Annotated in this window: 47 protein-coding genes, 7 tRNA genes, 3 rRNA genes and 1 pseudogene (1 of these 58 running past the window's edge); 26 read left to right on the top strand and 32 right to left on the bottom strand. The window is 40.2% G+C overall.

The genetic code is table 11. The annotated features are described in order from the left end of the window. Positions 1–228: 228 nt before the first annotated feature. From D0T56_RS07570 to rrf, 5 genes are all read left to right on the top strand, one after another. Positions 229–1,758, top strand: a 16S ribosomal RNA gene (locus tag D0T56_RS07570). Positions 1,759–1,929: 171 nt separating this feature from the next. Beyond that, positions 1,930–2,003, top strand: a tRNA-Ile gene (locus D0T56_RS07575). A 90-nt stretch (positions 2,004–2,093) separates the two neighbouring features. Next, positions 2,094–2,167 (top strand) — tRNA-Ala (locus D0T56_RS07580). 171 nt (positions 2,168–2,338) lie between these two features. Next, positions 2,339–5,226: ribosomal RNA gene (locus D0T56_RS07585) — 23S ribosomal RNA — on the top strand. A 227-nt stretch (positions 5,227–5,453) separates the two neighbouring features. Continuing rightward, positions 5,454–5,562, top strand: a 5S ribosomal RNA gene (gene rrf, locus D0T56_RS07590). Together the 16S, 23S and 5S rRNA genes with 2 tRNA genes alongside form the textbook arrangement of a ribosomal RNA operon. 209 nt (positions 5,563–5,771) lie before the next feature. Here the strand turns inward: rrf and D0T56_RS07595 are convergent. Further along, a complete protein-coding gene (locus tag D0T56_RS07595; protein ID WP_163319547.1) occupies positions 5,772–6,632 on the bottom strand; it encodes a helix-turn-helix domain-containing protein in 861 nt (286 codons plus the stop codon). Between the two features lie 364 nt (positions 6,633–6,996). Between D0T56_RS07595 and D0T56_RS07600 the strand changes: the two genes are divergently transcribed. The 6 genes and pseudogenes from D0T56_RS07600 (at position 6,997) to D0T56_RS07625 (ending at position 12,047) form a co-directional block, all read left to right on the top strand. Beyond that, entirely contained in the window at positions 6,997–7,791 is a 795-nt protein-coding gene (locus D0T56_RS07600) for a hypothetical protein (RefSeq protein WP_163319548.1), read from the top strand. Between the two features lie 162 nt (positions 7,792–7,953). Then, a complete protein-coding gene (locus tag D0T56_RS07605) occupies positions 7,954–8,463 on the top strand; it encodes a Fur family transcriptional regulator (RefSeq protein ID WP_163319549.1) in 510 nt (169 codons plus the stop codon). After that, on the top strand, positions 8,460–9,734 hold the full coding sequence (locus tag D0T56_RS07610) for an adenylosuccinate synthase (RefSeq protein WP_163319550.1): 1,275 nt from the start codon (positions 8,460–8,462) through the stop codon (positions 9,732–9,734). The genes D0T56_RS07605 and D0T56_RS07610 overlap by 4 nt, the downstream gene beginning before the upstream one ends. A gap of 122 nt (positions 9,735–9,856) precedes the next feature. After that, positions 9,857–10,543: a zinc metallopeptidase gene (locus D0T56_RS07615; RefSeq protein WP_163319551.1), complete on the top strand. Its 687-nt coding sequence runs from the start codon at positions 9,857–9,859 to the stop codon at positions 10,541–10,543. Between the two features lie 90 nt (positions 10,544–10,633). After that, a pseudogene (locus D0T56_RS07620) lies at positions 10,634–10,798 on the top strand (LytTR family DNA-binding domain-containing protein); the annotation flags it as partial. A 109-nt stretch (positions 10,799–10,907) separates the two neighbouring features. After that, a complete protein-coding gene (locus tag D0T56_RS07625; RefSeq protein WP_255491100.1) occupies positions 10,908–12,047 on the top strand; it encodes a metallophosphoesterase in 1,140 nt (379 codons plus the stop codon). Between the two features lie 27 nt (positions 12,048–12,074). Here the strand turns inward: D0T56_RS07625 and D0T56_RS07630 are convergent, their stop codons facing one another. Further along, complete coding sequence (locus D0T56_RS07630) at positions 12,075–12,890, bottom strand: hypothetical protein (protein WP_163319554.1); 816 nt, start codon at positions 12,888–12,890, stop codon at positions 12,075–12,077. 334 nt (positions 12,891–13,224) lie between these two features. Here D0T56_RS07630 and D0T56_RS07635 point away from each other — a divergent pair, with 334 nt between their 5' ends. Beyond that, complete coding sequence (locus tag D0T56_RS07635; protein WP_163319555.1) at positions 13,225–14,037, top strand: AraC family transcriptional regulator; 813 nt, start codon at positions 13,225–13,227, stop codon at positions 14,035–14,037. A 268-nt stretch (positions 14,038–14,305) separates the two neighbouring features. Here the strand turns inward: D0T56_RS07635 and rpoC are convergent, their stop codons facing one another. The 19 genes from rpoC to pepE all read right to left on the bottom strand — a co-directional run bounded on the left by rpoC (position 14,306) and on the right by pepE (position 31,796). After that, a complete protein-coding gene (rpoC, locus tag D0T56_RS07640) occupies positions 14,306–18,589 on the bottom strand; it encodes a DNA-directed RNA polymerase subunit beta' (protein WP_163319556.1) in 4,284 nt (1,427 codons plus the stop codon). Between the two features lie 117 nt (positions 18,590–18,706). Further along, positions 18,707–22,519 (bottom strand): DNA-directed RNA polymerase subunit beta, encoded by a 3,813-nt coding sequence (rpoB, locus tag D0T56_RS07645; protein ID WP_163319557.1) that lies wholly within the window; start codon positions 22,517–22,519, stop codon positions 18,707–18,709. 99 nt (positions 22,520–22,618) lie between these two features. Continuing rightward, positions 22,619–22,996, bottom strand: coding sequence for a 50S ribosomal protein L7/L12 (rplL, locus tag D0T56_RS07650; protein ID WP_163319558.1), 378 nt, complete (start codon positions 22,994–22,996; stop codon positions 22,619–22,621). Positions 22,997–23,037: 41 nt separating this feature from the next. After that, complete coding sequence (rplJ, locus tag D0T56_RS07655; RefSeq protein ID WP_163319559.1) at positions 23,038–23,550, bottom strand: 50S ribosomal protein L10; 513 nt, start codon at positions 23,548–23,550, stop codon at positions 23,038–23,040. Between the two features lie 16 nt (positions 23,551–23,566). Beyond that, the gene (gene rplA, locus D0T56_RS07660) at positions 23,567–24,265 is read right to left on the bottom strand and encodes a 50S ribosomal protein L1 (RefSeq protein ID WP_163319560.1); all 699 of its coding nucleotides are present in this window, start codon (positions 24,263–24,265) and stop codon (positions 23,567–23,569) included. A 14-nt stretch (positions 24,266–24,279) separates the two neighbouring features. Beyond that, entirely contained in the window at positions 24,280–24,726 is a 447-nt protein-coding gene (rplK, locus tag D0T56_RS07665) for a 50S ribosomal protein L11 (protein ID WP_163319561.1), read from the bottom strand. Between the two features lie 58 nt (positions 24,727–24,784). After that, a complete protein-coding gene (gene nusG / locus D0T56_RS07670; protein WP_163319562.1) occupies positions 24,785–25,330 on the bottom strand; it encodes a transcription termination/antitermination protein NusG in 546 nt (181 codons plus the stop codon). A 14-nt stretch (positions 25,331–25,344) separates the two neighbouring features. Next, on the bottom strand, positions 25,345–25,536 hold the full coding sequence (secE, locus tag D0T56_RS07675) for a preprotein translocase subunit SecE (RefSeq protein ID WP_163319563.1): 192 nt from the start codon (positions 25,534–25,536) through the stop codon (positions 25,345–25,347). Positions 25,537–25,549: 13 nt separating this feature from the next. Continuing rightward, positions 25,550–25,625 (bottom strand) — tRNA-Trp (locus D0T56_RS07680). Between the two features lie 49 nt (positions 25,626–25,674). Beyond that, positions 25,675–26,862 (bottom strand): elongation factor Tu, encoded by a 1,188-nt coding sequence (gene tuf, locus D0T56_RS07685; protein WP_163319564.1) that lies wholly within the window; start codon positions 26,860–26,862, stop codon positions 25,675–25,677. A gap of 85 nt (positions 26,863–26,947) precedes the next feature. Continuing rightward, positions 26,948–27,019, bottom strand: a tRNA-Thr gene (locus D0T56_RS07690). Positions 27,020–27,037: 18 nt separating this feature from the next. Beyond that, positions 27,038–27,110: transfer RNA gene (locus D0T56_RS07695), tRNA-Gly, on the bottom strand. A gap of 17 nt (positions 27,111–27,127) precedes the next feature. Further along, positions 27,128–27,210: transfer RNA gene (locus D0T56_RS07700), tRNA-Tyr, on the bottom strand. Positions 27,211–27,284: 74 nt separating this feature from the next. Then, positions 27,285–27,358: transfer RNA gene (locus D0T56_RS07705), tRNA-Thr, on the bottom strand. Positions 27,359–27,453: 95 nt separating this feature from the next. Beyond that, a complete protein-coding gene (gene hpf, locus D0T56_RS07710) occupies positions 27,454–27,753 on the bottom strand; it encodes a ribosome hibernation-promoting factor, HPF/YfiA family (protein WP_163319565.1) in 300 nt (99 codons plus the stop codon). 18 nt (positions 27,754–27,771) lie between these two features. Continuing rightward, on the bottom strand, positions 27,772–28,656 hold the full coding sequence (gene xerC, locus D0T56_RS07715; RefSeq protein ID WP_163319566.1) for a tyrosine recombinase XerC: 885 nt from the start codon (positions 28,654–28,656) through the stop codon (positions 27,772–27,774). 59 nt (positions 28,657–28,715) lie between these two features. Continuing rightward, complete coding sequence (gene rpsU / locus D0T56_RS07720; protein WP_163319567.1) at positions 28,716–28,907, bottom strand: 30S ribosomal protein S21; 192 nt, start codon at positions 28,905–28,907, stop codon at positions 28,716–28,718. 276 nt (positions 28,908–29,183) lie between these two features. Then, positions 29,184–31,004 carry a RagB/SusD family nutrient uptake outer membrane protein gene (locus tag D0T56_RS07725; RefSeq protein WP_163319568.1) on the bottom strand — a complete coding sequence of 607 codons (1,821 nt, stop codon included), beginning with the start codon at positions 31,002–31,004 and terminating at the stop codon, positions 29,184–29,186. Between the two features lie 84 nt (positions 31,005–31,088). Beyond that, a complete protein-coding gene (gene pepE, locus D0T56_RS07730; RefSeq protein ID WP_163319569.1) occupies positions 31,089–31,796 on the bottom strand; it encodes a dipeptidase PepE in 708 nt (235 codons plus the stop codon). A gap of 530 nt (positions 31,797–32,326) precedes the next feature. On the opposite strand from pepE, the gene D0T56_RS07735 reads away from it, so the two are divergent. From D0T56_RS07735 to D0T56_RS07745, 3 genes are all read left to right on the top strand, one after another. Beyond that, positions 32,327–32,875, top strand: coding sequence for a DUF3332 domain-containing protein (locus D0T56_RS07735; RefSeq protein WP_163319570.1), 549 nt, complete (start codon positions 32,327–32,329; stop codon positions 32,873–32,875). Between the two features lie 186 nt (positions 32,876–33,061). After that, positions 33,062–33,364: a Dabb family protein gene (locus tag D0T56_RS07740; protein ID WP_163319571.1), complete on the top strand. Its 303-nt coding sequence runs from the start codon at positions 33,062–33,064 to the stop codon at positions 33,362–33,364. Positions 33,365–33,366: 2 nt separating this feature from the next. Then, entirely contained in the window at positions 33,367–34,038 is a 672-nt protein-coding gene (locus D0T56_RS07745; RefSeq protein ID WP_163319572.1) for a DNA alkylation repair protein, read from the top strand. Between the two features lie 3 nt (positions 34,039–34,041). Here the strand turns inward: D0T56_RS07745 and D0T56_RS07750 are convergent, their stop codons facing one another. Together D0T56_RS07750 and D0T56_RS07755 are read right to left on the bottom strand one after the other, a co-directional pair. Further along, the gene (locus tag D0T56_RS07750) at positions 34,042–34,734 is read right to left on the bottom strand and encodes a hemerythrin domain-containing protein (protein ID WP_163319573.1); all 693 of its coding nucleotides are present in this window, start codon (positions 34,732–34,734) and stop codon (positions 34,042–34,044) included. A gap of 46 nt (positions 34,735–34,780) precedes the next feature. Then, the gene (locus D0T56_RS07755) at positions 34,781–35,380 is read right to left on the bottom strand and encodes a helix-turn-helix transcriptional regulator (RefSeq protein WP_163319574.1); all 600 of its coding nucleotides are present in this window, start codon (positions 35,378–35,380) and stop codon (positions 34,781–34,783) included. Positions 35,381–35,726: 346 nt separating this feature from the next. Between D0T56_RS07755 and D0T56_RS07760 the strand changes: the two genes are divergently transcribed. After that, positions 35,727–36,839, top strand: coding sequence for a DNA replication/repair protein RecF (locus tag D0T56_RS07760; protein ID WP_163319575.1), 1,113 nt, complete (start codon positions 35,727–35,729; stop codon positions 36,837–36,839). Then, positions 36,836–37,129 (top strand): DUF721 domain-containing protein, encoded by a 294-nt coding sequence (locus D0T56_RS07765; protein WP_163319576.1) that lies wholly within the window; start codon positions 36,836–36,838, stop codon positions 37,127–37,129. The genes D0T56_RS07760 and D0T56_RS07765 overlap by 4 nt, the downstream gene beginning before the upstream one ends. 534 nt (positions 37,130–37,663) lie before the next feature. Here the strand turns inward: D0T56_RS07765 and D0T56_RS07770 are convergent. Further along, on the bottom strand, positions 37,664–38,038 hold the full coding sequence (locus D0T56_RS07770; RefSeq protein WP_163319577.1) for a YtxH domain-containing protein: 375 nt from the start codon (positions 38,036–38,038) through the stop codon (positions 37,664–37,666). 344 nt (positions 38,039–38,382) lie between these two features. Between D0T56_RS07770 and carB the strand changes: the two genes are divergently transcribed. Beyond that, positions 38,383–41,607 (top strand): carbamoyl-phosphate synthase (glutamine-hydrolyzing) large subunit, encoded by a 3,225-nt coding sequence (gene carB, locus D0T56_RS07775; protein WP_163319578.1) that lies wholly within the window; start codon positions 38,383–38,385, stop codon positions 41,605–41,607. 96 nt (positions 41,608–41,703) lie between these two features. On the opposite strand, the gene D0T56_RS07780 is transcribed toward carB, so the two are convergent. The 3 genes from D0T56_RS07780 to D0T56_RS07790 all read right to left on the bottom strand — a co-directional run bounded on the left by D0T56_RS07780 (position 41,704) and on the right by D0T56_RS07790 (position 43,492). Beyond that, positions 41,704–41,922 carry a 4-oxalocrotonate tautomerase family protein gene (locus tag D0T56_RS07780; RefSeq protein ID WP_163319579.1) on the bottom strand — a complete coding sequence of 73 codons (219 nt, stop codon included), beginning with the start codon at positions 41,920–41,922 and terminating at the stop codon, positions 41,704–41,706. An 18-nt stretch (positions 41,923–41,940) separates the two neighbouring features. Then, positions 41,941–42,546, bottom strand: a complete 606-nt coding sequence (locus D0T56_RS07785; RefSeq protein WP_163319580.1) for a hypothetical protein — start codon at positions 42,544–42,546, stop codon at positions 41,941–41,943. Positions 42,547–43,126: 580 nt separating this feature from the next. After that, positions 43,127–43,492, bottom strand: a complete 366-nt coding sequence (locus tag D0T56_RS07790; protein ID WP_163319581.1) for a helix-turn-helix domain-containing protein — start codon at positions 43,490–43,492, stop codon at positions 43,127–43,129. Positions 43,493–43,645: 153 nt separating this feature from the next. Between D0T56_RS07790 and D0T56_RS07795 the strand changes: the two genes are divergently transcribed. Continuing rightward, the gene (locus D0T56_RS07795; protein ID WP_163319582.1) at positions 43,646–44,173 is read left to right on the top strand and encodes a DJ-1/PfpI family protein; all 528 of its coding nucleotides are present in this window, start codon (positions 43,646–43,648) and stop codon (positions 44,171–44,173) included. Positions 44,174–44,384: 211 nt separating this feature from the next. On the opposite strand, the gene thrC is transcribed toward D0T56_RS07795, so the two are convergent. From thrC to D0T56_RS07815, 4 genes are all read right to left on the bottom strand, one after another. Beyond that, complete coding sequence (gene thrC, locus D0T56_RS07800) at positions 44,385–45,683, bottom strand: threonine synthase (RefSeq protein WP_163319583.1); 1,299 nt, start codon at positions 45,681–45,683, stop codon at positions 44,385–44,387. Between the two features lie 11 nt (positions 45,684–45,694). Further along, positions 45,695–46,912 carry a cofactor-independent phosphoglycerate mutase gene (locus D0T56_RS07805; protein WP_163319584.1) on the bottom strand — a complete coding sequence of 406 codons (1,218 nt, stop codon included), beginning with the start codon at positions 46,910–46,912 and terminating at the stop codon, positions 45,695–45,697. Positions 46,913–47,061: 149 nt separating this feature from the next. Beyond that, on the bottom strand, positions 47,062–49,500 hold the full coding sequence (gene thrA, locus D0T56_RS07810) for a bifunctional aspartate kinase/homoserine dehydrogenase I (RefSeq protein WP_163319585.1): 2,439 nt from the start codon (positions 49,498–49,500) through the stop codon (positions 47,062–47,064). 204 nt (positions 49,501–49,704) lie between these two features. Further along, on the bottom strand, positions 49,705–50,313 hold the full coding sequence (locus tag D0T56_RS07815) for an L-threonylcarbamoyladenylate synthase (protein ID WP_163319586.1): 609 nt from the start codon (positions 50,311–50,313) through the stop codon (positions 49,705–49,707). 416 nt (positions 50,314–50,729) lie between these two features. Between D0T56_RS07815 and D0T56_RS07820 the strand changes: the two genes are divergently transcribed. The 7 genes from D0T56_RS07820 (at position 50,730) to D0T56_RS07850 (ending at position 57,128) form a co-directional block, all read left to right on the top strand. Further along, positions 50,730–51,350, top strand: a complete 621-nt coding sequence (locus tag D0T56_RS07820; RefSeq protein ID WP_163319587.1) for an HAD family phosphatase — start codon at positions 50,730–50,732, stop codon at positions 51,348–51,350. Between the two features lie 9 nt (positions 51,351–51,359). Beyond that, positions 51,360–52,298, top strand: a complete 939-nt coding sequence (locus D0T56_RS07825; protein ID WP_163319588.1) for a bifunctional riboflavin kinase/FAD synthetase — start codon at positions 51,360–51,362, stop codon at positions 52,296–52,298. Positions 52,299–52,631: 333 nt separating this feature from the next. Further along, positions 52,632–53,567 (top strand): ABC transporter substrate-binding protein, encoded by a 936-nt coding sequence (locus D0T56_RS07830; protein WP_163319589.1) that lies wholly within the window; start codon positions 52,632–52,634, stop codon positions 53,565–53,567. Between the two features lie 15 nt (positions 53,568–53,582). After that, the gene (locus tag D0T56_RS07835; protein ID WP_163319590.1) at positions 53,583–54,284 is read left to right on the top strand and encodes an ABC transporter ATP-binding protein; all 702 of its coding nucleotides are present in this window, start codon (positions 53,583–53,585) and stop codon (positions 54,282–54,284) included. A gap of 6 nt (positions 54,285–54,290) precedes the next feature. Then, positions 54,291–55,052 (top strand): ABC transporter permease, encoded by a 762-nt coding sequence (locus D0T56_RS07840; RefSeq protein WP_163319591.1) that lies wholly within the window; start codon positions 54,291–54,293, stop codon positions 55,050–55,052. A gap of 23 nt (positions 55,053–55,075) precedes the next feature. Further along, on the top strand, positions 55,076–56,212 hold the full coding sequence (locus D0T56_RS07845) for a porin (protein WP_163319592.1): 1,137 nt from the start codon (positions 55,076–55,078) through the stop codon (positions 56,210–56,212). A 94-nt stretch (positions 56,213–56,306) separates the two neighbouring features. Further along, entirely contained in the window at positions 56,307–57,128 is an 822-nt protein-coding gene (locus tag D0T56_RS07850; protein ID WP_163319593.1) for an enoyl-ACP reductase, read from the top strand. A 61-nt stretch (positions 57,129–57,189) separates the two neighbouring features. On the opposite strand, the gene D0T56_RS07855 is transcribed toward D0T56_RS07850, so the two are convergent. Next, positions 57,190–57,671 carry the 3' portion of a hypothetical protein gene (locus D0T56_RS07855; RefSeq protein ID WP_163319594.1) on the bottom strand. 64 nt of this gene lie beyond the right edge of the window, so only the last 482 of its 546 coding nucleotides appear in the window; its start codon lies off the right edge, out of view; its stop codon occupies positions 57,190–57,192.

Raw genomic sequence — 57,671 nt, forward strand, 5'->3', positions numbered from 1 at the left:
GTTGTAAATAATTTGGATTGTGTTGTAAAGTGTTTTACTTTTGCACCCGCTTCCTGAGAGAAACGGGGGGTTAAAAAAGAGAGCGATCTTTGAGGAATTGGAAAAGAACGAAAAAAATAAAGCATAGCATTAGACGGGTGGTATTGGAACTTTAAGAGACAATACACTCAGTCAATTCAAAAAAAGGATAGATTGAGCAAAGGAAGACTTGGATATAAAAAAGAATATACAAAGAAGAGTTTGATCCTGGCTCAGGATGAACGCTAGCGACAGGCCTAACACATGCAAGTCGAGGGGCAGCAAGGAAGTAGCAATACTTTTGTTGGCGACCGGCGCACGGGTGAGTAACGCGTATGCAACCTACCTACTACAGGGGGATAGCCCGGAGAAATCCGGATTAATACCGCATAAAACAGGGGCACCACATGGTGATATTTGTTAAAGATTTATCGGTAGTAGATGGGCATGCGTTCCATTAGCTAGTTGGTGAGGTAACGGCTCACCAAGGCAACGATGGATAGGGGAACTGAGAGGTTTATCCCCCACACTGGTACTGAGACACGGACCAGACTCCTACGGGAGGCAGCAGTGAGGAATATTGGTCAATGGACGAGAGTCTGAACCAGCCAAGTCGCGTGAAGGATGACTGCCCTACGGGTTGTAAACTTCTTTTGTGCTAGGGTAAAACATATCACGAGTGATATCTTGCAAGTATAGTACGAATAAGCATCGGCTAACTCCGTGCCAGCAGCCGCGGTAATACGGAGGATGCGAGCGTTATCCGGATTTATTGGGTTTAAAGGGTGCGTAGGCGGTTTTTTAAGTCAGCGGTGAAAGTTTGGGGCTCAACCTTAAAATTGCCGTTGAAACTGGAAGACTTGAGTGTAAATGAAGTGGGCGGAATTTGTGGTGTAGCGGTGAAATGCATAGATATCACGAAGAACTCCAATTGCGCAGGCAGCTCACTAAGCTACAACTGACGCTGATGCACGAAAGCGTGGGTATCAAACAGGATTAGATACCCTGGTAGTCCACGCAGTAAACGATGATTACTAGTTGTTTGCGATATGATAGTAAGTGACTAAGCGAAAGCGATAAGTAATCCACCTGGGGAGTACGCCGGCAACGGTGAAACTCAAAGGAATTGACGGGGGCCCGCACAAGCGGAGGAACATGTGGTTTAATTCGATGATACGCGAGGAACCTTACCCGGGCTTGAAATGTACTTGACCGACCAGGAAACTGGTCTTCTAGCAATAGCAAGTATGTAGGTGCTGCATGGTTGTCGTCAGCTCGTGCCGTGAGGTGTCGGCTTAAGTGCCATAACGAGCGCAACCCACATTGTTAGTTACTAACAGGTCAAGCTGAGGACTCTGACAAGACTGCCAGCGTAAGCTGTGAGGAAGGTGTGGATGACGTCAAATCAGCACGGCCCTTACGTCCGGGGCGACACACGTGTTACAATGGGTGGTACAGAGGGCAGCTACTGGGCGACCAGATGCCAATCTCGAAAGCCACTCTCAGTTCGGATCGGAGTCTGCAACTCGACTCCGTGAAGCTGGATTCGCTAGTAATCGCGCATCAGCCATGGCGCGGTGAATACGTTCCCGGGCCTTGTACACACCGCCCGTCAAGCCATGAAAGCCGGGGGTACCTGAAGTACGTAACCGCAAGGAGCGTCCTAGGGTAAAACTGGTGATTGGGGCTAAGTCGTAACAAGGTAGCCGTACCGGAAGGTGCGGCTGGAACACCTCCTTTCTGGAGATCTTTCTAAAAAGTATTGTAGTATTAAAGATTAAGATACTACCCGAAGTCTAATGTATATGTAAAAAAAAGTAATAGAAATAAAGTTCAAATTCCAATTTAAGATATAAACGAGAACGAAGGAGCTGAATATAATCAGTCTTCGGGTACGATCCAAAACAAGCCAGTCCTATAGCTCAGTTGGTTAGAGCGCTACACTGATAATGTAGAGGTCGGCAGTTCAAATCTGCCTGGGACTACTCTGGAGAAATGAAAAATTAGGGATTAAAGATTAAGAATTAAAATATTTTATTCTTCATTAAGCATTCTTCATTCTTCATTTAAAACACGGGGGATTAGCTCAGCTGGCTAGAGCACCTGCCTTGCACGCAGGGGGTCAACGGTTCGAATCCGTTATTCTCCACATTTTCGAGGAAGGAGTTTCGAGGAAGAAGTTTTAATAAATAATTATAACTTCAGACTTCAGACTTATGACTTGAGAGACGATCTTTGACATGATGTAAAACAAGAGCAAGTAGAAAAAAAACGAGATTACGATTATCTATCGAACCTTTTAAGAAGGTTAAGAAATAAAGAAAAAGTAAGAAAGGGCACATGGGGGATGCCTAAGGCTCTCGAAGGCTAAGAAGGACGTGATAAGCTGCGAAAAGTTGGGGGGAGGAGCAAATATCCCTAGATCCCTGAATCTCCGAATGGGGCAACCCGGTGACAGAAGATGTCATCATCTTGTTTAAACAAGAAGCGAACGCGGGGAACTGAAACATCTAAGTACCCGTAGGAAGAGAAAACAAAAGTGATTCCGTAAGTAGTGGCGAGCGAACGCGGATTAGCCCAAACCAATATTGTTTAGGCAATATTGGGGTTGTAGGACTGCGCTGTGGCAAGAAGTAATTGAAGTGGAACGCTTTGGAAAGAGCGATCATAGAAGGTGATAATCCTGTACACGAATCGATTACCAAGCCTAGCAGTATCCTGAGTAGTGCGGGACACGAGAAATCCTGTATGAATCTGGCGGGACCATCCGCTAAGGCTAAATACTTCCGAGAGACCGATAGCGAACTAGTACCGTGAGGGAAAGGTGAAAAGAACCTCGAACAGAGGAGTGAAATAGACCCTGAAACCATGTGCCTACAAGCGGTCGGAGCAGATTTTATCTGTGACGGCGTGCCTTTTGCATAATGAACCTACGAGTTACTTTTGTTGGCAAGGTTAAGTGCAACGATGCACGTAGCCGAAGCGAAAGCGAGTCTTCACAGGGCGATTTTAGTCAGCAGGAGTAGACGCGAAACCAAGTGATCTACCCTAGAGCAGGTTGAAGGTTGGGTAACACCAATTGGAGGACCGAACCGATAAGCGTTGAAAAGCTTCCGGATGACTTTAGGGTAGGGGTGAAAGGCTAATCAAACTTGGAGATAGCTCGTACTCCCCGAAATGCATTTAGGTGCAGCCTCGGCTTATAACTTGTGTCAGGTAGAGCGACTGATTGGATGCGAGGGCTTCGCCGCCTATCAAGTCCAGATAAACTCCGAATGGGCACAAGATTTTTACCGGGAGTGAGGGCATGGGTGCTAAGGTCCATGTCCGAGAGGGAAAGAACCCAGACCATCAGCTAAGGTCCCCAAATACATGTTAAGTTGAATTAACGAAGTTTTGCCGCTAAGACAGCTAGGATGTTGGCTTGGAAGCAGCCATTCATTTAAAGAGTGCGTAACAGCTCACTAGTCGAGTGGCGGAGCGTGGATAATAATCGGGCATAAACATGTTACCGAAGCTATGGGATTGAAAAATTATCGGTAGGGGAGCATTCTGTTTAGCGCAGAAGCTGGGGCGTAAGCACACCAGTGGAGCAAACAGAAAAGCAAATGTAGGTATGAGTAACGATAAAGGGGGTGAGAAACCCCCTCGCCGAAAGACTAAGGTTTCCTGATCAACGCTAATCGGATCAGGGTAAGTCGGGCCCTAAGGCTAAGCCGAGCGGCAATGCCGATGGATGAACCGGTTAATATTCCGGTACTATTTGCAGGAGTGATGTGGTGACGCAGGAGTGAAACTGTAGCTGGCTGACGGAATAGCTAGTTTAAGGGTGTAGACGTTGATTGGTGTAGGCAAATCCGCACTGAGAGTCGAACCTGAAAGTATAAGGAATCTACGGAGGAATTAATTACAGGTAACCAAACTGCCAAGAAAACCCGCTAAACTTATCCTGCAAGTACCCGTACTAAAACGGACACACGTAGTTGGGTTGAGTATACTAAGGCGCTCGAGTGATTCACAGTTAAGGAATTAGGCAAAATGACCCTGTAACTTCGGGAGAAAGGGTACCATCAGCAATGGTGGTCGCAGAGAATAGAAGAAGGCAACTGTTTATCAAAAACACATGGCTATGCAAATAAGAAATTAGAAGTATATGGCCTGACACCTGCCCGGTGCTGGAAGGTTAAGAGGAGAAGTTATCGCAAGAGACGCTTTGAATTGAAGCCCCAGTAAACGGCGGCCGTAACTATAACGGTCCTAAGGTAGCGAAATTCCTTGTCGGGTAAGTTCCGACCTGCACGAATGGTGTAATGATCTTCTTACTGTCTCAACTGTGAGCTCGGTGAAATTGTAGTATCGGTGAAGATGCCGATTACCCGCGATGGGACGAAAAGACCCCGTGAACCTTTACTATAGCTTTACATTGATTTTGGGCACTTGATGTGTAGGATAGGCCGGAGACTGCGAAGCAGGTACGCTAGTATTTGTGGAGTCACCCTTGAAATACGGCCCTTTAATTGTTTGGAATCTAACCCGCATAGCGGGGACACTGTATGGTGGGTAGTTTGACTGGGGTGGTCGCCTCCAAAAGAGTAACGGAGGCTTCTAAAGGTGCGCTCAGGCCGATTGGTAACCGGTCGTAGAGTGTAATGGTATAAGCGCGCTTGACTGTAAGACCGACAAGTCGAACAGGTAGGAAACTAGAGCATAGTGATCCGGTGGTTTCAGTATGGAATGGCCATCGCTCAAAGGATAAAAGGTACTCCGGGGATAACAGGCTGATCATTCCCAAGAGCTCATATCGACGGAATGGTTTGGCACCTCGATGTCGGCTCGTCACATCCTGGGGCTGGAGAAGGTCCCAAGGGTTGGGCTGTTCGCCCATTAAAGTGGCACGCGAGCTGGGTTCAGAACGTCGTGAGACAGTTCGGTCTCTATCTATCGTGGGCGTATGATATTTGCGGGGATCTGACACTAGTACGAGAGGACCGTGTTGGACAGACCTCTGGTTTACCGGTTGTTTCGCCAGGAGCATCGCCGGGTAGCTAAGTCTGGATTGGATAAGTGCTGAAAGCATCTAAGTACGAAGCCAGCCTCAAGATAAGATATCTATTAAGGGTCGTTGCAGACTACGACGTTGATAGGCTACAGGTGGAAGTGCAGTAATGTATGGAGCCGAGTAGTACTAATTGCCCGGAACTTTTTCTGTAAAATTATTTCCAACAGTAGGAAGGTTTGCTAGATATGCGTATCAAGTTTTAAGGAATAAGTACAAAGATTTAAGTAATAACAACTTATCACTTATGACTTTAAACTTATAACTAAATACTATTTGCTCTTTACATCAAGTCTAAAAGTTTTAAGAACAAAGTAAAAAGTTTTAAGTATAAAAGAAACTTCTAACTGATTACTAATAACTTATCACTTAAAAATATTCAGGTGGTTATAGCGTTGGGGATCCACCTCTTCCCATTCCGAACAGAGAAGTTAAGCCCAACCACGCCGATGGTACTGCTATTGTGGGAGAGTAGGTAACCGCCATCTTTTAGATCAAAGCCCTCATCATTTAATAAATGGTGAGGGTTTTTGCTTTTTATACACCTGCCACCAAAAGACTCAACTTCAAAAACTAAGATATTAGTATATACAGATAAAAGAGATTGAGGCATAAAAAAAATAGGGTAAAAAGAGTTGTTCAAGAAGAATATTTGTCTACCTTTGTATCATAAAGTAAGATCATAATCAGGAATCTGTCACTGGGTAAGTGACGGATTTTGTTGTTTAAGGGGGTATTGTTTCACATGATTCGCCCCTTTGTTTTTGCGTCTTATCCGGGACGGGGAATCGCCCAGGTTCTTATGGCAAAACTCATTGAAGTGAGACAGTGTTGCGAACTTATTCTCAGTCGAAATTTGCTTCAAACTCTTATTCGTATGATAAAGCTCATAATAAATCATATCTGTCCGCCTTTTTCTAATCCACGAGTATGCCGACATGCCGAACGCCTTTCTGAACCTCTTGTTAAATCCTGAATAGCTGTAATTCATCACTTGTGCCAATTGTCTGACATTCATTATATTGTTGGCTAACCTGTGTACCCGGTCCACGAACCGGAAATCATTAATTTGATATGAGCGGAAGAAATCGCTCAATTGCTCCCGTGAATAGGATAGCTTAAGGATTGCCATCAGTTCTTTGGTTTTCAGGACGTGCAGGGAGTGATCAGCTATCCTGCTCTTTTTATATATCTCAAGCGACCGTACATACGCCTGTAATACCCCGTCCATTTGCAGGCAGTATAGGTTTGATTCATGTTCATGTTCATGTATATTGCTTATACAGAAGTGATCAAAACAGCTTTCATCGGTCGGAGCTACAATCAGCAGATAGCTTTTTTCCATAACACTGGACGACAGCCTGTCGCCTGCAGGCAGGAAAAATAGTTTTGAGCTGCTAACCTGTATTCCAGAAGACAGGCTTAAGCGTCCTTCCAGCACTATGACAATCCTGCATTGATCTTCTGCGGTATTCCATTCAGAGTCTTTTTCAAGAGTCAGGAAGCGTATCAAGGGACTTTGCGCCAACGATTCGTTGTTATCATATTTTACCATCATAAAGTTGTTTAAGTATTAAAAACCAGCGTGTTTAACTAAAAACGCACAAGTCTTATTTTTATCAGTTTTTTAAAATTGTATGTTTTCTACATATAAATAATTATCAATCAATGTATTACTGAAATAGTAAAACGTTTTATTTCCCCGACAGATAACACACGTTTAACAAATTGCTTACTTGGTTGTATTATCGCCTTTGTTCCATTAATTAAAGATCATAATACCAGATGTTTACCCCTTGGTATCTGCATCCTCCGTCACTTACCCAGTGACAGACGTACAATGATTTAAATATTAGGTAATTAAGAAAAAGCAGACTTAACCAAAACAGATTATCAACACGACAAACAAGAATTAGAAGATTATGAAAAAAAGTTTATTATTCTTACTGCTGTTTTTAGCGGTAACTACCCTCAAATCGCAGGTTGGGGTGAACACGGAAACTCCTCAGGGGGTCTTTCATATTGACGGGCAGCGAAACACAAACGGAAACACGAACGTCGCCGACGATGTGGTTGTCACATCAGCCGGAAACGTGGGCATAGGCACGAACAGTCCCCAGACAAAGGTCGATATCCGCAGCACGACACAAGGCGGTGGATTTAGGTTGCAGGACGGGAGCCAGGGCAATGGTATGGTCTTGACCAGTGATGCCAGCGGCAATGGCAAATGGTCTGCGCCGGGATTTAGCTTGTTTACGAGGATTGAACCCAATGAATTACCTGTTTCTCAAGGGACAACGGCAATTTTAAGAAACAGTGATGGTTCTCCCTACTTTATAGAAGTTCCTTCTTTTGGAACATATTCATTTACGATTGGTGCTATGTTAAAATTAACTAATTTAAATGAGAATACAGTAATCGAGTATATGATTTTACAGGTGGTTCCAGGGGATGATGCTAGTTTGTGGTGGTCACTTCATCGCTTTGAGGGCTCGTATGAGATTTATGGGCAGCAGGCTCGTAGAGATTTAGAGACAGATTGGCGTTTTTATCTTAGTGAGAATATCTCACTAAACTCAATTACAGGAAATAGGTTGTATTTTGCGCTACAGATAACAGGAACAAATATGCCTAGTCCAATAGAGGGAACTTTCACAATAGGTAGCACCCCTAGTTGCCCACAATGTACCGGCGGCTCCTATGTCCGCATCAATTAAGAATAAATTTAGTACAACGAAGAAGGGAACGCCTATATGCAGAAAGGAGTTCCCTTTTTTTATTTTTTGTTAAAAACAGCTATTTCAGAAATACTTTCATTTGAATTATACTCTTTTCTAAAAAAGCCTTATATTTGTCTGTATCTTAGTTTCAGCTTAAGAATGGACAACTCAAAGTTAAAAGAACAAGTTAAGAACGAATTCACTGAATATCTGACTCTTCACAAGCACAGAAAAACTCCCGAACGTTTTGCTATACTAGATCATATATATTCTACAAAGGGTCATTTCGATATGGATTCATTGTTCAATTCGATGAATGAAGGTCCGTTCAGGGTAAGCAGGGCAACACTCTACAATACGATTGAATTATTACTGGACTGTAAATTGGTGGTTAAGCATCAGTTTGGAGCAAATGTGTCGCAGTATGAGCGGGCGTATGGAAGTGAAAACCATGATCATTTGATTTGCATTAGTTGTGGAGATGTAAAAGAATATAAAAGCGGAAATTTATTTTCTCTGGCACAACAAAAGAGGTTCATGAAATTTAAGATAAGCTATTACAGCATGTACATTTATGGAATATGCAGTAAGTGTACACGCAAGAAAGAATCGCAGAGCAAGAAAAACGAAAATAAAATAACTAAAAATAATACAGACAAAAAGAAATGAATGCAGACATTCTGTTAGGTTTACAGTGGGGAGACGAAGGGAAAGGCAAAATAGTAGATGTGCTTACACCCGATTATGAAATTATCGCTCGTTTTCAAGGAGGACCTAATGCCGGGCACACACTCGAATTTGAAGGAGAAAAATATGTATTACGCTCAGTTCCGTCAGGTATCTTTCAGGGAGATAAATTGAATGTGATCGGAAACGGAGTTGTGCTTGATCCGGCATTGTTTAAAGGAGAAATAGAGTCGTTGGAAGCATCTGGACATGATCTGACAAAAAGGTTGCTTATTTCGAAAAAGGCTCATCTGATATTGCCTACACACCGATTGCTCGACGCTTGTTATGAGGCGGCAAAAGGTGATGCGAAAATAGGCACAACGGGCAAGGGCATAGGACCAACTTATACTGAAAAAGTGGGACGTAACGGCTTGCGTGTTGGAGACTTGTTGTACGACTTCGAAACAAAATACAATGCAGTGAAAGAACGTCATTTGATGATTCTCGCACAAAACAACTTCGATGTCAGTAGCCTGGAAGAAATTGAAAAAGAGTGGTTTCAGGGTGTTGAGAAACTAAAACAATTCAACTTTATCGATAGCGAGCATTTTATAAATAAAGCATTGCTCGAGAATAGAAAAGTTTTGGCTGAAGGAGCTCAGGGAACTATGTTGGACATTGATTTCGGTTCATATCCATTCGTGACGTCCTCCAATACCATAGCGGCGGGAGCCTGTACGGGGCTGGGAGTTGCTCCGGGGAAAATAGGAGAAGTTTTCGGTATTTTCAAAGCATACTGCACCAGAGTTGGTAGTGGTCCATTCCCGACAGAATTGTTTGACGAAACAGGAGACAAATTACGCAAATTCGGGTTCGAATTTGGTTCGGTAACAGGACGTCCTCGTCGTTGTGGCTGGATAGACTTAGTTGCCCTGCGTTATGCAATCATGCTCAATGGGGTTACTCAACTGATCATGATGAAAAGCGATGTTCTGGATACATTCGAAACCATCAAAGCATGTGTTTCGTATAAAATAGATGGGCAAGAAACAGAAGACTTTCCATTCGAGGCAGATTGCAATATAGAACCTGTGTATGTTGAACTTGCCGGTTGGCAAACAGATATGACAGGCATGAAGTCGGAAAATGAATTTCCGGAAGAATTTAATAATTATCTCTCTTTTCTGGAGCAAGAGTTGAATGTTCCTATCAGCATTGTATCTGTTGGGCCGGATAGAGATCAAACTATATCGCTACTTAATAAATCATAAGAAGTGACCTAGCTTAATGATTTTTAGTTATTTGACATTTTATTAAACAACAAATCTCAGTAATTTTGTTTGATTAAATTTGTTTTTTAATATAAATGGATAATTATTAAAGAGAAAGATATATGAGTGGATATTGGATTCTTATACTATTAATATTTGCTTTGAGTTGGTTGGTTTCGACCATGTTGCAAAGCAAATTTAAAAAATATTCGAAGATACCATTGGATAACGGGATGACAGGAAGAGATGTCGCCGAAAAAATGCTTTATGACAATGGTATTTACGATGTGAAGATAACAGCAACAAAGGGCATGTTGACAGATCACTATAATCCTGTGAATAAGACAGTGAATCTTAGTGAGGCTGTATATCACAGCAATAGTGTGGCTGCGGCTGCCGTTGCCGCTCACGAGTGTGGTCATGCCGTGCAACATGCGCATGCTTATGGTCCGCTGACTATGAGGTCGAAACTTGTACCGATGGTTAGTTTTGCTTCTCAGTGGGTGATGTGGATATTGATCGCAGGTATTTTTGCCATTCAGGCTACAGGATCGACAACTGTACTTTGGGTAGGGATAGGCTTGTTTGCCATGACCACCTTGTTCAGTTTCATTACTCTTCCCGTGGAAATTAATGCCAGCCAAAGGGCATTAACATGGCTCAATTCGGCAGGGATAACCAATCAGACTAATTACCCTATGGCAAAAGATGCACTGAAATCGGCAGCATACACTTATGTTGTAGCAGCTTTGGGTTCTTTAGCTACATTGGTTTATTACATCTTCATTGCGTTGGGAAGTAGAAGGTAAAGTAAAGAAAGACAAATCATAGCGAAAGGTGTTTGATAAGATAATCAGGCACCTTTTTTCTTTTTTCGTCCTTTTTCGGAATTTCCCCCAAACAAATTTGTCAGGGTGCACAGGTCTTACATTGTTAATGTCAGGTATCTGTCTCGCATCGAATTATATGATAAGCAAAGCCGGATGTTAATACTTAATAACAATCATCAGGTGAAAACGAGTCAAAATGGCTATAAATTATTGAAGAGTGTTCCGAATTTATAATAAATCTAAATGTTAAAGGCAGAAAGAAGGCTACTGCCTTATATTTTTCTAAATTTGGGATCGAATAATCAAACGTATAGACATGAAATTTCTATTCTTTTTAATTCCGATGATATTAATCTATTTGCTCGGAAATTTTTATGTATTTTACAGGGCTTGGACAGCTATGCCACCTACTCCCGTAGGGCGGGCTATACTTATAACAGTTGGTTGCATAGTCACTTTATCGTTAATATTGTCCTTTGTTTTAGGAAACATATTGCCGGCGGGAATAGTATCCATTTTATATAAAATAGGCTCGTCGTGGATTTTCATCCTTATCTATCTGGTTCTTTTCAATCTGATAAAAGATTTGTTCGGTTTGCTGGTCAGATGGGTAAGTTTTATTCCGAACGATGCCATAACCCGCTATACGAAAGAAAATTGGGTGGGTTTTGCTTTTATGGTCGGTTTCATCGCCTTGCTGATGCTTTGCGGTTACCTGAAATACAGGTGGAAAGTGCGGGTCGATCAGCCTATTTATACCGAAAAAGCGATTTTGAAGTCGGCATCCGATTCTATACCGTCATCCGATTCTCTGAAAATAGTGGCAATTAGCGATTTACACTTAGGTTATAGCATTGGAGATAAAGAATTCAAGAGTTGGGTTGAACTGATTAATAAAGAAAAGCCTGATTTGGTTCTGATTGCGGGGGATGTGATTGACAATAATATAGAACCGGTAAATAAAGGTCGCTTTGCTGAATATTTCAAGCAAATCAATTCAAAATATGGAATTTATGCCTGTCTCGGCAATCATGAATATATTAGCGGGTTGAAAGAAAGTACTGAATTTTTCAAAAAATCAGGGATAAATTTACTTCGCGACTCGTATGTTGAAGTAGACAGTAGTTTCTATATCGTTGGCAGGGATGACCGTTCTAACGAAAACAGAAAACCGCTGAATCAATTGATGGCAGGTATAGATAAATCGAAACCGATAATTCTGCTCGACCATCAACCCTATCATCTGGAAGAAGCCGAAAGTAGCGGCGTAGATTTTCAATTTTCGGGACATACCCATCGTGGGCAAGTTTGGCCTATTTCGATGATAACGGACATTATTTATGAAAAATCTTTCGGTTATCTGAAAAAAGGAAAAACCAACTATTATATCAGTTCGGGAATTGGTCTTTGGGGCGGAAAATTCCGTATAGGAACACAGTCTGAATATGTTGTAGTTACAATAAAGCAAGAGACAGCACAATAGGCTGCCTCTTGTCATTTTTATCTCAGTTTAATTTGTAAGGGCAAAAGCTGCGATAGCATTCTCAAGGTTCTGAGCTCTTGCTATCACTAGAGGAAACATTCTGTCTGGAGCAGCAAAACTAGCAGCAGATGCATACAATGCAACTGTTACAGGAGCAGTGTGGATATTGTCTATAATCAAGAATCCGGTTATCATACTGGCTCCAAAAGGATATACTCTTCCACTTACTAAAGAAGTGTTGGTAGGGTATATTATATACGGAGCTTCAGCTGCTACAGCGGCTCGAAAATGAGTTCGTACCCATACATGAGCATAAGGGAGATCTGCATTTGTAGGTCTTGTGTACATATTATTAGGCATAGCATGTACAGCTACCATAACAAACCATCTGCCGGGAGGCAAACTCAATCTGCATCCGGTATCATAACTTACACCTCCAGTAGTGGTGAAAGTAAGTCCATCATTGGCAAATATTGCCCGAGGAGCGGCTACTGTTGTTCCCACATCTTGCCACTCAGCCCTTCCTGTATTATCCATCGCAGTCAATACCCTGCCTATGGCTTGCGAACCGTCCCGCAAGCTGAAACCCTGCCCTTGTGCACTGCTTCTGATATCTACTTTTGTTTGGGGTGCATTTGTTCCTACACCAACCCTACCTAGGGTATCTACCACTACATCGTCCGAAATGTTTGTGTTGCCGTTTGTGTTTCGTGCCGCGTCAATGTGAAATACACCTTGCGGACTTTCTGTGTTTACTCCAACCTGTGCCATTAAAGAAACCGATAGGAAGAATATTTGCACAGTAAAAAAAATCTTCGTTTTCATCATTTTGTTTTTTCTCATATTAGTTGTTTTGTGTGTTTATGAAATATTTTAATACCTGATTATTTGCATCGCAATCATCCGTCACTTATAAGGTGACAGAAATGTTAATGCTTTGTTTGTAAAATGTTTATATCGTGGTATTTAATTAATCGCAGGAAAGCTATAATTCGATAATGTGAGCTATTTGTTAAACATATTCATCGTCCTATGTATATGAGACGTTTTATGTTATCACTAATATGCTGATAATATGATATTTCAATGAAATAAATGCAGGCTTTGAAAAATATACACAAAAATAATTTGTGCAATTTTCGTTAAACACGCTGAATCTTAATGCTTAAACAACAAAATGATGAAAAAACTTGATGTTGAGAAACCGATAGATTTCGTCTGTCTGAAACAAGGGCAGACTTTGTGTTTGGAGGCAGGAGAAAACAAGATTATCCTGGTTGTGGAGGGAGAGGTATATTGTAGCATCTCTAAGATAACGATACTTGCTTCAAAAATGGCTTTTTATTCTTTCAGAGAAAAAGTATCGGTTGTGGCTGTGAAAGACTCCCAAATCGTTTTATTCCGGTTTTCGTACGAATCGCATCTTTGTAAAGTCTTGTCTCCTTTGGATGTAACGACCGAGCGAATAGACGGCAGAACGATTCTGCTTCCGGTGAAAAGCATCATTATGGACTATCTGCAAACCGTTAAAGTATATAACAGCAGGTTTATAGTAGATAGTTATTTGTCGGACTTAAAGCTAAGGGAATTCGGGTATATACTCAAGTCCGTTTATAAGGAAAACCAATTACAGGATTTTTTCAGGCTTCTGCCCTATGATGATATGTTGTTTTTTCAGATGGTATATTCATTTCTTCCCGAAATTCGTTCGGTAGGCCAGTTGGCACAAAAAATGAGTTACAGCTATTCGGGTTTTAACAAGCGTTTTCGACGGGTTTTCAATACATCGGCATACAATTGGATAAAAGAAAATAAGGCGATACAGGTTTTTAGAGATATCTGCCAAACAAACATGAGCCTGAAGCAGATTAGCAACAGCCATAAGTTTGCAACCTTATCTCATTTCAATGAGTTTTGTCATAAGAATCTGGGTAATTCACCGTCACAAATTCGAAGAAAAAATAAAGCGAAACATATTGTTCAACTTTAAGAAAAAGTGAACTCATTAAATAAAAAAATCTGTCACCTTATAAGTGACAGATGACTTGATGCCCTGACTATCAGCGAACAAATGTATAAATTTTTTGATAAAATGCATATTTATCTATGTTAAAAAAAATGATAGGAATGAATCTGCAGATTCTTCGAATATTTTAGTTTAAATCCGGGCAACTGTTTTTATTGATAAGACACAGATAAATAAAAACAGGCTGCTAGATTATTTAGCAGCCTGTTTTCTATAATAAGGTAACGTAAGATTAATCTACATTGTCAAAATCCACAACTGTTTTTCTGTTGGCTGCAACACGATCGAAATCGTCTTTGTTTCCAACAACAAGTTTTTCGAATTCTCTCAAACCTGTTCCGGCAGGGATTAGGTGACCACAGATAACGTTTTCTTTCAAACCTTCAAGTCTGTCTACTTTCGCATTGATTGCGGCTTCGTTAAGCACCTTAGTTGTTTCCTGGAACGAAGCGGCAGACATAAAGCTGGTAGTTTGAAGAGCCGCACGCGTGATACCTTGCAATATCTGATTAGCTGTTGCAGGAACTGCATCCCTCACTTCAACAGGGCGGAGGTCGCGACGTTTCAGCATAGAGTTTTCATCTCTCAATTTGCGGGCAGTAACAATCTGTCCGGGTTCGAATGTAGAAGAATCACCAGCGTCTACCACAACCTTTTTACCCCAGATACGATCATTTTCTTCCATAACATCGTGTTTGTCAACAACCTGCTGCTCTAAGAAACGAGTGTCTCCCGGATCAACGATTTCAACTTTACGCATCATCTGGCGAACAATAACCTCAAAGTGTTTGTCATTGATTTTCACACCTTGCAGGCGATATACGTCCTGAACTTCGTTCACGATATATTCCTGAACAGCAGTAGGTCCTTTAATGGCAAGGATATCGGAAGGTGTTGTTGCACCATCAGACAACGGCATACCTGCACGTACGAAGTCATTTTCCTGAACCAGTATTTGTTTTGAAAGAGGAACAAGATATTTCTTCGTTTCACCTGTTTTAGATGTTACGATAATTTCCCTGTTACCACGTTTGATTTTACCAAATGCAACCTCTCCGTCAATTTCAGATACAACGGCAGGATTGGACGGGTTACGAGCTTCGAATAATTCGGTTACACGAGGAAGACCTCCGGTGATATCACCAGCCTTACCAACAGCACGAGGAATCTTAACAAGAACATCTCCCGCTTTCATCATCTCCCCGCTATCTTTCATAACGTGAGCTCCAAGAGGTAAACTGTATGTTTTGATTATATTGCCTTTTTCGTCAAGAATATTTGCCTCCGGTGCTTTAGTCTTATCACGAGACTCGATGATGATTTTTTCTTTCAAACCTGTTTGCTCATCCGACTCAACCTTGTATGTAACGTTTTCAATTACGTTGTGGAATTGAATTTTACCGGTTGCTTCGGAAATGATCACGGCGTTGAATGGGTCCCATTCACAGATCAAATCACCTTTCTTAACAGTGTCTCCTTCATTGAAGAAGAGTTTAGAACCATAAGGTATATTATGAGTAAGCAATACAATTTTTGTATTCGGGTCAACTACACGAAGTTCAACCAGACGGCTAACCACGATTTGTGCTTTCTTGCCGGTTTCATCCACAGTTTCAACCACACGTAGGTCGTCTATTTCAAGAATACCATCGTATTTGGTAACAATGCTGTTTTCAGTTGCAATGTTAGATGCGATACCCCCAACGTGGAACGTACGAAGCGTCAACTGTGTACCCGGCTCACCGATTGATTGCGCTGCGATAACACCAACTGCCTCACCTTTCTGAACCATGCGGTTAGTGGCAAGATTACGTCCATAACATTTTGCACAAACACCTTTCTTCGATTCACATGTCAATACGGAACGGATCTCGACACGTTCGATTGGCGAATCCTGAATAAGTGCAGCTTTATCTTCTGTAATTTCCTCACCGGAGTGAACAATGATTTCAGCAGTGAGAGGATGTTGTATATCGTGAACAGAAACACGTCCAAGGATTCTTTCGTACAGCGAAGCAACAACCTCTTCGTTGTTCTTCAATTCGGTACAAACAAGTCCACGAAGTGTTCCACAGTCTTCTTCGTTGATGACAACGTCTTGAGATACGTCAACCAAACGACGAGTCAGATACCCGGCGTCGGCAGTTTTCAGAGCCGTATCGGCAAGACCCTTACGGGCACCGTGGGTAGAGATAAAGTACTCCAACACAGACAGACCTTCTTTAAAGTTAGAAAGGATAGGGTTTTCAATAATCTGAGCACCTTCCGCTCCACTTTTCTGAGGTTTAGCCATCAAACCACGCATACCGGACAACTGGCGAATCTGTTCTCTCGAACCACGGGCTCCGGAATCCAACATCATATATACAGAGTTGAATCCTTGATTGTCTTCCGAAAGTTGTTTCATTAAGATATTTGACAATCTTGAGTTGACGTGTGTCCAAGTATCAATAATCTGGTTGTAACGCTCGTTATTGGTGATGAATCCCATATTGTAGTTAGCCATAATCTGTTCAACTTCATCATAACCTTTCGCTACAAGCTCGTCTTTTTCTACCGGAATGATCACATCTTCAAGGTTGAACGACAAACCTCCACGGAATGCCATCATGTAACCCAAATCCTTAATATCGTCAAGGAATTGTGCTGTTTTAGCAACTCCCGCAAGTTTGATCACATTACCGATAATGTCACGAAGCGATTTTTTAGAAAGAATTTCGTTGATATATCCAACTTCGGCCGGAGTATGTTGATTTACAAGAATACGTCCTACTGTTGTTTCTTTCATCACGGTAACAGCATTACCGTTTTCGTCCAAATCTCTTACATATACTTTAACGAGTGCGTGAATGTCAACTTTCTTTTCGTTGTAAGCAATGATTGCTTCTTCCGGTCCGTAGAAAGTAAGACCTTCACCCATTGCTCCCGGACGAATCTTTGTAATATAATACAATCCAAGAACCATGTCCTGAGATGGTACGGTAATAGGTGCACCATTGGCAGGGTTAAGTATATTGTGTGATGCAAGCATCAACATTTGAGCTTCAAGTATGGCGTCATTGCCCAAAGGTAAGTGAACAGCCATCTGGTCACCGTCGAAGTCGGCATTGAACGCAGTACACGACAGTGGGTGCAACTGAATAGCTTTACCACCGATCATTTTCGGTTGGAATGCCTGAATACCCAAACGGTGTAGGGTAGGGGCACGGTTCAGAAGAACAGGGTGTCCTTTCATCACATGTTCAAGAATATCCCAAACCACAGGTTCTTTACGGTCTACAATTTTCTTTGCCGATTTCACCGTTTTCACTATTCCGCGCTCGATTAGTTTACGGATAATGAATGGTTTGTAAAGTTCGGCAGCCATATCTTGTGGAATACCGCACTCGTGCATTTTCAATTCAGGACCAACGACAATTACCGAACGAGCCGAATAGTCGACACGTTTACCCAAAAGGTTTTGACGGAAACGTCCTTGCTTACCTTTCAAACTGTCGGAAAGAGATTTCAACGGACGGTTAGATTCTGTTTTGATCGCGCTCGATTTACGAGAGTTGTCGAACAATGAATCCACAGCTTCCTGAAGCATACGTTTTTCGTTACGAAGAATCACGTCAGGAGCTTTTATGTCTATCAGTCTTTTCAGACGGTTGTTACGTATAATTACACGACGATACAAGTCGTTCAAGTCGGAAGTTGCGAAACGACCTCCATCAAGAGGCACAAGCGGACGCAACTCAGGTGGAATTACAGGTACGATTTTAACGATCATCCATTCCGGACGGTTTTTACCTTTCGATCCACGGAATGCTTCAACAACCTGAAGTTGTTTCAGAGCTTCATTCTTACGTTGCTGAGATGTATCTGTATTTGCCCTGTGACGAAGGTTGTTAGCCAAAGAATCGAGATTGATTCTGGCCAACAGGTCATACACGGCTTCCGCACCCATTTTTGCGATAAATTTGTTAGGATCGGAATCATCTAACAATTGATTATCTTTAGGCAGAGTATCCAGTATATTCAAATATTCTTCTTCAGTAAGAAGATCTCTTTCGGCTATACCTTCTTCTTCCTTGATACCCGGTTGTATTACGACATAACGTTCGTAATAAATAATCATATCAAGTTTTTTGGTTGGTATTCCCAACAGGTAACCCATTTTGTTCGGAAGAGAACGGAAATACCAGATGTGAGCCACAGGCACAACCAAATGGATATGTCCTGTACGTTCGCGACGAACCTTTTTCTCAGTTACTTCAACACCGCAACGGTCGCAGACAATGCCTTTGTAACGGATTCTTTTGTACTTACCGCAGTGACATTCAAAGTCTTTTACCGGTCCGAAGATACGTTCACAGAAAAGTCCGTCACGTTCTGGTTTATAAGTACGATAGTTGATAGTTTCAGGTTTCAAAACCTCACCGCTCGAACTTTCCAAAATTTCTTCCGGAGAAGCCAGACTTACGGTAATCTTTGAAAAGCTACTCTTTACTTTACTATCTTTTCTAAAAGCCATATATTAATTTGTATAAAGAGTTAAATATTATTTCAATGTGATAATTAGTATAATGAGATAATGTGCCAAACGGGATTTTTATTGCCTTATTGGCACATTTTCACATTGTCATATTTCTTAATCGAATGTTACGCTTAGTCCAAGGCCTCTCATCTCATGCAACAATACATTCAATGATTCAGGTATTCCTGCCTGTGGCATTGGCTCGCCTTTAACGATTGCTTCATAAGCTTTAGAACGTCCCACCACGTCGTCCGACTTGATTGTAAGGATTTCTTGCAAGATGTGTGCAGCACCAAATGCTTCAAGTGCCCAAACCTCCATCTCTCCGAAACGTTGACCCCCGAATTGGGCCTTACCTCCAAGTGGTTGCTGAGTAATAAGTGAATAAGGACCGATTGAACGGGCGTGCATCTTATCTTCAACCATGTGACCAAGTTTCAACATATAGATGATACCTACAGTTGCAGGCTGGTCGAAGATTTCACCTGTTCCACCATCGTAAAGATAAGCTTTACCATAACGTGGAATTCCAGCTTCATCTGTCCATTTGTTCAAATCGTCAAGGCTTGCTCCGTCAAAAATAGGAGTGGCGAATTTCGTACCAAGTTCCCTTCCTGCCCAAGCTAGCACAGTTTCGAAAATCTGTCCAAGGTTCATACGAGAAGGCACCCCTAGAGGGTTCAGTACAATATCTACAGGCGATCCGTCTGCAAGGAACGGCATGTCTTCCTGACGAACGATACGCGACACGATACCTTTGTTACCGTGGCGTCCCGCCATTTTATCACCCACCTGAATCTTACGTTTCTTGGCAACGTATACTTTCGCAATCTGTACAATACCGGAAGGAAGTTCATCCCCGATTGTCAGGTCGAAACGTTTACGCTTAAGTTCAGCGTCAAGTTCTTTATACTTACGTAGATAGTTAACTATAACATCACGAATCAGGTCGTTTTTGTGTTCGTCCGTTGTCCAGTTACTAACCTGAACCGATTCGTAATCTATTCCGTCAAGAGCAGCTTTTGTAAATTTAGCTCCTTTGGCAATAATATCTGAATTCAAGTAATCTTTTACGCCTTGTGAGGCTTTTCCTTCGGTCAGAACCAGAAGCTTGTCAACCAAAACCATTTTCAGTTTACCCATCTTAACTTCGTATTCCTCGTCAAGTTTAGGTAACAGAGCTTTGCTCGAAAGTTTTGTTTTACCCTTCTTCGTAGCTTTAGAGAATAAGTTTGTTCCTATAACAACACCTTTCAATGAAGGGGATGCTTTCAAGGATGCGTCTTTAACATCTCCGGCTTTGTCTCCGAATATTGCACGAAGAAGTTTTTCTTCCGGCGATGGGTCAGACTCTCCTTTAGGAGTAATCTTACCTATAAGGATATCTCCGGGGCCAACACGAGCTCCAACACGGATAATTCCTCTTTCATCCAAATCTTTTGTTGCGTCTTCACTAACGTTAGGAATGTCGGAAGTTAATTCTTCCACACCACGTTTAGTGTCACGCACTTCAAGCGAAAATTCTTCAACATGCACAGAAGTCAGGATGTCGTCACGAACGATTCTTTCGTTCAAAACGATAGCATCCTCATAGTTGTATCCCTTCCAAGGCATGAACGCAACTTTCAGGTTTTTACCTATTGCAAGTTCACCACCTTCGGTAGAATATCCTTCTGTCAGGATTTGATCCAATTCAACCCTGTCGCCTTTTTTACAAATAGGTCTAAGGTCGATTGTAGTATTTTGGTTTGTTTTCCTGAATTTAGGAATTGTATATGTTTTGACAGAGTCGTCGAAGCTAACAAATTCTTCGTCATTAGTTCTGTCATATTTAATTTTGATAGTGTCGGCATCTACGTAAACCACTTCACCGGCTCCTTCCGCTACAATTTGTGTACGGGAGTCACGGATAAGTTGTCCTTCAACACCGGTTCCGACAATCGGAGCCTCTGTGCGAAGCAACGGAACTGCCTGACGCATCATGTTCGATCCCATCAAAGCACGGTTGGCATCGTCATGCTCAAGGAAAGGAATCAGAGATGCAGCGATTGACGCAATCTGAGTTGGCGAAACGTCCATAAGTTCAACTTCGTCCGGAGTGATCACCGGATAGTCCGCATCCTGACGTGCTTTTACACGTTTCAAGATGAACGTACCGTCATCGTTCAACGGAGCATTACCTTGCGCAATCAGCTTGTCTTCTTCTTCTTCGGCCGCAAGATAAATGATACCTTTATCAGACAAATCCACTTTTCCGCTCGCTACCTTACGGTAAGGCGTTTCGATGAATCCAAGTTCATTTATTTTAGCGTATACACAAAGAGACGAAATCAAACCGATGTTCGGTCCTTCAGGAGTTTCGATCGGACAAAGACGTCCGTAGTGAGTGTAGTGAACGTCACGTACCTCAAATCCGGCTCTTTCACGAGAAAGACCTCCAGGTCCAAGGGCAGACATACGTCGTTTATGTGTAATCTCGGCCAATGGATTTGTTTGATCCATAAACTGAGACAAGGCGTTTGTCCCGAAGAATGTATTTACGACAGACGAAATAGTCTTCGCATTGATCAGGTCAATAGGTGTAAATACTTCATTGTCACGAACATTCATTCTTTCACGAATGATACGAGCCATACGGTTAAGTCCAACTCCAAACTGGTTGTAAAGTTGTTCTCCAACAGTACGCACACGACGATTGCTCAAGTGGTCGATATCATCAACAATAGCCTTAGAGTTAATAAGTTCTATCAAATATTTGATGATTTCGATTATATCTTCTTTAGTCAAGACACGAGTATCGGAACTTGTATTCAATCCAAGTTTTTTGTTGATTCTGTAACGTCCAACATCTCCCAGATCGTAACGTTTTTCAGAGAAGAACAAGCTGTTGATTACTTCACGAGCACTTGTATCGTCCGCTGGTTCAGCACTACGAAGCTGGCGATAGATATGTCTTACCGCATCAATTTCCGAGTTACTGGGGTCTTTTTGTAATGTATTATATATTATTGCAAAGTCTGAAATATTTTGCGAATCTTTGTGTAATAAGATCGAAGAAACACCCGACTCAAGAATCGCGTCGATATGATCTTTTTCAAGAACAGTTTCCCTTTCTATAATAACTTCATTACGTTCAATAGATGTAACCTCACCGGTATCTTCGTCAACGAAGTCCTCCATCCACGTTTTCAAGATTCTGGCGGCTAATTTACGGCCTTCAACCTTTTTCAGGTTTTGTTTTGTGGCCTTAACTTCTTCTGCTAAGTCGAATATTTCAAGTATATCCCTATCGCTTTCAAATCCGATAGCTCTGAGCAATGTAGTTACAGGTAATTTTTTCTTACGGTCGATGTAAGCATACATCACATTGTTGATGTCGGTGGCAAATTCAATCCACGACCCTTTGAATGGGATGATACGAGCCGAGTACAATTTTGTACCGTTGGCATGCATACTTTGTCCGAAGAATACACCTGGCGAACGGTGAAGCTGCGATACAACCACACGTTCAGCACCATTAATAACGAATGTACCTTTTTCGGTCATGTAAGGGATAAGACCAAGATAAACATCTTGGATAACCGTGTCAAAATCCTCATGATCAGGGTCGGTACAGTAAAGTTTTAGTTTTGCTTTTAAAGGAACGCTATATGTAAGACCTCTTTCGATACACTCTTCGATAGTATAGCGTGGAGGATCGATAAAATAGTCTAAGAATTCCAATACAAAGTTGTTACGAGTGTCTGCTATGGGAAAGTTTTCCATGAAAACCTTGTAAAGACCTTCGTTTGTTCTGTTTTCAGGAGGGGTATCAAGTTGTAGAAAATCTCGAAAAGACTTAAGTTGCACTTCAAGGAAATCCGGGTAGTTGAGTGGATTTTTAATTGAAGCAAAATTTACTCTTTTGTTAGTTGTTGTAGAAGGCATAAAATCTTGAATTAATGAACTTATTACTTTTGACGCAAAAAGGTTAAGAACCCTCTTTTACGAAGGTTCCTAACCAGAATTCCTGATTACAGGTGTATATTACTTAAGTTCAATTTCAGCTCCAGCTTCTTCTAATTGTTTTTTCAATGCGTCTGCTTCGTCTTTAGTTACACCTTTCTTCAATTCAGAAGGAGCAGCGTCAACTATATCTTTAGCTTCTTTCAAACCTAATCCTGTAAGTTCTTTAACTGCTTTAACAACAGCAAGTTTGTTTGCTCCAGCAGCTTTCAAAATAACATCAAATGCTGTTTTTTCTTCAGCAGCTTCAGCAGCACCGGCTGCAGGTCCTGCAGCAACTGCAACTGCAGCAGCAGCTGGTTCAATACCATATTCAGTTTTAAGGATCTCTGCTAGTTCGCTAACTTCTTTAACTGTTAAATTTACTAGTGTTTCAGCAATAGCTTTAATATCTGCCATTTTTGTATGAATTAAAATTGTTAATTACTTATTTTGTTATATTATTTCTTTGATAGAGTTTCTAAAACTCCATGTATAGTGTTGCCTCCCGATTGAAGAGCCGAAACAACGTTCTTGATTGGCGATTGTAACAATCCGATAACGTCGCCAAGAAGTTCGGTTTTGCTCTTGATATTTACCAAAGCACTAAGGTTGTTTGCTCCTACATAAAAGCTTTCTTGTACGTAAGCAGCTTTTAGCGAGGGAATACCTTCTTTTTTGTATTTATCAATCAGTTTAGCAGGGGCATTTGCCACATTAGAAAACATGATGGCTGTATTTCCTTTCAAAACCGGAGTTAATTCAGAAAAGTCTCCTTCTAGTTTTTCCAATGCTTTTTCAAGCAGCGTATTTTTTACTACAACCAGTTTTATGTCATTCTTATAACATTCGGCTCTCAGTTGACTTGTTTTTGCTGCATTTAGAGTAGCAATATCAGTCAAATAAAAGTTGTCGTATTCTTTGATTGTAGCAGCTAAAGATTCTATGATCGCAATTTTTTCTTCCTGTCTCATAATTCCGTAGTTTTAATTAATTTTCATCCACTGATTTAGGGTCAATTTTAATACCCGGACTCATTGTGCTTGAAAGAAATATACTTTTCACATAGGTTCCTTTTGCTGAAGTAGGTTTCATTTTGATAAGCGTATTGATAAATTCTTTTGCATTATCTTTAATCTTATCAGCAGAGAACGATACTTTGCCTATTGATGTGTGAATGATACCTGTTTTATCAACTTTAAAGTCGATTTTACCGGATTTCACTTCTGTAACAGCTTTTGCAACATCAACGGTAACAGTTCCGCTTTTAGGGTTAGGCATCAAGCCTCTTGGTCCTAGAACGCGTCCTAAAGCACCGATTTTACCCATGATAGCAGGCTGTGTGATGATCACATCTATATCTGTCCATCCTCCTTTGATCTTTTCGATATATTCGTCAAGACCTACATAGTCTGCTCCAGCTTCTTTTGCAGCAGCTTCGGCGTCAGGAGAACATAATACAAGAACTCTAACTTGTTTACCTGTTCCGTGTGGCAGAGATACTACACCTCTTACCATTTGGTTAGCTTTACGTGGATCTACACCCAGACGTACGTCAATATCAACAGAGGCATCGAATTTGCTTGTAGTTATTTCTTTTACTAGCTCTGATGCTTCTTTAAGAGTATATGATTTCCCTGCTTCAATTTTGCTGAAAGCTAACTTTTGATTTTTTGTAAGTTTACCCATTTCTTAATTGAAGATTAATTATTTAACTCAGGGAAAGCCCCTTTTACTGTGATACCCATACTTCTGGCTGTTCCTGCTACCATTTTCATTGCCGACTCGAGAGTGAAACAGTTTAGGTCGGTCATCTTATCTTCAGCGATCGCCTTAACTTGATCCCAAGTTATTTCTGCAATTTTTTTACGGTTAGGTTCAGCAGAACCGCTCTTTTGTTTAGCGGCTTCAAGCAATTGAACTGCCACAGGAGGATTTTTTACGATAAAGTCGAAAGACTTGTCAGCGTAATAAGTAATCACTACTGGTAGCACTTTGCCTGCTTTGTCTTGAGTTCTGGCATTAAATTGCTTGCAAAAATCCATAATGTTGATTCCTTTCGAACCTAATGCAGGTCCTACAGGAGGGGATGGATTTGCTGCACCGCCTTTAATCTGTAATTTTAATTGTCCAGCAATTTCTTTAGCCATTTTTGATTTTGATTTTAGTTCCTAGTTAATAAAAACGTTCGGATAGAGTGCGTAACGATTATTGTTCTTTTTCAACTTGCATGTAGTTCAATTCTAACGGAGTTTTACGTCCGAAGATTTTCACCATTACTTTCAGTTTCTTCTTCTCAGAATTAACTTCTTCAATAATACCGGAAAAGCCAGAGAAAGGACCATTGGTCACTTTCACGTTTTCTCCAACATAGTATTGAACATCCATTTCTTCTTGTTGCTCATCCAACTCGTCCATTGTGCCAAGTATTCTGTTTACTTCAGATTGGCGCAGTGGTTGAGGGTTAACTGCATCAGGTAAAAAACCTGCTACAAAATTAATGTTGCGCAATTGATGCACAACTTCTCCTACCAGAGCAGCTTCAATCAAAACGTATCCGGGAAGATAAGCACGTTCTTTCATTACTTTCTTTCCGTTACGAACAATATAAGTCTTCTCTGTTGGAATGAGAACTTGAGATACATACTTTCCTAAATCGGTTTTTTTCATTTCCAATTCAAGGTATTCTTTAACTTTAGTCTCTTTTCCGCTAACAGCACGCAAAACGTACCATTTCTTTTCGATTTCAGCCATTATACCTTTTTGAATTAGTTCAATCCGTAGAAAAGTTCTACCAAATTTTTGAAGACAGTGTCTACACCCCAGATCACTAGTGCCATGATGATGGAAGCTATCATAACAAGGATTGCGCTACTGGTCAACTCTGTTCTGTTTGGCCAAGAAACTTTGTGTACAAGCTCGTTGTAAGAATCTTTTATGTAATTTGCTATTTTATTCATCGATACTGTAATTTGGCACGGGTTGAGAGACTCGAACTCCCGACACCTGGTTTTGGAGACCAGTGCTCTACCAACTGAGCTAAACCCGTAAATTAAGCCGGTCTTGTTCCAACCGGCTTATATGTGTTGAATAAAATATTATTCAAGAATTTCTGTAATCTGACCAGCACCTACTGTACGTCCACCTTCACGGATAGCGAAACGAAGACCTACGTTACATGCTACTGGGTAGATCAATTCTACCGAGATAGTAATATTGTCACCAGGCATAACCATATCTGTTCCTTCTGGAAGAGTAATCTCTCCTGTTACATCCAATGTACGGATATAGAACTGAGGACGATATTTGTTATGGAATGGAGTGTGACGGCCACCTTCTTCTTTTTTCAGGATATAAACCTCTGCTTTAATTTTAGTGTGAGGAGTAATTTTACCTGGGTGAGTGATAACCATACCACGTTTGATTTCTTCTTTATCGATACCACGAAGTAGAAGACCTACGTTGTCACCAGCTTGACCTTCGTCAAGAATTTTACGGAACATTTCTACTCCTGTAACAACTGATTTTTTAGCTTCTGCTCCAAGACCGATGATTTGAACTTCTTCACCTGTTTTGATGATACCTGTTTCGATACGACCTGTTGCTACTGTACCACGACCTGTGATTGAGAACACGTCTTCAACTGGCATCAAGAATGGTTTATCAACGTCACGTGGAGGAAGTGGAATCCAGTTGTCCACATTGTTCATAAGTTCCATTACTTGTTCTTCCCATTGATCAACACCGTTCAATGCACCAAGTGCAGAACCACGGATAACAGGAGTATTGTCGCCGTCGAACTCATAGAAAGAAAGAAGTTCTCTCATTTCCAGTTCAACTAGTTCTAACATTTCTTCGTCGTCAACGATATCACATTTGTTCATGAACACAACTAGACGAGGTACGTTTACCTGACGAGCTAGAAGGATGTGCTCACGTGTTTGAGGCATAGGTCCGTCAGTAGCAGCAACTACGATGATAGCACCGTCCATCTGAGCAGCACCTGTAACCATGTTCTTAACGTAGTCAGCGTGACCTGGACAGTCTACGTGTGCATAGTGACGGTTAGCTGTTTCGTATTCTACGTGAGAAGTATTGATTGTAATACCGCGTTCTTTTTCTTCAGGAGCGTTGTCGATAGAATCGAATGAACGCAATTCTGAAAGACCTCTTTTTGCCAACACTGTTGTGATAGCAGCAGTAAGTGTAGTCTTACCGTGGTCAACGTGACCAATAGTACCGATGTTAACGTGTGGTTTCGACCGGTTAAAATGTTCTTTTGCCATAATTAAAAAAAGTACTTATTAGTTAATGATTTCTTTGTTCTTTATAATCAACGCCTGTTGTTATCTCATTGTATTTTTTAAATAGAGCCCATGACGGGATTTGAACCCGTGACCTCTTCCTTACCAAGGAAGTGCTCTACCACTGAGCTACATTGGCTTGTGCTTAAGAAAAAAGAGCGGAAGACGGGGCTCAAACCCGCGACCCTCAGCTTGGAAGGCTGATGCTCTATCAACTGAGCTACTTCCGCAATAGTTTTTCATCAAGTGGGCAGTGAAGGATTCGAACCTCCGAAGACGAAAGTCAGCTGAGTTACAGTCAGCCCCAGTTGGCCACTTTGGTAACTGCCCTTTCCACTTGCCAGTTAGCAGTCGTCAGCGTACAACTATTTATTGTTAACTGAAGACTGTTCTCTGTTTTTTTGAGCCTCTTGTCGGATTCGAACCAACGACCCCGAGATTACAAATCACGTGCTCTGGCCAACTGAGCTAAAGAGGCAGGTCTTAAAAAATGAATGTCGCCGAATCTTGGACGGAAACGGCGACAAAAATAGATATTATTTTTTTTATTTGCAAACCTTTGCTTCGTTATTTTTATTTAGCCTGCAATTTTTCTTTACGTTTGATTAATTGTTTTTCTAAAGCTTCCACATTTAGGTCGATAGCTTCTTCGAAAGAATCTGCCATTTTGCTGGCAAATAGCTCTCCGTTTCGGGTGTTTATTTTTATTGAAGCGTCTTTGTTATTAGGTGCTTCGGGTTTCACTACTTTCAAGATAACTTCTGCATCAATAATATCGTCGGAGTATTTTCCTAACTTGGTTACTTTTTTGTTGATGAAGTCTTGTAGTTTTTCTGCTGCATCAAAATGCACTGATTGAATTCTAATGTTCATAAGTTCCTCCTTACTTTTTTAGGCTCTTGGATGAGCCTTATTATAAATTTTTTTCAATTCCTCAAAAGAGGTATGTGTATAAACTTCCGTCGATGCCAAGCTGGCATGTCCCAGAAGTTCTTTTACTGCATTCAATTCTGCTCCGTTATTTAGCATCCCTGTTGCAAACGAGTGCCTCAATATGTGCGGACTCGCCTTTGTTAGTGTTGGTATCCAACTCAGGTTGGATACTACTATCCGGTAAACCAGCATCGGGTAGAGTTGCTCTCCATTCTTTTTAACAAAGAAGTAATCGGTTTGTTTAGGTACCTCGCTGTTTCTTATATTAAGGTATTCTTGCAGCTTGCTTTTTGTAGCCGGACTGATTGGAATTAACCTTTGTTTGTTTCGTTTTCCCGTGACGAGGATTTGATCGGACGAAAGGTCTACATCAATATCTTTCAGCCCTATTAATTCTGCCCTACGCATGCCTGTCATGTAGAATAACTCCATAATGGTTTTGTTGCGTATGGCTTCAAAATCAGTTTCGCCTGTGTCTTCGTCCAAAATTTGATTCATTTCGGCGATGTTCACGAACGAAGGTAGCGGCTTTTTTATTTTCGGCCCTGTGATTTTGCGCATAGGATTGACTGGGATTTCCCCGATTTTGTGCAGATAGCGATAAAAAGATTTCAAAGAACTTAGTTTCCTGTTCACGCTGCGCGCTGATGTTCCGGCGTCCATCAGGAATACTATCCATCTCCTGATGATGTCTCCATCTACGGTTTTCAGGCTGACGTCCCCAATGTTGTTGTTGATGTATGTTTCAAACTGGGTGAGGTCGGTAAAATAAGAAATCTCCGTATGAGTTGAATAATTTTTCTCATAACGGAGATAACTGATATATTTTTCGATCAATGTCATAACTTCAGCCGTATTGTTATGGACGAAGTTAAGCAATAATCTTAATAAATGCAATAGGCTTACTCTTCTATTTGGCGAAGTTTTTGAACGTAAATTGCATGGATTTTTTGCTTTCTTCCCGCAACTGAAGGCTTTATGAATGCCTGACGGCGTCTAAGTTCTTTTACTACACCTGTTTTTTCGTATTTTCTTTTAAATTTTTTCAGCGCTTTTTCTATATTTTCGCCTTCTTTAACTGGTACTACGATCATAATTGTCTTTTATATTTTATTATTTTGTTTTAATTCTTTTTGTTTCGATGAGGTTTTCTCTTGAAGTTATGCTCTCAACATATATTGATTACCTCAAAATATATACTGAGTAAGTTTTAGTTTCTATTTGTTTTCTAAATAATTATCATAACCTCCCTTCATTTTCGGACTGCAAAAATAGTATTTATTTATTTGATTACAATATTTTTAAATAAAAAAATAACTCTGCCCGTAAAAAATTGGGCAGAGTTACACTCTCATTATTGTATGTTTTCTTTACCAGCCGGGATTTTGAGTTATAGAACCGCCTGTTGTGTCTATTTCTCGTTGTGGAATTGGCATAAGGGCATATTTACCCCACGACTGAGCAATGCCCCAACGGGAATTATTTATCGTGTTTAAACCAATCTTGTACTGAGGAGTTTTCGTTCTTATTAAAGTTCTTAGTTCATCCGCAGTTGTTGATGATGTTATAGGCGACACTCTGTTTTGCACTTCGTAAACTTTGCCGAGTGTCAGGATGGCATCGGCAAGCCTGCCTGTTTCCAGGTATGTTTCAGACAGAAGTAGGTATGTTGATAAAAAGATCCTGTTGGAATTGTCGTCCGTATTCCATTTCAAGCCTCTGTCGATAATTGACGTGAGATGATTGTTTGCCTTGTCGAACTGTTTTTGTTGCAGATAGATTATAGCGATATTTAAAGATAATTCATCTTTTTGGTCGGTCGGTATCAAATCATTAGCCTGTTCCAGTTCTGATAGTGAATATTGGAGTACTTCTTGTGCCGAACTTCGGGTTATTCTAACAGTCTCATCCACGGCTAGAGGTGTAGTTACCAGGGGGACATCGCCAAACATAGAAACTAATTGCAAATAAGACAAAGCTCTGAATTTCATCGACTGCGCCTTATGTTCGGGTTGTATTGTGGAGGTAGTGCTGAGCAGTCGATTTGCAACTCCTATCGTATAATAGGCTTTCGCCCAAAACTGATAAGTTTGATAACTGTTCGGGGTGAGCGTTTGACGTTGTTCCTGAGTGTAGAAATCGTTGTCTAAATTTAAGAAGAAATTGTACGACTGTGTGTATTCAACTGTCAATGCGTTAATAACTTCATCTGTTACTTCTTCTTCGATTGGACTTAGATCGGAGCCGTTGGGATAGAGGTATACTTCCTCAATATCGTTTTCGGTATTTAAAAAAGCAGTTTCTACGGTGTCCTCATTGTTGATAATGCCATCGCCATTCATGTCAGCAAGTATTAATCCTCCCAATTTTTTGAGATCTTGAATGGCTTGTGAATAGTAGGGTATATGGCTGTAATAATCTAGTTGAGCCTGACTTGTAAATACACCTTTTATCAACCAGTGATTGTATAAGTTCTTGTAATCACCTTTTTCAACTTCGTAGGTGTACGATTTTTTTTCGTCGTAAAACATTGTGGCAGTACCGTCAGAATTAGTTTGCAAGGTTTGGTATAAGTTTCCTTTTTCGTCAAAAACCTTTATGGTTGCATTTTCGGAAGGGGTACCTGCTTCCGGATTTTCTGCCGACCAGTTTGTGTTACATTCAAAAACTTTGAAAGTAATGTTGCTTGTTCCGGAGATTTTTTCAGGTATTATTTTATTGATAATGAAAACTATGCTTTTTGATATTTGAGTAGAAGTTCCAAGTTTCACGCCATTTATAAAAACCAAACCGGATGAATTGACAGTTATATTTAAAAGATCGCCATTGATGCTTTCTATCTGTTTTTTTTCTTTCAGTTTCTCTAATGTGAAAGCGCCTTTTACGATGTGTCTCTTTATTGTATTTTGAGAGATTATCGGACTGTTTTCCTTGCTGCTTTTCAGATAAGTTATAGCTTCGTTTTCCAGAGCAAAGATTGTGAATTCCTCCGATTTCGTATCGTTCAGATTCAAGGCAGAAAGGGCAGCCGAAAATAATCGGGTTTGATTGTTTGAACTGAGTTCCGAGGCAACTTTGTCTACTTCCTGCTTTGCAGCGCCGTTGTCGGGGTCTTTGTCTTTATCGTTGTCTTCACATGCAAAAAGAAAAAGAATGGGTAGTAGAGTGATAAGTAATTTTATCGTTTTCATAAAAGTTATAGGGTTAGTTTATTTATTTTGAATATGCAAAATTCAACTTGATGGAAAAATCGCTAATTATTGTTTTCCGTTTTTTTATTCTAATAAGAAATTGAAATCATCATTTGATGTCAATTCCACCGTTTTCTTCTCAAATTTAAATATTCTGGCAGGACGGCTCCCGATCAATCTCAGGTTGCCATTCTCATAGCTAAGGATGGTCGATTCTCTTAGTCCAACAACATACATTTCCGGATTTTCCGTGACAAACTCCATGATGCGGTCTTCCCGTGTTTCTCCGCCATGATTTTGCGGATTATCATCCAAGTAGTGCGGGTTTATCTGAAAAGGAATCAGCCCGATAGTGTCGAACCCTTTCGGGTCGATTATAGGCATGTCGTTTGTTGTTCGCAAAGTTGGACAAGCCACATTAGACCCTGCACTCCAGCCTACGTAGGGCATTCCTTCCCCTACCTTCTTCCTGATTATGTCCATCAGATTATTATCGTGCAACATTCTTACGAGCTTCCAGGTATTTCCTCCTCCAACAAATAGAGCATCCGCCTCTTTTATCGCTTCTTGAGGGTTGCCGAACCGATGGATGCTTGTCACCGATATGCCAACCTCACGCAAGCTGTCGTTAACCTTATTCTCGTATTCGTCGTAACTGAAACGGATAGCCGCATACGGGACAAATACCACTTTAAGTTGTTTATTGCCCAGAAAGCGCTTGATTTCGTGCTTCGAATAACCCAGATAAGACTCTCCCGGATTGGTTGAGTTGCTCAATAATAAAAGTTTCATAATCAATATTTTTTTGTAAAAATAGCATAAAAATGAATATGTTTCTTATTTTGTTCTGTTGAAGATAGGGCTTCTATATCTAGTAAACAGGGTACAAGATACGAGACACTAGTTTTTTTACTCGTTCGTCTACTTGTTGCTCGTCAACTATTTAAACAGATCCTTCACTTTGTTCAGAAACAACGTTAGAGAAGCGAAGGCGACTCAATGACAAACTTTCGGGCAGGCCTCTGATCCGCCCGGAAGTAGGGGCGTAAAATTTTACGCCTAAAAAGAAAGATCATATGAGGGCGAATGTTTATTCGCCCCTACAAATCACTATTGCTTAATCTAAACCAATATTTTTTTTATAATAAATCCAACTGCTTATTGGCATTATTAAAAATATTCTATCTTTGCTACATAAATAGTTATCATAATAAAGAACAAAATATATTTAGAATTGTTATGATAACGTATTAGAGTAAGCACAAAAATACACAAAACAAATATTATTTAATTCATTTAATAATTTAAACGTAATATAAATTATGAAAAAAAGATTTATGTCTGTTGCTATGATCGCAGCAATATCCGGTAGTGTACTGTTTACATCTTGTATCGGATCTTTCGGTTTGTTCAATAAAGTACTTGCCTGGAACGACTCGGTTACTGAAAGTAAATTTGTTAACGAAGTGCTTTTCATTGCTTTGCACATTGTTCCTGTTTATGAAATATCAATGCTTGCAGACTATCTTGTTATCAACTCTATCGAATTCTGGACAAGCAAAAATCCGGTTCAGGCAGGAGTTGTGAAAACCGTACAAGGTGAGAATGGTATTTATACCGTTGAAACCCTTGAAAACGGTTATCATATAGAAAACCAGGATGGCAACGACATGAACCTTATCTTTGATAAAGCAACAAATACATGGAGCGCTGTATCGAATGGCGAAACTGCAAAACTGATCACTATTGAAGACGAAAACAAAGCCATCGTTTATCTTCCTAACGGAGAGCAACAAAGAGTGGATTTGTCGCACGAAGGAACTTTAGCTCTTAAGCAATCTGTTCAGGGATTCTTCTTGGCAGCTAAATAATCCGGTTGTACGAGACAAAAAATATTTTCGAAGAGGGTTGGTGATTATTACGATTGCCAACCTTCTTTTTTATATATTTGCACAATATAGGATGCGGTTCGGTAGTGGCTGAAAACAAGTTTTCGTCATTACTCTCACCTTTCACTATATTTGCCCCCTACTAAATATTGAAAACATAAAAAAAACATGATAAAACATATCGTTTTCTGGAAACTGAAAAAAGAAGCGCAAGGCAACACTGCCGAAAAGAATGCACAGTTGATAAAAGAAAAACTAGAGGCATTGAGTGGAAAAATTGACGGGCTGATTTCCATTGAAGTTGGAATCAATTTCTTGGATTCGGCATCCAACTATGATGTAGCTTTATGTTCGGTCCTTGCATCAAGCGAGGCTCTGGACTTTTATCAAAACCATCCATTGCACCAAGCTCTTCTGCCTTTTATTCGCGACGTTGTGGAAGGACGTGTGGCTGTTGATTATGAGCTATAATTATGACTATTGAAGATACCATAAAAGATATACGCAAACAGTGCCGTCTGGCAATGAATGGGGTTGCATCAACCAGTATGCGGAAACAAGGTTTGTCGTATAAGTTGAATTTTGGCGTTTCATTACCGCAAATCAAGGATATATCGAAGCGATATGAACCGAATGCCGATCTGGCAAATAAACTTTGGGAGGAAGATACCAGAGAATTGAAAATATTGGCCACATTGCTTTATCCGTTGGACGAATTTTCGGAAAATGACGCAAAAAGATGGCTCGAAGCGATAATCAATCAGGAAATAAGGGAGCAAGTCTGCTTCAATCTTTTTCAGAATTTGCCTTTTGCTCAAAAGGTTGCTGTGGAGTGGAGCAATTCGGACAAACAAATGTTCCGCACAACAGGGTATTGGCTTTTGGGCAGATTGCTGTTGTTGAAAAGAACGGAGGGGGAAATTGCGGTCAATCGCTTCTCCCATATCATTTCCGACGTAGAGAGTGACGATTCTTCGCTGCGAAAAGCTGCCATACAGCTATTGAAATATATCGGGCGTCAATCAGGATCTGATGCGATTGATATCTTATCTTTATTTAAAGGCTATGAAGGTTCGAAAGACGATCTGAAAAGAGAGATCTACGATAGCCTTCAGTTCGAATTTGATTTCTACGGACAAGATTGATCGTTATTTGTTTTCAATACTCTTTACACGAGGGATAATCAGCTCTTCCTCGATGAACGTATGTGCCTGTAAGTCGTCCTGACACATATAAAGTTCCATGAGAATATTGGTAATCAGTTTTTGATCTTTCATTCCCGGAACATATTTCATCAGTATATGTTTCAGGTCTTTCATTTTTTCCTCTATATCGTTATGCCTTTCTTCAAAAACATCAATTGAGTATACAGTCTCCTGTGTTCTGCTCAACAAAGACCGGATGTAGGGAAATGCTACTTCGTCTTCATATTTCATGTGTTCGTTTACTTCTTTCACATAATTATCGAAGAAATTCATGACAAGGGTTTTCATATCCTGCTCTTGCTCGGAATATACCATATCCAGTTTTCGGCGGATATTGGGCAACCGGTTTTCCAGAAAATATTCATGCGAGCTGTTCAGGTAATGAAGAAACGGCGACAATGGCAATTGATTAAATATTTCATGAATATTCGACACCGGCCTGCACGCATGAAAATTTGCAAGGAAAATGAAGCAGTCTGCATCAAAGCCGATTTCTTCGCAAACAGCCTCTACGCTTTTCTCGCCAAAACCCAGTCTTATTTTCAGTTTGCTCAGCAACAATAACAACTTGTAGTCTGCATCGATCAAGTCAGACATTTTCATTTTTTTGCTGAATACTATTGTTATCTCGTTCATATCTTTTGTCTTCCGTCTATTAACAAAAAGGGCCTGATGCCTTTATTTAGTATTTTATATCTTCTATATTGATAAATTTATTAATAATGGCATAAATTGTAAGCCCCGACACACTGTGTATCTCCAACTTCCGGGCAATATTGCGCCGGTGGGTTATCACCGTATGGATTGATATGTTGTGATGATCAGCTATTTCTTTGTTGCTCATTCCCTTCACAATGCTCACCAATATCTCCTTTTCCCTGTCGCTCAGTTCGCTCTGGTCTGATGCCGTTTGAGATTCTTTAGTTAATGCCTTCGTCAGTGTTTCTTCTATCCTTACATTCGAATCATTGATCTGGATGATAGCGTCATAAGAACGGTAAAATCTTTCGTCGATCATATTATAAACAAGCGCAATGATAGAAGTTTCATTATCCAGTTTCAGTTGTTGTTTTATATCGTGCTTCGATGTATGCCCCAATATCATCGGGTTAATTATGATTGCATCGGGTTTCAAAATATCCAATTGGTAATTTATATTTTCAAATTCCTTTATTTCAACAACTTTTGATACAATCGGCAATTGCGACAAAACATGTACCAATCCCTTCCGGATTATGTACGAGGTTTCGGCAACCGCCAATGTTTTCTTTGTATTCGACATTTTCTTACTGATGGCTTATCTGGAATGGTTCTTTATAAGGATACAAATTACGATATAATTATCTTAATATACAAGCATTACCTGTAGTGCATTTATAGCTTTAATGTTAAAGCATTTATAATGAGATTTTTATTTAAACTGTCATTCTGAACGAAGTGAAGAATCTGGGCTTTTAGTCTTAGATCCTTCGTTTTACTCAGGATGACAAGATGATTATGTATTATCTTTCAATCTGTAGCCTTTTATTTTTTAATGCACTACGAGTAAGCATTCTCCGACTCTTTGTCTGCCGATGGCAAATTTTTATCCGGATTGTTGTATCTTTGTTTTACTAATCGGATTGCAGATGATTCTCGAAAGAATAAATATACTCAATTATAAGAACATAGAACAGGCGGAACTGACTTTTTCGCCCAAACTGAATTGTTTTATCGGAAACAACGGGATGGGAAAAACCAATCTGCTGGATGCTATCTACTACCTCTCGTTCTGTAAGAGCCATACCAATCTGGTCGATTCGCAGAATATAAAGCACGATGCCGATTTTTCCCTCATCCAGGGTTGGTATTCGCAGCAGAACGGAAAAACCGACGAGTATTTGTGCAGCCTGAAAAGGCGACACAAAAAAATATTCAAAAAAAATAAGAAAGAGTACGATAAATTATCCGAACATATAGGGTCGCTCCCTTTGGTGCTGATTTCACCGTCCGACTCGGATATCATCGGGGGAGGAAGCGAAGAAAGGCGTCGCCTGATGGATGTGTCTATTTCTCAATTCGACAAAGAGTATCTGCACCATCTTATTAAATACAACAACTGCCTGCAACAAAGAAATGCCCTTCTGCGTATGGAACATGCAGCCGACGAAACTCTTTTCGGCTTGTGGGAAGAGCAATTGGCTCAGGAAGGGTTGCATATTTTTGAAAAAAGGCAGCAGTTTATTAATCGGTTGACACCTCTGTTTCAGCGGTTCTACGATTATGTTTGCCAGTCTAATGAAGTGGTTTCGTTGTCTTATCGTTCCCAACTCAATCAGGACGACTTTATGACTGTTCTGAAAAACAAGCGGGAAAAAGACAGGATGTTGGGGTATACTTCTTTTGGTGTTCATCGGGACGATCTGGAAATGTATCTGGGCGATTATCCGATAAAGAAAGTAGGATCGCAAGGACAAAATAAAACATACCTTATAGCCTTGAAATTGGCTCAGTTTGATTATTTATCTCATTCCGAACCCATTAAGCCGATATTGTTGCTCGACGACATTTTCGATAAACTCGATACGTCGAGAGTAAAGCAAATTGTACAACTTGTGTCGGGAGACGATTTTGGTCAGATATTTATCACCGATACCAACAGGGAGCATCTGACAGACCTGCTGGCCGTTACAGATGGTAATTATAAGGTATTCAAAGCCGAACAAGGAAGTATATCCGAAGAAATAGTCAATGCTCAATGAGAAAGAAAAATTCAGAAAGTATAGGTGAAGCCATCAGGCAGTATTTCGAAGAAAACCCTTTCTTCAAAAGAAAGCTGGCCGAAAGTAAAGTGATTTCCGGATGGCATATCATTTTCAGCAAAACGATCAGTTCGTATACATCGGACGTATACCTGAAAAATAATATCCTTTATGTGCATCTCACATCATCCGTTCTTCGCTCCGAGCTGTCGATGGCCAAAGAGAAAATGATTGACGATCTGAACAAGCATGTAGGGATGTATGTCGTAAAAAATATAATTTTCAGATAAACATCGTTGTTATTTTTCAGAATATTCAACGAATTTCAACGAAAAAAGAGTGTGTTTTCAAAACATGCTCTTTTGTTCTTTTAGGCAGCCTCAAAAAACATTTTTCGCTATTTAAGTTCAGAACCGACCTGAAACCCTCTTGTTTCGATTATCGAAACAATCTGCGTTTTTGCAGGCGAAGATTGTAACAATGCCGTGGCAAGTTTTCACATTTAATTACGAATATAAATTTCACAATATTTAAATTTGCTAATGAAGATTAAGATATTGCAAAAAAGATTGTTAATAGAAAATATTGTTGTCTCGTAACATAAGGAGTTCTTTTTTTCTCTCATTCTGATAGACTCAGCCCTAGTATTGATACCCATTTTTAAGTCTTCACCATTTTCGTCTATCACCAAACAGCCATCTTTATCTGGTTATGGTTCGTTTTAATAAAAGTTCTTTGTTACAATATTCAGCAATAGAAGAAAGGCTCTCAAGAAATTGGGAGCCTTTTCATGTTATTATTGGCGCAATTGATTAATGTTTACACTATTTCAGTTTGTTCTTCACATCCTCCGATGCTTTTTTTACTTCATCCTTTACGTCTTTCGCACCGGCCTTCACATCTTCTTTCGCATCGTTCAATGCGCTTTTGGCTTTGTCGGCAGTTTTATCCACAGTCTTACCGATAGAATCTGCAGCAGCGCCAACTTTTTCCGTCACGTTTTTCTCTGTTTCGCTCCAGGCATCTTTTGTTTTATCCACTCCTTCATCGATTTTGTCGGCTGTCTTATCCGCAGCATCCTCTACCGACTCTTTCGCATCCTGATAACCCTGTTCGACATCTTTTTTCGTCTTGTCGTTACACGATGCAACAGAGAAAAGCAAACCCACAACAAACAATACACTAAAAATCTTTTTCATTTTGTTTTTCTTTTAATAAAAAATTAATCTGCAAAAAATGGCTTCATTACAACACCATCTGTTAGATAACATTAGCAAATGTTTTTTGTTCAAGGAGTTTTACCGGTCAAAAATTATCATTTTTATTAAAGAAGATAGGGTATTATGTTCATTATGTTATTTTTTACATGTATTTTTGCAAAAAAATGTTCTTAAGGTCGCAGACCTATTTGTTGTTTTTGTAAGTATAACGGCAAAAGATATTTAATCTTTAAAAGTATATCATCGAATACTATCTGTTGCTTACAATTACTGAAATTCAGAAAATACAATACACTATATAAATAATCGACTTCAAGAAATCTATGTCAGTTAACAAGAAAATTAAAAAAGTAATCGTACTTGGATCGGGTGCGCTTAAGATCGGACAAGCGGGAGAGTTTGACTATTCAGGATCGCAGGCTCTGAAAGCCTTGAAAGAGGAAGGTATTTACACTATCCTGATAAACCCGAATATAGCAACCATCCAAACTTCGGAAGGAATTGCCGATCAGGTTTATTTTTTGCCTGTAACGCCCTACTTTGTTGAGGAAATTATAAAAAAGGAGCAAGCCGATGGCATACTACTTGCATTTGGTGGACAAACCGCATTGAACTGCGGTACGGAAATGTACTTGAACGGCACTCTGAAAAAATACGGAGTAGAAGTTTTGGGTACATCTGTCGAAGCCATTATGGCAACCGAAGACCGTGACCTTTTTGTAAAGAAACTGGACGAAATAAATATAAAAACACCTGTAAGCGAAGCGGTAGAAACAATGCAAGACGCCATAGCGGCAGCAAACAGAATCGGTTTTCCGGTAATGGTGCGTTCGGCATACGCTTTGGGTGGATTAGGTAGTGGAATAAGCGACAATCTGGAAGATTTCAAAGCGTTGTGCGAGAGTTCTTTTGCCTATTCGAAACAAATTCTTGTAGAGGAGTCATTGAAGGGGTGGAAAGAAATTGAGTTTGAGGTGATACGAGACAAAAACGACCACTGCTTCACTGTTGCCAGCATGGAAAACTTCGATCCGCTTGGTATTCATACCGGAGAAAGTATAGTTGTGGCTCCAACCTGCTCGCTCGACGATAAAGAGTTGTCTATGTTGCAGGAAATATCGAAAACTGCCATACGCCACATCGGAATTGTAGGAGAATGTAATATTCAATACGCTTTCAATTCCGAAACTGACGATTACCGTGTTATTGAAGTGAATGCCCGCTTGAGCCGTTCGTCGGCACTGGCATCCAAAGCTACGGGATATCCCTTGGCATTTGTTGCTGCAAAACTAGCCTTAGGATATACCTTAGACCAAATTGGCGAAATGGGCACGCCAAATTCAGCCTATGTTGCTCCATCCTTAGACTATCTGATATGCAAAATTCCCCGTTGGGATTTAACCAAATTTGCAGGAGTATCCCGTTTGATAGGCTCTAGTATGAAGTCTGTCGGAGAAATCATGTCGATCGGTAAAACTTTTGAAGAGATCATTCAAAAAGGGCTTCGCATGATTGGGCAGGGAATGCACGGATTTGTTGGAAACCATGAACTTGAATTCGGCAACCTTGATGACGAACTCTCAAACCCAACAGACTTGCGTGTATTTGCTATTGCCAAAGCCTTTGAAGAAGGATATACAATAGAGAGAATACATGATCTGACTAAGATTGACCCGTGGTTTTTGGGTAAACTGAAAAACATACACGACTACTCTATTACATTGCAACAATATAATAAGGTGGAAGAAGTTCCGGCAGATGTATTGCTTCAAGCAAAACGGTTGGGATTCTCCGATTTCCAGATTGCCCGTTTTGTAGAAAACCCTGAAGGAAACGTAGAAAAAGAAACTTTGAAGGTGCGTTCGGCTCGTAAAAAAGCGAATGTTTTGCCTTCGGTTAAGCGAATAAACACCATAGCTTCTGAAAACCCAGAGTTGACAAACTATTTGTATATGACTTATGATGGTTCGGATCATGATGTTGCTTACTTCAAAAACGACAAATCGGTTGTTGTACTTGGTTCGGGAGCCTATCGCATAGGTAGTTCCGTAGAGTTTGACTGGTGTTCTGTAAACGCCGTTCAAACAGCACGTAAACTGGGATATAAGTCTATAATGATAAATTACAATCCGGAAACAGTATCAACGGATTATGACATGTGCGACCGCCTCTATTTTGACGAGTTGTCGTTCGAACGTGTTCTGGATGTACTTGATCTGGAAATGCCGAAAGGGGTTATCGTTTCGGTAGGAGGACAAATACCTAACAACCTTGCAATCAGGCTTCACCGTCAGGATATCCCGATTTTGGGAACATCACCTCTATCTATCGACCGTGCCGAAAACCGTCATAAGTTTTCGAGTATGCTCGATCAGTTAGACATTGACCAACCGGCTTGGCAAGAGCTTTCGAGCATGGATGAAATCTACGATTTTGTAAAGAAAGTAGGTTATCCGGTTCTTGTGCGTCCATCTTATGTGCTTTCGGGGGCGGCAATGAATGTCTGCTATAATACCGAAGAATTGGAAACATTCTTGAAGCTGGCAGCAAAAGTATCGAAAGAATATCCTGTTGTGGTTTCTCAATTCCTTCAAAATGCCAAGGAAATAGAATTTGACGCTGTGGCTCAAAACGGTGAAGTTGTAGAATATGCCATTTCTGAGCATGTGGAGTTTGCAGGAGTTCACTCCGGAGATGCCACATTGGTATTCCCTGCACAAAAAATTTACTTCGAAACTGCCCGCCGCATCAAGCGAATAAGTCGTAAGATAGCAAAAGAACTAAACATAAGCGGTCCGTTCAATATTCAATTCTTAGCTAAAAACAATTACGTGAAAGTGATTGAGTGTAACCTGCGTGCATCACGTAGTTTCCCATTCGTGTCTAAGGTGTTGAAACGAAATTTCATAGAAACAGCCACACGCATAATGCTTGACGCATCGTACGAAAAACCAGATAATGCAAATTTCGATATCGACTGGATCGGGGTAAAAGCCTCTCAGTTCTCGTTCTCCCGTTTGCACAATGCAGACCCGGTTCTAGGAGTAGACATGTCGTCTACCGGAGAAGTGGGATGTATTGGAGACGATTTCAGCGAAGCATTGCTGACCGCCATGATTTCGGTAGGATACAGTATTCCGAAGAAAAGCGTAATGGTTTCGTCGGGCGACAGCAAATCGAAGGTCGACCTTTTGGATGCTTGCAAAATGCTCCAAGAAAACAATTACGAAATATATGCTACGGCAGGAACAAAACAATTTTTATCGGAAAATGGAGTCAATGCAGCAGTTGTTAGTTGGCCCGATGAAGAAAAAGAGAATAATGTAATGGATATGATCGCAAATCATAAATTCGATTTGATCGTAAATATTCCAAAAAATCATTCACGTCGCGAGTTGACCAATGGTTATAAAATCCGTCGAGGAGCAATTGATCACAATATTCCTCTGATTACCAATTCACGTTTGGCTAGTGCATTCATTCAATCATTCTGCGAAATGAAAGAGGCCGACATTCCAATCAAGAGTTGGCAGGAGTATAAACTGTAAACAGGTTTTAATTCTTGTAGACGATAATAAAATGACCCCAAAAAGTTAAATGAAGACTTTTTGGGGTTGTTTCGTAATTAGCTTTTGGGGAATGTTTTAGTCGTCCACAGTTCCGTCCCAATCTTTTCCAAACTGAATGGAATGTAAAGTTCCGTTCGAGGCCCAGTTTTCGTGGTCATACTCATCTATCAGGATGCTTACCCATTCAGGTTTTATTTTCAATACCTTAACCATCGTATTGGTTATTTCTTTCACCAATTCTTGTTTTTGTTCTTCCGAACGGCCTTTGGCTATTTTCAGATTAATGATCGGCATAATGTAACAATTATATTTTTATTTACTTAGGTTTCTTAAATGTCTCACCAGAATTTCAGTAATCACTGTCAATCTTAGGTTGATTAAGCTGTATGATAGTTGGAAATCAGGGTTGTCTTCCAATTTTTTATTCCTACGCACAAATTCATCTAAAGGGTCTGTGCCTGAGTAACCGTCAAAAACAACATCCTTCGCTTTTTTTATTTTCCTGACATTATCAGCAACATCATTCAATTCAGGGATGAGGGCGAAAGTTTCTACTATAATGTCTAAATGCTTGTGGTCGAGCGAGAATGCCAGATCGTATTCTTTAATTAGGCTTAACCATCCCAATGCGATTCTTATTTTGTCGGGAGTCAACCCATCTATCGGCTTATAATTAATGTCATACAAAGCGTCTTTAACGGCTGAGACAGTTCTGTTAAAATCATATTTTTCCTTTTCGTAATGATGGATAGCCATCGCCTCATCGCAATTTGTCACTAAACAAATTTCTTTTATTGACTTTGCCTTGAACAGATATATACATTTTTCAATATCTCCATCATTTTCGGTCAATAGCCGGGAGGCTTCAGAGATGGGAATTGGGATAGTTTTTCTTAGTTCTTTTATTTTTTCGGTCATTTTTTTTTAATACAGCTAAAAGCCTTATTAATTTACGCCAATCGGTAGTTGAATATACCTCTCCTTAACCCTCTCCAAAAGAGAGGGAATACCCCCTTCTTGCTTTAGGGGGAGGATGGGTAGGTAGGGGGATTCAACTACCGATTCTCATTATTTATATTGTTTTATTTTCAATTTTAGCCTGTTTTATATTTTAACAAAAATAAGATTTATTAGTTGAACGAAAAACAATTATGAGTAAAAAGCGGATAAAGTCCCCAAAAAGAATAAATGAGGAGTAGCGGTTTTTGAGTATTGTATTCGGAAATATTTTTCTTTGCCATAAAGAATATAAATAATGCCAAGTCGTTGTAGGGGCAGGCTTCTAGTTTGCCCGAAAGTTGGGGCGTAAAATTTTACGCCCGAAAAGAAAAATATATACGGGCGAATGTTTATTCGCCCCTACGAAATATCGAAAATAATCCAACATTTCTCAGCTACCGATTGGCGCAAGTAATTACCAGTTTCTTGCTGATTACCCTTAGAACGGTTGAAATAAAGATACACTGATTGTTATTCGCTAGATTCCGTACTTTGCTGTTCAAATAAAACTTTTCCTGCTCTCCATTATTTGGGGCATATATTCCGCCGCCCAGTCAACAAGAGCCTGTATGTGAGGTATCAGTCCCTCTCCTGTCTCGGTCAGAGTATATTCAACGCGTGGCGGAACTTCCGCATATACTTTCCTTGAAACCAAACCGTCTGCCTCCAATGATTTTAGAGTTACGGTCAGCATGCGTTGCGAAATGTCCCGTATATTCTTATGTAGATCACTAAAACGAAGGGTGCCTTTCTCACGAAGCATAATTAATACGAGTATCGACCATTTGTCGCCAAGCCTGCATAAGACATTTCGAACAGGACAATTTTCTAATGTTTGAAATTCTATAATTTTTTTTTCTTTCATATTCTGTTGTGTATGAGCAATACTTACAAAACTGTAAGTGCCTGAGTTTTATGTTCGTTCTTGTTTTGTTGATGTTGAATGTCTACTTTTGCTATACAAAAATAAGAAACTTACTCAAAGTAACTATTGTAAAACATTAAATTATTTAAGATTATGGCAAAAAAAGTAGCGGTTTTGGCAGTGAACCCTGTGAATGGATTTGGCTTGTTCCAATATTTGGAAGCATTTTTCGAGAATGGCATTTCGTATAAAACCTTTGCGGTGGCAGACACAAAAGAGATTAAAACAAATTCGGGTGTAACTCTTATTGTAGATGATGTGATTGCAAGCCTGAAGGGGCATGAGGACGAATACGATGCGTTGGTGTTTGGCTGTGGCGATGCTATCCCTAAATTTGGCGAAAATGCAGGAGAGCAATATAATCAGGATATGTTGTCGCTAATAAAATCTTTTTCGGAAAAAGGTAAAATATTAATCGGGCACTGTGCGGCAGGAATGATGTTCGACAGTGTAGGTGCTGTGGATGGCAAAAAAATAGCTGCACACCCATTGGCTAAATCGGCAATAAAAAATGCTGTTGTTTCGGACGAAAAGTTTGAAGTGGACGGAAACGTTTATACCGCTCAAACGGAAAACACTATCTGGATGATGATGCCGGAAGTTCTGAGTGCGTTGAAATAAAAGCGTAATGTTTAAAAGTAAGAGGAGGTGTCCCAGAAGTAAGATTACACTATCAAAGTGTTACTCATCTTTGTCATTGAGTCGCCTTCGCTCCTCGAACGTTGTCATTCTGAGTGTAACGAAGAATCTCTATTCTTAAAAACAGATCCTTCACTCTGTTCAGGATGACAAAAAGATACCAAAATTTACTTTTGGGACACCTCCTTTATGTTTACTTCAACAATTCAGCTTTGAAATCGTCGAAATTCTTACTCAAACCGATGCTTTTCTTTTCGCCTTTCATAAATTCTTTCAACGGCTGAGGAATTTCAATTTCCTTTTTAACGATGGATTCCACAGTGTCCAAGAATTTGGTTGGGTGAGCCGTTTCGAGGAATATTCCAACCTCATCGTCCCTCAATCCGTCTTCAAGGGCAGCATACCCACATGCTCCATGAGGGTCGAGCAAATAACCCGTACGATCGTAAGTGTAACCAACTATGTTTGTTATGGCTTCATCCATAAAACGATATCCTTCTATGTCTTCTGTTATAGCTTTATGCGAGTGGTTGTACAAATCCAATATCCGTGCAAAATTGCTGGGATCGCCTACGTCCATAGCATTAGCCAAGGTGTGTACAGATGGACGAGGATTGTATTTTCCTGTTTCCAGATATTCAAAGAAAACATCGTTGGCATTGTTGGCAGCAATGAAACGTTCAACAGGCAGTCCCATGCGTTTGGCAATCAGTCCGGCAGTCAGGTTGCCGAAGTTACCGCTCGGAACACAAAATACCACATTCTTAGCTTTGCCTTGTTTTTTCAGTTGGGCATAAGCATGGAAGTAGTAAAATGCCTGAGGCAGAAAACGTGCTATATTGATAGAATTTGCCGATGTCAGGTTCAGTTTCTCGTTCAGTTCTTTATCCAGAAAGGCGGTTTTTACAAGAGCCTGGCAATCGTCGAATGTTCCGTCAATCTCCAGAGCTGTAATGTTTTGCCCCAATGTTGTAAACTGACATTCCTGAATTTCACTTACTTTTCCTTTCGGGTAAAGTACATAAACATGAATTCCTTTCACACCGAGAAATCCGTTGGCAACAGCACTGCCTGTGTCTCCGGATGTTGCAACAAGTACCTTGACGTCCGTTTGTCCTTGTTTCTTAATGAAATAGCCTAACAAACGAGCCATGAATCGCGCTCCTACATCTTTGAAAGCCAGCGTCGGTCCATGATAAAGTTCAAGGCTGTATATGTTGTCGTTTATATGAACCAGAGGGGTGTCGAAACTAAGTGTATCGTACACAATCTGTTTCAACGTATCGGCTTCAATATCTTCACCGAAGAATGCGTCAGCAACCGTATAAGCAATTTCCTGAAAACTAAGTGTATCTATTTTGTCGAAAAAATCTTGAGGCAATTGTTTGATCTTTTCAGGCATGTAAAGACCTTTGTCGGGCGCCAATCCTTTCACTACTGCTTCTTGAAGGCTAACGTCCGGTGCTTGTTTGTTTGTACTGTAATATTTCATATCTGTAGTTTTTATTTATTGCTGAACAATGTTTCCATAAACTCACGCCCTTTTATCAGTCCGTATGCACCTTTTTCTGCGGCAAACTCATCGTACACTTGCACGCTATCGGCGTTTGCTTCGTCGTTTGTGCGATAAATAATGAAAGGTACCGGTTTGCTGGTATGAGTTTTCAGATCGCATGGGGTGGGGTGGTCGGGCAAAATTGCAATCGTTACAGGTTCGTCCCAATCCTTTACAGTTTCGTATATCGTTTTCACCACACGATTGTCAAGATATTCTATTGTCTTTATTTTCAGGTCATAATCTCCCTCGTGACCGGCTTCGTCGCTGGCTTCGATGTGGAGATATACAAAATTATCCTCTTTCAGTGCATCAATGGCAGCTTGAGCTTTGCCTTCATAGTTGGTGTCGTACAACCCTGTTGCACCTTCTACGTGAATAAGTTTCAGTCCTGCATATTTTCCGATTCCCATAATCAAGTCTACGGCCGAAATAACGGAGCCTGATTTTATTCCGAAAAGTTCTTGTAAACTTTGCATTTGAGGCCTGTAACCGGGCGACCAAGGCCAAATGCTATTGGCAGGGTCTTTTCCCTCGGCAATACGTTTCTTGTTGACAGGATGATCTTTCAACAGTTCTTGAGATTTCAGTATCAAGTCGTTCAAATAAGCAGCAGTTTCTTCTGCATCCTGAGTTGTCGCTTTTATCAGTACATCTTTGAACGGAGTACCCGGAACATCGTGCGGAGCTGTGCAGTCGAGGTTTTTATTGCCGCCTTTCAGTTTCAATAAATGACGATACGAAACTCCCGGATAGAAGCTTGCCTTTCCGTCATTCAGTTCCTTATCCAAAAACAAGATAAGTTCTTTTGCTTCTTCGCTCGATATATGTCCTGCCGAGTGGTTTTTTATTTTTCCGTCTTCCACACAAATCAGGTTGCAGCGCATAGCCATCTCATTCGGTTCTATATCTACATCCATGCTTGCGGCTTCGAGAGATCCACGCCCTTCGAAAACCTTGGGCACATCATAGCCCAGAACAGAAAGATTTGCAATCTCGCTTCCCGGCTTAAATCCGGCGGGAATGGTGTCCAAAATCCCGTTCTTGCCTTTTGCAGCCAGCATATCTATGTATGGCTTGTTTGCCACTTGCAAAGGGGTTTTTCCTCCCAGTGCTTTTATCGGCTCATCTGCCATGCCATCACCTAAAACTATTATATATTTCATTAAATTAAAAAATTAAGAATGAAAAACTAAAAATATGGCACACAGTTTTTTACGTCTGTCGTATCAGTGTTTTCTGTGTGCAAATATCTTCGAAACACTTGGTTTCCACAATTTTTGTTTTGTATCTCCTCCCCACTCGTAACTGGGAATTATCTCACATTAGCGATACTGATAATATCGGCAAATACGCCCGCCGCCGTAACACTGGCTCCTGCTCCGTAGCCTTTTATTATCATCGGATATTCGTTGTATCGTTCTGTCGTTATCTGGATAATATTATTGCTGCCCTCCAAATCGTAGAAAGGATGTGTAGACGGAATTTCCTGCAAACCGACTTCGCATTTTCCGGCTTCATATTTTGCCACAAAGCGCAATTTTTTATTTTCCGATTCCAGCTTTTGACGCAGGGTTTCAAATTCTTCATCCAATTCGTTGATCGTTGCCCAAAACTCTTCTAATGTTCCATCAAAATATTTTGGGGGTACGAACAAACGTTTCTCCACATCTTCCTGATTTACTACGTAACCCGCTTCACGAACAAGAATCACCAACTTGCGCACTACATCCGTTCCGCTCAGGTCGATACGTGGGTCAGGTTCTGCAAAACCTGCTTTCTCTGCCATCATTATAGCTTGGCTGAAAGGTATATCTTTGCTTATTGTATTGAATATGAAGTTTAATGTTCCTGAAAGAACTGCTTCCAATTTTATGATTTTATCTCCCGAATTTATCAAGGAGTTCATTGTATTTATAATAGGCAATCCCGCACCAACATTTGTCTCGAAAAGGAATTTTACATTTCTCTCCCTCGAAATCTCTTTCAGTTTAGCATAATTTTCGTAGGCGGAGGATGCTGCCACCTTGTTTGCCGTGACCACAGAAATGTTTTTAGACAACAAGTCCTCATACAGTCCGGCTATGCTTTCGTTGGCGGTGCAGTCAACAAAAGTAGCATTGAAGATATTCATATCCAGAATGTTGTGCAGCAATTTGTCCGGCGAACTGGGAACCCCTTTTTCGTCAAGGTCGTTTTTATAGTTTTCAAGGTTCAAGCCTTCTCTGCAAAATATGGCTTTTCTTCCTCTTGCAATTCCTACTACATTCAGTTTCAGTGCATATTGTTCTATCAGCTTAGGCTGTTGCTGTCTTATTTGCTCTATCAAATTTCCCCCGACAGTACCGATACCCACAATAAACAGGTTAAGTACCTTGTATTGAGACAAAAAGAACGAGTCGTGCAAAGAGTTAAGAGCCTTGCGCAAATGTTGCTTCTTTATTACAAACGAAATATTCACTTCCGAAGCTCCCTGCGCACAAGCAACCACACTGATGCCGCTTTTTCCTAGTGTAGAGAACAAGCGTCCCGCTATGCCGGGAGTATACTTCATGTTTTCTCCAACAACGGAAACCGTGGCCAGATCTTGCTCCCGCAGCACCCTGTTGATGCTTCCCAGAGAAATATCGTGAGCAAACTCATCTTCCAAAGCCTTCACGGCCAAATCTGCATCCGCAGTGCGCACCCCGATAGATGTGCTGTTTTCGGAAGAAGCCTGTGATACAAGAAAAACACTTACGCCACAGTTTGCCAATGCCCTAAATATGCGATAGTTAACCCCGATTATACCCACCATGCCAAGTCCTTGCAGAGTGAGCAGGCAAGTGTCGTCGATAGAAGAAATGCCGGAAATAACCGAGCGTTTTTTTCTGTCCGGATTTTTTTCCTTCGTAATATATGTACCCGGAGCATCCGGATTGAATGTGTTTTTTATATGGATCGGTATATTTTTGTGATAAACCGGGAAAATTGTTGGCGGATATATGATCTTGGCACCAAAATTACACAATTCGGTAGCCTCCGTGTATGTCAGGTAATCTATTACGTATGCCGTATTTATGATTTGAGGGTCGGCTGTCATAAAGCCATCCACGTTTGTCCATAGTTCCAGAACATCAGCGTTTAAGGCTGAGGCAAAAATAGCAGCCGTATAATCAGACCCTCCACGACCCAGATTTGTGATTTCATCTTTGTGCTTGCAACTCGAAATAAATCCGGGAGCAATCACCTTACCTTCCGAATTTTCGAAAGCAGACTTTATTAATCTGCTCGATAGTTCCAAATCGGGGATATGTTTGTCGAAAGAGGCTTCTGTTTTAATTAGTTGTGTGGAATCGAGCAATAAAAAATCGTTGAAAACTTCGCCGACGATGAGGCTCGACAGCCGTTCGCCGTAACTGACAATCTTGTCGGATGTGCGTGGCGACAGGTCGTTGATAAGAAATACACCTTTAAAGATATTTCCCAATTCTTCGAATAAGGCATCTATCTTTATTTCAAGCTCGTAATTTTTGTCTAAGCCTAGTCCTTCAATTATGTCAAGATGGTATTTTACAATAGACTGAAACTCTTCGTTGTAACCCGGGTTTCCTATTGCTGCAAGTTCTGAGGTATGAAGCAACCTGTCCGTTATCCCCTCGAATGCCGATATGACCAACACTACCGGGCCGGACTCTTTTTCAACGATGTTTTTTACATTAAGAATGTTTTTTGCGGAACCAAGCGATGTGCCGCCGAACTTCATTACCTTCATCTATAATAACTGATAAGATTTAATGATGATTTCTATACTATAACTTGCTGAGGCTGTTTTGCTTACCAAAGCAATGAAAAGGTCTGAAACCTTGTCTGTTTTTTATGAGAATTTTCAAAGAATTGCAAAAGTCAATATGTAAGCTGTTTTGTAAATTCGATGAAATATTGTCATTTTCACAAAAGTATAACATTAAAATGACACTTACAATATCAATTCGCCTTTTCCTTGTCTTACAATCACAGGTTCGTCTCCCGTGCAGTCTACTATCGTGGAGGCTTCTACCCCTCCATATCCCCCGTCGACAATAATATTGATAGAGTCTTTATATTTTTCATAAATCAATTCGGGGTCGGTAGAATATTCTATCACCTCATCGTCGTCTTTAAGCGAGGTGGTCAGGATAGGTGAACCTAAGCTGTTTACCAACTCTCTTATAATATTGTTGTCGGGAACACGAATTCCCACAGATTTTCTGTTTTTGTATATTTTAGGCAATTCGGAGGTGGTGTTCAGTATGAATGTGAAAGGACCCGGCAAGTTCTTCTTCATCAGCTTGAAAGTGGCATTGTCGACCTTGGCATATTCACTGATGTTGCTGAGGTCGTAGCAAATGATTGACAAATTATTCTTATCGGGGTTTATGCCTTTTATTTTGCATATTCGCTCCACAGCCTTTACGTTCAGCGCATCACAGCCCATGGCGTATACCGTGTCGGTGGGGTAAATAATAAGTCCTCCGTCGTACAGAACATTTACAACTTTATCAATTTCTTTCTGACTGGGATTGTCCGGATATATTTTAACTAACATGATACTCAACGATTTTAAGATAGATTGCAAATGTAGTGAAGCTAGAGCAAAAAAAGATAAAAAAAGAGATATTTATCGGGATTATTGATTTTTTATCTGCGAAGTCATCTAGACTTTTTCGTTTTATTCAATTTTGTCATCCTGAGAGTATCGAAGGATCTGTTTTTTAGATGTTTCACTACGTTCAACATGACAAAAACTCAAAAATTAAGTATAATTTAAAAAGTCTAGATGACTTCTGCAAAAAAATGACTGAATAAGTAATGATTTCAGACAGTTTTGTCCATTTTCGGAAAAAAACGGAAAAATTAATCTGACTCCTTTTTTCGGGCTTCGAAAAAATAATGAGTATCTTCGTAGCCGTAATATTTGAGAGAGTAGGAAAAAACAAAGAGAATTCAAACTATTAGCTGGGTATGAAAAATATAAAGAATGTCCTTTTTGACTTTGGTGGTGTAATCATCGGCATAAATAAAGAAAATGCGATTAACCGGTTTAAGGAAATCGGTGTGGAAAACATCGAAGACTATTTGAACGAATTTCGTCAGGAAGGAATTTTTCTGGCATTGGAAGAAGGCAAAATTTCTTTGGATGAATTCAACAACGAAGTCCGGAAACTTGCAGGAAAATATATTTCGGATGAAGATATTGCATCGGGGTGGATGGCATTTTTGACAGGAATACCCGAGTATAAGTTTCAGTTGCTGAAAGATCTGAGAAAAAAATATAACGTATATCTCATCAGCAACACCAACCCTGTGATTATGGGTTGGGCCGAATCGAAAGATTTTTCGCCGACAGGAGAACCCATCACAGCGTTCTTCGACAAATGTTATTATTCTTTTCAAGTGGGATCGGCAAAGCCTGAGAAAATGATATATGAATATGTGATACAAGATTCGGGCATCAAGCCGTCCGAAACATTGTTTCTTGACGATGGTCAGGCAAATATAGATATGGGGCGTTTCTTCGGGCTTCAGTCTCGCTTGACAAATCAGGATGAGGACTTGAGAAAAATATTTGATCTGGATCAATAATAATAGTTTGTGGAAATTATCAATATTAGTCAAACCTCCAATCGTACGCCATTGGTTGCAGCGATCGGTTTTTTTGATGGAGTTCATGTCGGGCATCGTTGCCTCATAGAGCAAATCAAGGAAATTGCACACGAGAAAGGATTGTCGTCTGCTGTCGTTACTTTTCCCGTTCATCCCCGTCAGGTTCTTCAATCCGACTATCAGCCGGCTTTGCTTTGCGGCTATGAAGAAAAGTTGAGCAGGTTGTCCAAGACAGGTGTTGACTATTGTGTCAGTTTGGATTTTACGAAAGAAATGTCGTTGTTTTCGGCAAGGGATTTCATCCATAAAGTGCTGAAAGAGCAGTTGAATGTAGACACTTTAGTAATCGGTTACGATCATCGCTTTGGACACAATCGGGAAGATGGTTTTGACGAATACCGTAAATATGGACAGGAAGTTGGGATGGATGTTGTTCAGGCAACGGAATATAGTTCTTTAGAGCATGTCAGTTCTTCCCGAATCCGCAGATTATTGGGTAACGGAGATGTTCGCAAGGCAGCTCAGTTGTTGTCGTACAGGTATACTATATCGGGCAAAATTGTAGAAGGCTTTAAGGTTGGACGGACAATAGGTTTTCCGACAGCCAATATACAAATATGGGAAGATTTTAAAGTCATTCCTGCCTTTGGTGTTTATGCGGTGTATGTACAAATCGAAAATAAACAATACAAAGGAATGCTTTATATCGGAAGGCGTCCTACATTGCAGAATGGCAATCAGATAAGTCTGGAGGTCAACATCTTCGATTTTGATGAGGATATTTATAATAAGTGGCTGACGGTAGAGTTCGTCGATTTTATTCGTCCGGATGAAAAGTTCAATTCTCTGGAAGAACTGAAAGAAAATATAGCGCGAGACAAAGAAAATGTGATTGAAATATTGAACAAGGAAAATCCGGTTTTTTAAGCCGGATTTTTTCTTTTCTTGACGATTCCTTTTTTCTCTCCAAATGTAGTTTCGGAATAATATTCATTCCATCTCCCCGATTGTGTCCAAAGCGATGATCGCAACCGATAACTAAAAAGACGACATTTCTTTCGTAAAATTCAAATAGGCACAATAATCACCCCCCCCGACAAAGTTCAGAACAACCAACACTCCAATCAATCTCAAATAATGGGCATAATTTCACATTTTTATAATAATATATTGCTATTTTACAAACTTGTACCATAATGAGACTGTATTCCTTTAATATTTTATATTTTTGCGTTTGATTTTAATAAAAAAGGTTATTCGATGAGAAAATTAATTTTCATATTCCTATTGGGCGCACTGTTTGTCCAGTCTTGCAAAAACAATACGGCAAAAGATTCTACATCTCAATCTGTTTCGATCGGAGTAATGTCTTCGATGGATTATCTGCCTTTAGCCATAGCTGAACGTGAGGGATACTTCAAAGAAGAAGGTATTGATGTGAAAATCGAGAAGTTTTATTCGGCAAACGAACGTGACGCAGCTTTCCAGAGTGGCAATATAGACGGAACGGTGATTGACTATACCGGAGCCGTATTGCAGAAGGCGGGCGGTATTCCCCTGAAACTTGTGTCGAAGTGCGATGCTCCGTTTTACATCGTGGCGTCGAAAGAATCGGGTATAAATGACCTGTCAGGCCTTCGAGGAAAACAAGTGGCAGTATCTCAGAATACAGTGATCGACTATTGCGTGGATATGGCTTTGAAATCGGTAGGTTTGACAGGAAAGGACATAAAAAAAGTAGAAATAAACAAAATCCCCGTTCGCTACGAAATGTTGGTGAATAATAAGATTGATGCCACAGGGTTGCCCAATCCGATAGCGTTGAAAGCCGAAAACGAAGGAGGTAAGATATTAGTATCAAACGATAGTTTGAAATTTGCCATCACTGGCATTATGTTCAAAGAAGAGGCATTGACGGATAAAGCCGAAAGTATAAAGAAAATGTATAAAGCATACAATAAAGGGGTGGATTATATTCTGGCTCACAATGTTAACGATTATGCGGACATTTTGAAGAAAGACTTAGGTTTTACGGATGATATTTTGCCCCGTTTGCAAATGCCGGTTTATACAAAAGCGGTCATGCCGTCGGATCAGGATATACAGTCGGTTGTAGATTGGTTGGTTGACAGAGGTCTTGTGAAACCGGACTTTGATAAGTCTTTGCTTATTGATAACCAAATATTGGCTCAATAACCAAAATAGTTAAGGATGATCTCGATTCAGAACCTCACCGTAAAATATGCACAGAAAACTGTGCTGAAAGATTTTTCATTAGATATGAACCGTGGAGAGATTTATGCGCTGATAGGTCCTTCGGGTTCGGGTAAATCTACCCTGTTGAAAGCATTGTGTGGGATATTGAAAGGCGAATCGGGCAGAATTATTTATAACTCAGGTGAGGACCTGTCTATTGGTTATGTTCCTCAACTTTATGGACTCTTAGATTGGAAAAACGTAAAGGACAACATTTATTTACCCTTGAAACTTAAGGATAGGGAGAAGAATGAAAAGGAAATATCAGATATTCTACATTCTCTTGAGATAGAAGATATACTGAACCGTTATCCCAAAGAATTGAGTGGAGGGCAACGTCAGCGGGTTGCTTTGGCACGGGCATTTATTCTTCAACCCGACCTGCTGTTGATGGATGAACCATTTTCAGCTTTGGATGCTTTCACTTCGCAGGTTTCACAAAAATTATTCCTCAAATTGTGGTCAAGATACAAAGTTACCACCTTGTTTATCACACATAACATTCAGGAGGCGGTAAATTTAGGACAGCATATTCTGATAATGAGTAAGTTGTCGGGTAAGATTGTAGAAAATATAACGAATGATAAAGAACTGGCGAAAGAAACACGTTTTCAGTTTATCAATCAAGTTACAGAATCGTTTGAAAAATTAATCTGAACGACTTTGGAAAAAAAACGTAAAAAAATAATCAGCTACATCGGGTTCCTTGTTTTAGGTTTTGTCTTATTCAATCTGGTTTGGTGGATTTGTGCCGAAATATTCCAGATGAAAGCATTGCCAAAACCTCCGGATGTGTATGCGGCATACGCTGATGCTCTGGATAATGGAATAGGAGAGCACGCATTAGCCAGTTTAAGGCGTATATGTCTGGGTATTTTGATTTCGTTGGCAATAGCCTTGGTTTTAGGGTTGGTAATGGGGCGTAACAAGGTGGTAAATAAAATATTAAGTCCTTTAATCTATTTCACATACCCTGTTCCAAAATTGGCATTGTTGCCTATCGTAATGGTAATTTTTGGAATCGGGGAAACTTCTAAGATTCTGATAATAGTCCTGATAATAGTATTCCAATTGACAATCTCGATACGTGATGCCGTGCGGAATATCCCGAAAGAAGATTATGATGTGCTGATCTCGATCAAAGCAAGTAGATGGCAGCAGATGAGGCATATAACAATGCCTGCTATTCTGCCGGAAGTTTTTTCTTCTTTGCGAGTATCGTCGGGAATAGCAATTTCTGCACTGTTTTTTACCGAAATTTTTGGCACTGACAAAGGCTTAGGTTTTTATATCAACGATTCGTGGAATAGGATAGATTATATCCAGATGTATTTCGGGATATTCATGCTGTCGATGGTGGGGTTGCTTATTTTTTTGCTGCTCGATTTGTTGGATACTTGGATATGTAGATGGAAAAAACTATAGATAAACAAATAATATTTCAAAACATGAAAAAGTTGTCAATCCTGATAGGATTAATCTGTGCGATGAGTTTTAGCATTACGGCTCAAAATTCAAATGATGAACTCTTGAAGAAACTGGTAGAGAAAAATGTGCTCACACAGGTAGAAGCAGATGAGTTGAAAGAAAAGACAGGGTCGGAGACAAATATCTCAAAATCAGAAAAAATCAGAGAGGCATTTAATACGCCTTACATGAAGTTTGGAGGATATGGGTTGTTGATGTATCGGTACGATGACCGGGCAGAAACAAAGCATAAAGCAGACCCTCGTGCCATATTCATATCGATGACAGGTAAGTTTAATAATTTCAGGTACTTTATTTTGTCTGAGTTTGTAGATCCGATGTTGTACGAATTTTATGGAGAATGGGCGCCTTCGGATGCGTTCAAACTGAAGGGCGGTATGATGAAAGTGCCATATTCTTTAGAAAACCAGATGTCGCTGACAGAGATAGAAACAATATTTAATACCCGTTCAGTTTCAAATCTGATAGGCATGGGGGGCGATGTGATGCAATTGCAAAACGGGAAAAATAATACAGGCCGAGATATTGGTATTCAGGTACATGGAAATTTGTTTCCGAAATCAGGACATGAGCTGATTCAATATTCAGCCGGAATATTTCAAGGTACGGGTATAAAATTGGAAGAACGTAACGATACCAAAGACTTTTCGGGAGCTTTGTATCTGAAACCAATGAAAGAATTTAGGATCGGAAGCAGTGTCTATTTTGGTCAGACTAATTATGTGAAAGCAGGAGAAGTTTTGGAAAAAAAGCATGTGCGGAATCGCTGGCTTATAAGTTCCGATTATCAAACAGACAAGTTTTATGCTCGTGCCGAATATATAAAAGCAAATGACGGAGGAATCAGAAAAGAAGCCATCTACGGAACAGCCTTATACTATTTGATGCCAAATAAGTTGAACATTGTGGGAAAAGTAGATTTTCAGAATGGAAATAGAGATATAAATGCAGAGGTGGTAGATTATACAGCGGCAGTTAATTATTATTTCTATCCGGGTTGTAGGTTTCAGTTAAATTACACGTATTCAGACTATAATGATAAGTGGGGAGCAAGAAATAGTAATGCAATAGCTGCCCAGATGCAAATAGTTTTTTAAATATTTTGATAGGAAAAGAATGGAAATTGCACATTTTTCGTACTTTTGTGCCAAAATATTAGGTAATACAAATTATTAATTAAAAATAAAGACCATGAGTCATAATTTATTAAAAGGAAAAAGAGGTATCATTTTCGGAGCATTGAACTCAAGCTCTATTGCATGGAAAGTTGCGGAAAAAGCTGTGGAACAAGGTGCTAAAATCACACTTTCGAACACGGCAATGGCATTGAGAATGGGAGAAATCAACGGTTTGTCGGAAAAATTGAATGCTCCTATCATTGCCGCTGATGCAACAAACGTGGAAGAATTGACACAAGTATTTGAAAAATCACAAGAGTTGCTTGGAGGAAAAATTGATTTTGTTCTTCACTCGATCGGTATGTCGCCAAATGTTCGTAAAGGTCGTGATTATGACGATCTTGACTACGGATTCTATGACAAAACATTGAATATCTCTGCTATTTCTTTCCACAAAATGATGCAGGTTGCGAAAAAAATGGATGCTATCGCAGAAGGCGGTTCAATCTTGGCACTTACTCACATAGCAGCACAACGCACATTCACCGGATATAACGATATGGCTGATGCGAAGGCATTGCTGGAGTCTATCGGTCGTAGCTTTGGTTATGTATATAGTCGCGACAAGAAAGTACGTGTGAATACAATTTCTCAATCGCCAACGTTGACCACTGCCGGACAAGGTATTGGCGGAATGGATGCGTTCTTCGATTTTGCAGAGAAAATGTCTCCACTCGGAAATGCTAGTGCAGAGTCTTGCGCAGACTATTGTATCGTAATGTTCTCCGACCTCACTCGCATGGTTACTATGCAAAACCTTTTCCACGATGGCGGTTTCTCAAATATGGGATTAACTAAAGCTGTGGTTGAGGATTATATCGAGAAGAATAAATAAGAGTAGTTTTTTAGAAATAAATATCACCCCATGAGTTTTTGATTCATGGGGTGATTTGTGTTTATTGTACTCCTGCTCCTCTTTTCCACCAATCCAGTTTTTCTCTGGTGAAATCAAAGGTATATTTTCGATATCCCTTACTGATAATTGAATTTATATTTCTGTCGTAGGATAAAATCGGGTTCGACGAAACATTTTCATTAATGCTAGATTCTGTGGGACGCATACGTACACCTTCTGCCTCTATAAACATTCTCAGCAGATTTCCCGGTTCACAAAGTTCGTTAGGTAAAACAACATCATTTTTAAGCGAAAAACTCATTTCTATTTCGGCTTTATATGGAGCTACGGCAATAAACGACTTTTCCCAAGGAAGTGTAATACCCTCTTCCGTAACTATTTTTCCACTAGCATCTTTGTATTTCACATTTACATTGAAATGATCTGTAAATTCAACAACAATGCCATCCGGACGACTAACGATGTGATTCGGTTTTGCGATCAGATAAGAAATTTTACCTTTGAGTTTATCATCCTCACAAC

Origin of the sequence: Dysgonomonas sp. 520, assembly GCF_010501095.1 — a bacterium.
GTDB lineage: Bacteria > Bacteroidota > Bacteroidia > Bacteroidales > Dysgonomonadaceae > QVMP01.

Bases quoted from the DNA above. Each gene is read 5' to 3' on its own strand.
- D0T56_RS07595 (WP_163319547.1), bottom strand. From the start codon at position 6,632: ATGATGGTAAAATATGATAACAACGAATCGTTGGCGCAAAGTCCCTTG.
- D0T56_RS07600 (WP_163319548.1), top strand. From the start codon at position 6,997: ATGAAAAAAAGTTTATTATTCTTACTGCTGTTTTTAGCGGTAACTACC.
- D0T56_RS07605 (WP_163319549.1), top strand. From the start codon at position 7,954: ATGGACAACTCAAAGTTAAAAGAACAAGTTAAGAACGAATTCACTGAA.
- D0T56_RS07610 (WP_163319550.1), top strand. From the start codon at position 8,460: ATGAATGCAGACATTCTGTTAGGTTTACAGTGGGGAGACGAAGGGAAA.
- D0T56_RS07615 (WP_163319551.1), top strand. From the start codon at position 9,857: ATGAGTGGATATTGGATTCTTATACTATTAATATTTGCTTTGAGTTGG.
- D0T56_RS07625 (WP_255491100.1), top strand. From the start codon at position 10,908: ATGATATTAATCTATTTGCTCGGAAATTTTTATGTATTTTACAGGGCT.
- D0T56_RS07630 (WP_163319554.1), bottom strand. From the start codon at position 12,890: ATGAGAAAAAACAAAATGATGAAAACGAAGATTTTTTTTACTGTGCAA.
- D0T56_RS07635 (WP_163319555.1), top strand. From the start codon at position 13,225: ATGATGAAAAAACTTGATGTTGAGAAACCGATAGATTTCGTCTGTCTG.
- rpoC (WP_163319556.1), bottom strand. From the start codon at position 18,589: ATGGCTTTTAGAAAAGATAGTAAAGTAAAGAGTAGCTTTTCAAAGATT.
- rpoB (WP_163319557.1), bottom strand. From the start codon at position 22,519: ATGCCTTCTACAACAACTAACAAAAGAGTAAATTTTGCTTCAATTAAA.
- rplL (WP_163319558.1), bottom strand. From the start codon at position 22,996: ATGGCAGATATTAAAGCTATTGCTGAAACACTAGTAAATTTAACAGTT.
- rplJ (WP_163319559.1), bottom strand. From the start codon at position 23,550: ATGAGACAGGAAGAAAAAATTGCGATCATAGAATCTTTAGCTGCTACA.
- rplA (WP_163319560.1), bottom strand. From the start codon at position 24,265: ATGGGTAAACTTACAAAAAATCAAAAGTTAGCTTTCAGCAAAATTGAA.
- rplK (WP_163319561.1), bottom strand. From the start codon at position 24,726: ATGGCTAAAGAAATTGCTGGACAATTAAAATTACAGATTAAAGGCGGT.
- nusG (WP_163319562.1), bottom strand. From the start codon at position 25,330: ATGGCTGAAATCGAAAAGAAATGGTACGTTTTGCGTGCTGTTAGCGGA.
- secE (WP_163319563.1), bottom strand. From the start codon at position 25,536: ATGAATAAAATAGCAAATTACATAAAAGATTCTTACAACGAGCTTGTA.
- tuf (WP_163319564.1), bottom strand. From the start codon at position 26,862: ATGGCAAAAGAACATTTTAACCGGTCGAAACCACACGTTAACATCGGT.
- hpf (WP_163319565.1), bottom strand. From the start codon at position 27,753: ATGAACATTAGAATTCAATCAGTGCATTTTGATGCAGCAGAAAAACTA.
- xerC (WP_163319566.1), bottom strand. From the start codon at position 28,656: ATGACATTGATCGAAAAATATATCAGTTATCTCCGTTATGAGAAAAAT.
- rpsU (WP_163319567.1), bottom strand. From the start codon at position 28,907: ATGATCGTAGTACCAGTTAAAGAAGGCGAAAATATAGAAAAAGCGCTG.
- D0T56_RS07725 (WP_163319568.1), bottom strand. From the start codon at position 31,004: ATGAAAACGATAAAATTACTTATCACTCTACTACCCATTCTTTTTCTT.
- pepE (WP_163319569.1), bottom strand. From the start codon at position 31,796: ATGAAACTTTTATTATTGAGCAACTCAACCAATCCGGGAGAGTCTTAT.
- D0T56_RS07735 (WP_163319570.1), top strand. From the start codon at position 32,327: ATGAAAAAAAGATTTATGTCTGTTGCTATGATCGCAGCAATATCCGGT.
- D0T56_RS07740 (WP_163319571.1), top strand. From the start codon at position 33,062: ATGATAAAACATATCGTTTTCTGGAAACTGAAAAAAGAAGCGCAAGGC.
- D0T56_RS07745 (WP_163319572.1), top strand. From the start codon at position 33,367: ATGACTATTGAAGATACCATAAAAGATATACGCAAACAGTGCCGTCTG.
- D0T56_RS07750 (WP_163319573.1), bottom strand. From the start codon at position 34,734: ATGAACGAGATAACAATAGTATTCAGCAAAAAAATGAAAATGTCTGAC.
- D0T56_RS07755 (WP_163319574.1), bottom strand. From the start codon at position 35,380: ATGTCGAATACAAAGAAAACATTGGCGGTTGCCGAAACCTCGTACATA.
- D0T56_RS07760 (WP_163319575.1), top strand. From the start codon at position 35,727: ATGATTCTCGAAAGAATAAATATACTCAATTATAAGAACATAGAACAG.
- D0T56_RS07765 (WP_163319576.1), top strand. From the start codon at position 36,836: ATGAGAAAGAAAAATTCAGAAAGTATAGGTGAAGCCATCAGGCAGTAT.
- D0T56_RS07770 (WP_163319577.1), bottom strand. From the start codon at position 38,038: ATGAAAAAGATTTTTAGTGTATTGTTTGTTGTGGGTTTGCTTTTCTCT.
- carB (WP_163319578.1), top strand. From the start codon at position 38,383: ATGTCAGTTAACAAGAAAATTAAAAAAGTAATCGTACTTGGATCGGGT.
- D0T56_RS07780 (WP_163319579.1), bottom strand. From the start codon at position 41,922: ATGCCGATCATTAATCTGAAAATAGCCAAAGGCCGTTCGGAAGAACAA.
- D0T56_RS07785 (WP_163319580.1), bottom strand. From the start codon at position 42,546: ATGACCGAAAAAATAAAAGAACTAAGAAAAACTATCCCAATTCCCATC.
- D0T56_RS07790 (WP_163319581.1), bottom strand. From the start codon at position 43,492: ATGAAAGAAAAAAAAATTATAGAATTTCAAACATTAGAAAATTGTCCT.
- D0T56_RS07795 (WP_163319582.1), top strand. From the start codon at position 43,646: ATGGCAAAAAAAGTAGCGGTTTTGGCAGTGAACCCTGTGAATGGATTT.
- thrC (WP_163319583.1), bottom strand. From the start codon at position 45,683: ATGAAATATTACAGTACAAACAAACAAGCACCGGACGTTAGCCTTCAA.
- D0T56_RS07805 (WP_163319584.1), bottom strand. From the start codon at position 46,912: ATGAAATATATAATAGTTTTAGGTGATGGCATGGCAGATGAGCCGATA.
- thrA (WP_163319585.1), bottom strand. From the start codon at position 49,500: ATGAAGGTAATGAAGTTCGGCGGCACATCGCTTGGTTCCGCAAAAAAC.
- D0T56_RS07815 (WP_163319586.1), bottom strand. From the start codon at position 50,313: ATGTTAGTTAAAATATATCCGGACAATCCCAGTCAGAAAGAAATTGAT.
- D0T56_RS07820 (WP_163319587.1), top strand. From the start codon at position 50,730: ATGAAAAATATAAAGAATGTCCTTTTTGACTTTGGTGGTGTAATCATC.
- D0T56_RS07830 (WP_163319589.1), top strand. From the start codon at position 52,632: ATGAGAAAATTAATTTTCATATTCCTATTGGGCGCACTGTTTGTCCAG.
- D0T56_RS07835 (WP_163319590.1), top strand. From the start codon at position 53,583: ATGATCTCGATTCAGAACCTCACCGTAAAATATGCACAGAAAACTGTG.
- D0T56_RS07845 (WP_163319592.1), top strand. From the start codon at position 55,076: ATGAAAAAGTTGTCAATCCTGATAGGATTAATCTGTGCGATGAGTTTT.
- D0T56_RS07850 (WP_163319593.1), top strand. From the start codon at position 56,307: ATGAGTCATAATTTATTAAAAGGAAAAAGAGGTATCATTTTCGGAGCA.